Source organism: Skermanella stibiiresistens SB22 (assembly GCF_000576635.1).
GTDB classification, from domain to species: domain Bacteria; phylum Pseudomonadota; class Alphaproteobacteria; order Azospirillales; family Azospirillaceae; genus Skermanella; species Skermanella stibiiresistens.
On sequence record NZ_AVFL01000006.1, the window covers coordinates 227,510 to 285,180 of the forward strand.

General features: G+C 66.6%; 42 protein-coding genes (1 of these 42 cut by a window edge). 35 read left to right on the forward strand and 7 right to left on the reverse strand.

What is annotated here, in order from left to right; all coding sequences use genetic code 11:
* Window positions 1-18: 18 nt before the first annotated feature.
* Entirely contained in the window at window positions 19-198 is a 180-nt protein-coding gene (locus tag N825_RS10760) for a hypothetical protein (protein WP_198038269.1), read from the reverse strand.
* Between the two features lie 68 nt (window positions 199-266).
* Entirely contained in the window at window positions 267-794 is a 528-nt protein-coding gene (locus N825_RS10765) for a YcjF family protein (RefSeq protein WP_037450847.1), read from the reverse strand.
* Window positions 795-1,256: 462 nt separating this feature from the next.
* Here N825_RS10765 and N825_RS10770 point away from each other — a divergent pair, with 462 nt between their 5' ends.
* From N825_RS10770 to N825_RS10810, 9 genes are all read left to right on the forward strand, one after another.
* A complete protein-coding gene (locus N825_RS10770; protein WP_157619102.1) occupies window positions 1,257-13,328 on the forward strand; it encodes a hypothetical protein in 12,072 nt (4,023 codons plus the stop codon).
* A gap of 123 nt (window positions 13,329-13,451) precedes the next feature.
* Window positions 13,452-14,843 (forward strand): TolC family protein, encoded by a 1,392-nt coding sequence (locus tag N825_RS10775; protein WP_245613075.1) that lies wholly within the window; start codon window positions 13,452-13,454, stop codon window positions 14,841-14,843.
* Window positions 14,844-14,856: 13 nt separating this feature from the next.
* Entirely contained in the window at window positions 14,857-16,527 is a 1,671-nt protein-coding gene (locus N825_RS10780) for an ATP-binding cassette domain-containing protein (protein WP_037450855.1), read from the forward strand.
* Window positions 16,524-17,945 (forward strand): HlyD family type I secretion periplasmic adaptor subunit, encoded by a 1,422-nt coding sequence (locus N825_RS10785; protein ID WP_051511964.1) that lies wholly within the window; start codon window positions 16,524-16,526, stop codon window positions 17,943-17,945. The genes N825_RS10780 and N825_RS10785 overlap by 4 nt, the downstream gene beginning before the upstream one ends.
* A gap of 110 nt (window positions 17,946-18,055) precedes the next feature.
* Entirely contained in the window at window positions 18,056-21,151 is a 3,096-nt protein-coding gene (locus N825_RS10790) for an ABC transporter substrate-binding protein (protein ID WP_245613077.1), read from the forward strand.
* A 15-nt stretch (window positions 21,152-21,166) separates the two neighbouring features.
* Window positions 21,167-21,544 carry a hypothetical protein gene (locus tag N825_RS10795; protein WP_037450859.1) on the forward strand — a complete coding sequence of 126 codons (378 nt, stop codon included), beginning with the start codon at window positions 21,167-21,169 and terminating at the stop codon, window positions 21,542-21,544.
* Window positions 21,541-22,023, forward strand: a complete 483-nt coding sequence (locus N825_RS10800; RefSeq protein ID WP_051511966.1) for a hypothetical protein — start codon at window positions 21,541-21,543, stop codon at window positions 22,021-22,023. The genes N825_RS10795 and N825_RS10800 overlap by 4 nt, the downstream gene beginning before the upstream one ends.
* 11 nt (window positions 22,024-22,034) lie before the next feature.
* A complete protein-coding gene (locus N825_RS10805) occupies window positions 22,035-22,772 on the forward strand; it encodes a DotU family type IV/VI secretion system protein (protein ID WP_037450860.1) in 738 nt (245 codons plus the stop codon).
* The gene (locus N825_RS10810) at window positions 22,760-26,650 is read left to right on the forward strand and encodes a type VI secretion protein IcmF/TssM N-terminal domain-containing protein (protein ID WP_037450862.1); all 3,891 of its coding nucleotides are present in this window, start codon (window positions 22,760-22,762) and stop codon (window positions 26,648-26,650) included. Before N825_RS10805 ends, N825_RS10810 begins: the two co-directional genes overlap by 13 nt.
* Before the next feature lie 47 nt (window positions 26,651-26,697).
* Here N825_RS10810 and N825_RS10815 read toward each other — a convergent pair whose 3' ends face one another.
* Window positions 26,698-27,444 carry a TorF family putative porin gene (locus N825_RS10815; protein ID WP_198038270.1) on the reverse strand — a complete coding sequence of 249 codons (747 nt, stop codon included), beginning with the start codon at window positions 27,442-27,444 and terminating at the stop codon, window positions 26,698-26,700.
* A gap of 444 nt (window positions 27,445-27,888) precedes the next feature.
* Between N825_RS10815 and N825_RS10820 the strand changes: the two genes are divergently transcribed.
* The 21 genes from N825_RS10820 (at window position 27,889) to N825_RS10920 (ending at window position 49,639) form a co-directional block, all read left to right on the forward strand.
* Entirely contained in the window at window positions 27,889-29,037 is a 1,149-nt protein-coding gene (locus N825_RS10820) for an SDR family oxidoreductase (protein ID WP_051511969.1), read from the forward strand.
* Between the two features lie 28 nt (window positions 29,038-29,065).
* Window positions 29,066-29,479, forward strand: a complete 414-nt coding sequence (locus N825_RS10825) for an SET domain-containing protein (protein ID WP_084164628.1) — start codon at window positions 29,066-29,068, stop codon at window positions 29,477-29,479.
* Window positions 29,480-29,496: 17 nt separating this feature from the next.
* A complete protein-coding gene (locus tag N825_RS10830) occupies window positions 29,497-30,279 on the forward strand; it encodes a hypothetical protein (RefSeq protein WP_157619103.1) in 783 nt (260 codons plus the stop codon).
* A 50-nt stretch (window positions 30,280-30,329) separates the two neighbouring features.
* Window positions 30,330-31,985: an ATP-binding cassette domain-containing protein gene (locus N825_RS10835; protein WP_037450867.1), complete on the forward strand. Its 1,656-nt coding sequence runs from the start codon at window positions 30,330-30,332 to the stop codon at window positions 31,983-31,985.
* A gap of 253 nt (window positions 31,986-32,238) precedes the next feature.
* Window positions 32,239-33,129 carry a LysR family transcriptional regulator gene (locus tag N825_RS10840; protein ID WP_037450870.1) on the forward strand — a complete coding sequence of 297 codons (891 nt, stop codon included), beginning with the start codon at window positions 32,239-32,241 and terminating at the stop codon, window positions 33,127-33,129.
* A gap of 87 nt (window positions 33,130-33,216) precedes the next feature.
* The gene (locus tag N825_RS10845; protein ID WP_051511973.1) at window positions 33,217-34,236 is read left to right on the forward strand and encodes a 2-hydroxyacid dehydrogenase; all 1,020 of its coding nucleotides are present in this window, start codon (window positions 33,217-33,219) and stop codon (window positions 34,234-34,236) included.
* On the forward strand, window positions 34,233-35,483 hold the full coding sequence (locus N825_RS10850; RefSeq protein ID WP_198038271.1) for an enolase C-terminal domain-like protein: 1,251 nt from the start codon (window positions 34,233-34,235) through the stop codon (window positions 35,481-35,483). The genes N825_RS10845 and N825_RS10850 overlap by 4 nt, the downstream gene beginning before the upstream one ends.
* Before the next feature lie 61 nt (window positions 35,484-35,544).
* Window positions 35,545-36,627, forward strand: coding sequence for a maleylacetate reductase (locus N825_RS10855; RefSeq protein WP_037451112.1), 1,083 nt, complete (start codon window positions 35,545-35,547; stop codon window positions 36,625-36,627).
* A gap of 64 nt (window positions 36,628-36,691) precedes the next feature.
* Entirely contained in the window at window positions 36,692-37,708 is a 1,017-nt protein-coding gene (locus N825_RS10860; RefSeq protein ID WP_037450873.1) for a TRAP transporter substrate-binding protein, read from the forward strand.
* Window positions 37,705-39,597, forward strand: a complete 1,893-nt coding sequence (locus N825_RS10865; protein ID WP_037450875.1) for a TRAP transporter large permease — start codon at window positions 37,705-37,707, stop codon at window positions 39,595-39,597. Before N825_RS10860 ends, N825_RS10865 begins: the two co-directional genes overlap by 4 nt.
* A 78-nt stretch (window positions 39,598-39,675) precedes the next feature.
* Window positions 39,676-40,401, forward strand: coding sequence for a GntR family transcriptional regulator (locus N825_RS10870; protein ID WP_084164629.1), 726 nt, complete (start codon window positions 39,676-39,678; stop codon window positions 40,399-40,401).
* A gap of 107 nt (window positions 40,402-40,508) precedes the next feature.
* On the forward strand, window positions 40,509-41,438 hold the full coding sequence (locus N825_RS10875) for an allantoinase PuuE (RefSeq protein ID WP_037450878.1): 930 nt from the start codon (window positions 40,509-40,511) through the stop codon (window positions 41,436-41,438).
* Window positions 41,428-41,898, forward strand: coding sequence for an ureidoglycolate lyase (locus tag N825_RS36405; protein ID WP_051511981.1), 471 nt, complete (start codon window positions 41,428-41,430; stop codon window positions 41,896-41,898). Before N825_RS10875 ends, N825_RS36405 begins: the two co-directional genes overlap by 11 nt.
* Before the next feature lie 30 nt (window positions 41,899-41,928).
* Window positions 41,929-43,521 carry an ABC transporter substrate-binding protein gene (locus N825_RS10885; protein ID WP_084164631.1) on the forward strand — a complete coding sequence of 531 codons (1,593 nt, stop codon included), beginning with the start codon at window positions 41,929-41,931 and terminating at the stop codon, window positions 43,519-43,521.
* 28 nt (window positions 43,522-43,549) lie between these two features.
* The gene (locus N825_RS10890) at window positions 43,550-44,596 is read left to right on the forward strand and encodes an ABC transporter permease (RefSeq protein WP_051511984.1); all 1,047 of its coding nucleotides are present in this window, start codon (window positions 43,550-43,552) and stop codon (window positions 44,594-44,596) included.
* Window positions 44,593-45,495, forward strand: a complete 903-nt coding sequence (locus N825_RS10895; RefSeq protein WP_084164632.1) for an ABC transporter permease — start codon at window positions 44,593-44,595, stop codon at window positions 45,493-45,495. Before N825_RS10890 ends, N825_RS10895 begins: the two co-directional genes overlap by 4 nt.
* On the forward strand, window positions 45,492-47,156 hold the full coding sequence (locus N825_RS10900) for a dipeptide ABC transporter ATP-binding protein (RefSeq protein WP_037450883.1): 1,665 nt from the start codon (window positions 45,492-45,494) through the stop codon (window positions 47,154-47,156). Before N825_RS10895 ends, N825_RS10900 begins: the two co-directional genes overlap by 4 nt.
* Entirely contained in the window at window positions 47,153-48,070 is a 918-nt protein-coding gene (locus tag N825_RS10905; RefSeq protein WP_037450886.1) for an NAD-dependent epimerase/dehydratase family protein, read from the forward strand. The genes N825_RS10900 and N825_RS10905 overlap by 4 nt, the downstream gene beginning before the upstream one ends.
* Before the next feature lie 33 nt (window positions 48,071-48,103).
* Window positions 48,104-48,859, forward strand: coding sequence for an SDR family NAD(P)-dependent oxidoreductase (locus N825_RS10910; protein ID WP_037450889.1), 756 nt, complete (start codon window positions 48,104-48,106; stop codon window positions 48,857-48,859).
* Window positions 48,860-48,968: 109 nt separating this feature from the next.
* Window positions 48,969-49,169: a hypothetical protein gene (locus N825_RS10915; protein ID WP_157619105.1), complete on the forward strand. Its 201-nt coding sequence runs from the start codon at window positions 48,969-48,971 to the stop codon at window positions 49,167-49,169.
* Between the two features lie 197 nt (window positions 49,170-49,366).
* A complete protein-coding gene (locus N825_RS10920) occupies window positions 49,367-49,639 on the forward strand; it encodes a hypothetical protein (protein ID WP_037450892.1) in 273 nt (90 codons plus the stop codon).
* Here the strand turns inward: N825_RS10920 and N825_RS10925 are convergent.
* On the reverse strand, window positions 49,626-49,796 hold the full coding sequence (locus N825_RS10925) for a hypothetical protein (RefSeq protein ID WP_157619106.1): 171 nt from the start codon (window positions 49,794-49,796) through the stop codon (window positions 49,626-49,628). The two genes, N825_RS10920 and N825_RS10925, sit on opposite strands and share 14 nt — an antisense overlap.
* Before the next feature lie 873 nt (window positions 49,797-50,669).
* On the opposite strand from N825_RS10925, the gene N825_RS10930 reads away from it, so the two are divergent.
* Window positions 50,670-51,353 (forward strand): ParA family protein, encoded by a 684-nt coding sequence (locus N825_RS10930; protein WP_051511985.1) that lies wholly within the window; start codon window positions 50,670-50,672, stop codon window positions 51,351-51,353.
* Between the two features lies 1 nt (window position 51,354).
* Window positions 51,355-51,921 (forward strand): hypothetical protein, encoded by a 567-nt coding sequence (locus N825_RS10935; protein ID WP_037450898.1) that lies wholly within the window; start codon window positions 51,355-51,357, stop codon window positions 51,919-51,921.
* 15 nt (window positions 51,922-51,936) lie between these two features.
* On the opposite strand, the gene N825_RS40770 is transcribed toward N825_RS10935, so the two are convergent.
* The 3 genes from N825_RS40770 to N825_RS10945 form a co-directional block, all read right to left on the reverse strand.
* Window positions 51,937-52,209 (reverse strand): DDE-type integrase/transposase/recombinase, encoded by a 273-nt coding sequence (locus N825_RS40770; protein WP_157619107.1) that lies wholly within the window; start codon window positions 52,207-52,209, stop codon window positions 51,937-51,939.
* A 335-nt stretch (window positions 52,210-52,544) separates the two neighbouring features.
* Window positions 52,545-53,282, reverse strand: coding sequence for a histidine utilization transcriptional repressor HutC (locus N825_RS10940; RefSeq protein ID WP_063833725.1), 738 nt, complete (start codon window positions 53,280-53,282; stop codon window positions 52,545-52,547).
* Between the two features lie 9 nt (window positions 53,283-53,291).
* Window positions 53,292-54,647 carry a formimidoylglutamate deiminase gene (locus tag N825_RS10945; RefSeq protein WP_037450901.1) on the reverse strand — a complete coding sequence of 452 codons (1,356 nt, stop codon included), beginning with the start codon at window positions 54,645-54,647 and terminating at the stop codon, window positions 53,292-53,294.
* Between the two features lie 142 nt (window positions 54,648-54,789).
* On the opposite strand from N825_RS10945, the gene hutI reads away from it, so the two are divergent.
* The 3 genes in view from hutI to hutU are tightly spaced (at most 28 nt apart) and all read left to right on the forward strand, a layout consistent with a single transcriptional unit that may run on beyond the window.
* On the forward strand, window positions 54,790-55,953 hold the full coding sequence (gene hutI / locus N825_RS10950) for an imidazolonepropionase (RefSeq protein ID WP_051512008.1): 1,164 nt from the start codon (window positions 54,790-54,792) through the stop codon (window positions 55,951-55,953).
* Window positions 55,954-55,958: 5 nt separating this feature from the next.
* Complete coding sequence (gene hutG, locus N825_RS10955; protein ID WP_245613076.1) at window positions 55,959-56,750, forward strand: N-formylglutamate deformylase; 792 nt, start codon at window positions 55,959-55,961, stop codon at window positions 56,748-56,750.
* Window positions 56,751-56,778: 28 nt separating this feature from the next.
* Window positions 56,779-57,671, forward strand: partial view of a urocanate hydratase gene (gene hutU, locus N825_RS10960; protein WP_051511987.1) — the 5' portion only. It continues 805 nt past the right edge of the window; 893 of the gene's 1,698 nt are visible here — the first part of the coding sequence; it begins with the start codon at window positions 56,779-56,781; its stop codon lies off the right edge, out of view.

Here is a 57,671-nt window from a genome sequence, read left to right on the forward strand (position 1 = left end):
GCGTGGAAAGCCGGAGGATCAGGCTTCCACTGGTTGTGGTTTCGGCCGGCGCGACGTGACGATCAGGAAGACCAGGGCGATGATCGGCGTTACGAACAGGGCGACCGCGAAGTAGAGCAGGAACCCACCCCGGCGGCCGAGGGCGAAAAGCCCCGTCACGACGCAGATCAGGAAGTAGAGCACGGGAAAGGTGCTCATCATGTGCCACCTCTTGGCGGGAAGTCCCGGCGCGGATAGCGCCCGCGCCGGGGATGGTCCAATCCGCGTCAGGCGGAAACGGCGACCTTTTCCGAGTTGACGACATCCGCCTTGTAGGCCTTCGCCTCGGCCTCGACTTCCGAAGCCTCCGCCTTGGCCTGATCCACTTCCGTCCGGAACATGGCGCGCATCTTCTCGATGTTGATGTCGATCATCGTGCCGCCGGACTCGAAGTGCTTGGTGAACAGCCGGCCCAGCGCGATCGTGGTCGCGGTCGACAGACCCGGCATCACGACGCCGCCCAGGACGGAACCAACCACCGGAACCAGCTTCAGGATCGAGCCGACGATCGGCATGGCGCTGGCGGCGAACGGCAGACCACCGCCGATCAGGCTGGCGACGATCGACCGGCTGCGCTGCTGGGAAAACGGAACCTCGTAAAGTTTCGAGAGCTCCTGCAACATGTTGATCTGGACGCCAACGACGGCGGCGAGGTCAACGAAGGGGACGGGAACCAGTCCGAAGCCAGCGGCCATGATCGCGTGATGCTTTACGATCATCTTGGCACGGGAATTCAATTCTTCACGCTCAAGCATTCAAATCTCCGCCGTATTACAGTGTCGTGCATTCCAACCGAGAAATCGCCACCGGCAGGTGAACATCAGGAGTGCCATCACTCCAACGAATTTCAGCACCCTGCATCAGAAGCCACTAATCGATTTCGTCTACCCGAGCCACATGACGCGTCTATGATCGGCTTATCTTTAAGATCATAATACACGCGATATATAACTTCAGTAGCCAGCCATTTGCCGGTGGAGAATACTGGCGTACTTACTAATGAACGATTAACTGTTAACCAACCCCAGTTGGTGATCGGCGTCGCGCTTCGGCCTTTCCGATCCCGTTATTTGACCCGATCGCCCATCCATTAACGAGCCGTCAAGGTAAGAAACTTAGTTTCATAGCAATCTAATAGTTCGTCGCGTTGGCTTCGGGTCCGGCACGATGTTTCCTGCATTTCTGACGGCGAAAAGATGCAAAACGACTTGGATCGCGTGAACGATTCTCCTGAAGCCGGTTCGGAGGACGGGCTTCTCGCGTCCAGTCAGGAAAGCTTGATTCCGCCCGATATCGCCGATCAAGCCATGGCGGCCATCCTCGGCGGTCAGGGCGACATCGGCGCGGCGCAGCGGAAACTCGCCGACGCCTTGGCGAAGAACGGGCTGTCCGCCGACGACAGCGGGCGTTTCGCCGAGTTGTGGATGAAGACCTTCATCGCCGAGGTCGCCGGTGGCGGGGCGGCCGAGGGAGCGACGCTGGAAGCCGGACGCGTCCTCGAATCGTCGTTGGCGCAGCAGGCGCGAAGCCAACCCGCTCCAGGCATGGAGCTTGAACTGGCGCTGGCACAGGGCAAGGACATCCGGCATCTGATCTCCGATGGCGCGACGCCGTCGGAGTCGTTGGCCCACGCGCTGGGAGCGGCGGGAACCATCGGCGACGCGGCGCCGGGCGCGCCGGCCAGCGCCGTGACCGTTCCCTTGACGCCAGCCGACAAGCTGGCACAGGCACTGGCGTCCGGTGGCGGAGTCGGAACCGCCGTGGATGCCCTTGATGTTTCCGGCGATGGCTTCGCGGCTGCCCTCGAATCGTCGCTCTCCCGAGGCGCCGACATCGGCGGGGCCGTCGGCCAAGCGTCGGCGGAAGCCGCGAGCGTGGCGGCACGCGTGGAGCTGCTCGCGGTTCCCCAATCGACGGGCGACCGCCTGCTCACGGCGCTGTCCAATCAGGCCGGCCCGGAAGGTGCCGCGACGGCGTCGGACATGGGAGGCGCCGCGTTCGCCGCGACGCTGGGCGAAAGCTTGGCCCAGGGGTCGAATGCCCAGGCGGCCTTGGAAGCATCGCTCCAGACGGATAGGCTGGCGGCATCCGTCGAATCAGGCGCCAGCGTGCCCTTGAGTTCGACGGACAAGCTGATCGCCGCGTTGTCGTCTGGCGGCGCCGCCGCTGATCAGGCGGTGAGGAGTTTCGCGGACGCGTCCAGCGACGCCTTCGTGGCACAGCTTGGATCCGCCCTGGCCGGTGGAAGCGACGCCGCCAGCGCGCTCACCGGAGCGCGCCAGAGTGCGGCCACGGCCACCGACATCGCCACCGCGTCGGTTCAGGGGGTGCAGGCGAACCCGCTGATGGCCGCCTTGGCGAGTGGCCAGAACGCCGCTGAAGCCATCGGCGGCGCTGGCGGAGGGGGTGCCTTCGGAGCGGCCCTGGGAGAAGCCTTGGCACAGGGACAGCCGCTGACCCAGGCCCTGGCGGCGGCGAGCCAAGCGGACGCCGTTGCCCAGGGCAACGCCGATCAGGCGGTCGTGCCCGTTTCCGCCGAGGATCAGGCTTTGGCCGCCATGGCCGCTCCGGCGGCCGCCGAGGATCAGCAAGCCTCGCCGGCTGGCGAGGCGGCGGGTGGCGAGACGCAGGTCGCGGAAGCGTCGGCCGAAGGCGAACCCGGAGCCGACAAGGGCGGTGCCGACACCGAGGCCGCCGCCGATGACGCTGGCTCCGAAGGCGAAGGAAGCGCCGACGCGGAGCAGGTGGCCGACGCGGGGGATGGTGGCGGCGATGGTGAGGGTGCGGACGGGACGGGCGATGGCGATGCCCCGGCTGATGGCTCATCCGATGCGGCAGCGGATGCTGGAACCGGAAGCCAGGGTGAAGCCCCCCCTGCCCCGCCGAGTGCTGGCATGGCTTCCTTGCCGGGCTTGGCGGTTGGCGCCTCGCCCGCCTCGCGTCCCGCGGATGCGGTGGTGTCGTCGGCCAAAGCCGAGACGGCGCTGACGCTGGCGACGAAAGCCTCCTATTCGAACGACAGCCGGCCGGTCACGACGGTCGTGAATACCCAAAAGCCGGCGCCGGTCGATCCGGAGAACCCCGCGGGCCCAACCGATCCCGTCGCCCCCCTGGAACCGGCACCCCTGGAGCCGGGGACGCCGACGACCCCGATCGAACCGGTGACGCCCTCCAGACCGGTGGTGCCGGTGGTGCCCGCGCCTCCGACGGTGCCAGCCACACCCCTGGAACCGGGAATCCCAAGCGATCCGGTAAGCGAGCCGGAAGTGGCGCTTCATCCGCCGGTCCTTCGGCCCGATTTCGACGGATCGGCTTTGGCGAAGGCGCTGGCGGTCGCCGAGAACGCGGCGGCCCCGGCCGGTTTCACCGTCTTCCAGGCGGTTGAGCGGATCTTCGCTCCGGGTGCCCAGGATGGCCATCTGGCCGGAATGGCGATCGTGTCGAACGCCGGAACGACCGGGGGAGTCTGGCAATACAGCTTGGACGGCTCGACCTGGATCTCCATCGGCGCGGTGAGTTCGACGGACGCCTTGGTGCTGCCGGCGACGGCGCTGCTGCGGTTCGTCCCTGAAAAAGGTTTCAACGGCACGTCGGGCGGCCTTGGCGTGCGGGCGTTGGATGGTTCGTGGACCGGGGACCTCGCCGGGGCCGGCATCTCCAGCGAGACGGCGGCGCTCACGACCTGGATCACCCCGGTCAACGACGCACCCGTGGCGCTTGGCTGGTCGGCGAACCTGCCCGCCATCACCGAGGATGCCACGGCCGCCGCCGCTGGAACGACGGTATCGGCCCTGTTCCAGGATCTGTTCTCGGATGCCGCCGACGAGGTGCTGGGTGGTTCGTCGGCCAACGCGCTGGCGGGGATCGCGGTGGTGGCGAACGGCGCCACCAGCGAAGGGGCTTGGCAGTACTGGGATGGTGTCGCCTGGACGGATGTCGGCGACGTCTCGGCGGCATCCGCCCTGCTGATCAAGGCTGGCGACAGCCTTCGCTTCGTTCCGGCTGCGAATTGGAACGGCGCCGTGCCCGCCTTGAGCGTCCATCTGGTCGATGATTTCGCCGGGACCATACTCAGCGGCACTCGGATCGACCTGACCGCCGTTGGCACGGGTGGAGCGACACCCTATGGCCTCGACACCATCGCCTTGAGCGGCGCGGTCGCCGCGGTGAACGACGCGCCCGTCGCTCTCGGCTCCCTGGCCGCCCTGCCCGTCATCGGCGAAGACGATGGCGGTTCGGCGGGCGCCACCGTGTCGGCCTTGTTCGGTGCCCTGTTCTCGGACGCGGCGGACGCGGTGACGGGTGGTTCCGCCGCCCACATGATGGCGGGTATCGCCGTGGTCGCCAACGCCGCGACGTCCGAAGGTGTCTGGCAGTATTGGGACGGTGCGGCTTGGACGGATATCGGAGCGGTCTCGACCGCGTCCGCGCTGGTGATCAAGGCGGTGGACAGCCTGCGCTTCGTTTCGGCGGCCAATTGGAACGGCACGGCGCCCGCCCTGGCTGTCCACTTGATCGACGACTCTGCGGGCGATGTGGCGACGGGAACGCGCGTGGACCTCTCCCTGATGGGCACGGGCGGCGGGACGCGTTTCAGCGCCGAGACCATCGCGTTGAATGGCGTGGTCGCGGCGGTCAACGACGCTCCCATCGCTATTGGCACATCGGCCGTCTTGCCCGCCATCGCGGAAGACGATGCCGATCCGGCGGGCGCCACCGTGTCGGCCCTGTTCGCGGACCTGTTCTCGGACGCGGCGGATGCCGTGATCGGCGGTTCGGGCGCCAACGCCTTGGCGGGAGTGGCCGTGATCGCCAATCCCGCCACATCGGAAGGCGTCTGGCAGTATTGGAACGGCGCCGCCTGGGCTGATATCGGAACCGTGTCCTCCGCCTCGGCCTTGGTGATCAAGGCAAGCGACAGCCTGCGCTTCGTCCCGACGGCCAACTGGAACGGCGCGGCACCAGGCTTGACCGTTCATCTGATCGATGATTCGGCTGGACCAGCGATCACCGGAACGCGGGTCGATCTTTCACTTTCCGGAACTGGCGGAGCGACGCCGTACAGCGCGGGGACAATCAACCTGTATGACGCCGTCACCGCCAACAGCGACGCGCCCGTGGCCCTCGGTCCCTCCGCCGCCCTGCCCGGCATCGCCGAGGATGAAACCGATCCGGCGGGTGCGACCGTGTCGGCCTTGTTCTCGGACCTGTATTCCGACGACGGTGACGCGTTCGCCGGTGTGGCGGTGGTGTCCAACGCCGCGACGGCGGAAGGCACGTGGCAGTATTGGAACGGGGCCGCGTGGACGGATGTCGGCGTGGTGTCCTCCTCGTCCGCCTTGGTGATCGGGAGCGCCGATAGCCTGCGCTTCGTCCCGGCGGCGAATTGGAACGGCACCACGCCAACCCTGACCGTCCACCTGATCGACGGTTCCAAGGGCGCCGCCGCCAGTGGAACGAGGGTCGACCTGACGATCGGCGGCACGGGCGGCGCCACGCCGTATAGCCTCGATACCATCGCCTTGAGCGGGTCGATCTCTCCCATCAATGACGCGCCGGTGGCGGGTGGCGCGACGGTGACATTCCCCACCCTGGTCGAGGACGCCGCCGACCCCGCGGGTGCCACTGTGTCGTCCCTGTTCAGCGACCTGTTTTCCGACGAGGCCGACGCGGTGGCGGGAGGATCCTCCGCCGATCCGCTGGCTGGCGTCGCGGTGATCGGTAACGCCGCCGCGTCCGAAGGGGTTTGGCAATACTGGAATGGTTCGGCCTGGACAAACGTCGGAGCGGTATCGTCCACCTCCGCCCTGCTGATCGCCGCGGGAGACAGCCTGCGCTTCGTTCCGGCGGCCAACTGGAACGGCGTCACGCCAAGCCTGATCGTCCATCTGGTCGATGGTTCCGCCGGTGCCGTCACGACGGGTGCGCTGGTCGATCTCTCGCTGACCGGGACGGGCGGCAACACCGCCATCAGCGCCGATACGATCGCCTTGAACGGCTTGGTCACGCCGGTCAACGACGCGCCCGTCGCGGGTGGCGGGGCGATCGCGCTGCCCGGCATCGCCGAGGACGCCGCCGATCCCGCCGGGGCGACGGTGTCGTCGCTGTTCGGGGATCTGTTCTCCGATACCGCCGACATCGTGGTGGGAGGCTCCTCCTCCAACAGTCTCGCCGGTGTCGCCGTGGTCGCCAATGCCGCCACGGCCGAGGGCGCCTGGCAGTTTTGGAATGGGTCCGCCTGGCTGGATGTCGGGGCGGTTTCATCAGCGTCCGCGCTGGTGGTCAACTCGGCCGGCAGCCTGCGCTTTCTCCCCGCCGCCAACTGGAACGGCGCGCCTCCCGCCCTCGCCGTCCACCTGATCGATGACTCGGCGGGTGGCGTGATCAGCGGAGCGCGGATCGACCTTTCCGCCACCGGAACGGGCGGCGCCACGCCTTACAGCGTGGGCACGATCCAGGTGAACACCGCGGTCGCGGCGGTCAACGACGCGCCTGTCGCCCTTGGCGCCTCGGTCGAGCTGCCGACGGTGGCCGAAGACTCGGGCGATCCAGCGGGCGCCCTGGTGTCGGCCCTGCTCGCGGATCTGTTCTCCGATGCCGCCGACGGCGTGACGGGTGGCTCCTCCGCCGACGCGTTCGTCGGGGTCGCGGTGGTCGGCAACGCCGCGACCGACGAGGGTTCCTGGCAATACTGGAACGGAGCCGCCTGGATGGAGGTTGGGGCGGTTTCGGCCAGCTCGGCCCTTGTGATCTCGGCTGGCGACAGCCTGCGCTTCGTCCCGGCGGCCAATTGGAATGGCGCCGTGCCCGCCCTGAACGTTCATTTGATCGACGCTTCCGCCGGCGATGCGGCGACGGGAACGCGCGTCGATGTTGCTGTGTCGGGTACCGGGGGCGCCACGCCCTACAGTGCCACGGCCATCTCCTTGACTGGGACGGTAGCCTCCGTCAACGACGCTCCGGTGGCGCTGGGGGCGGTGGTGACCCTGCCCAGCGTGCCGGAAGACACGTCCGAGACCGCGGGATCGACGGTGGCCGCCCTCTTCGCCGAACTGTTCTCCGATGCCGCCGACGCGGTCGTGGGAGGATCATCGGCCAGCGCGCTTGCCGGTGTGGCGGTCATCGGCAACGCCGCGGCGGGTGAAGGCTCCTGGGAGTATTGGAACGGTTCGGTCTGGATCGCCGTCGGAGCGGTGTCCGCCACCTCAGCCTTGGTGATCAAGGGCTCGGACAGCCTGCGCTTCGTGCCGTCGACCAACTGGAACGGCGTCATGCCGGCGTTGGAGGTTCATCTTATCGATGAGTCCGCCGGATCGGTCGGCAGCGGGGCACGCGTCGACCTGACAGCGGTCGGCGTTGGCGGAACCACGCCCTACAGTGTTGGAACGATCGCGGTGAACGGCACGGTCACTCCGGTGAACGACGCGCCGGTGGCGGTGGGCGATGCGACCACGCTTCCCACCATCACCGAGGATGACGCCGATCCCGCAGGAGCGACGGTGTCGGCCCTGTTCGCAGCCCTCTTTTCCGATACCGCCGACACGGTGACGGGCGGCTCCTCCAGCCATGGTCTGGCCGGCATCGCCGTGACGGGCAACATGGCGACGGCGGAGGGGTCTTGGCAGTATTGGAACGGCGCGGCCTGGACCCCTATCGGCGCCGTCTCCCCCTCGTCGGCCTTGCTGATCACCGCTTCCGACAGCTTGCGCTTCGTCCCTTCCGCCAATTGGAACGGCACGGTTCCGGCCCTCACCGTCCATCTGATCGATGAGTCAGCCGGATCGGTGACCAGCGGAACGCTGGTCGATCTCGTGTCTTCCGGCACCGGTGGCGCCACGCCCTACAGCCTGGAAAGCGTCGCGCTGAACGGGTCGGTCGCGCCAGCCAACGACGCACCGGTCACCCTTGGCTCGTCGGTCGATTTGCCGGGCATCGCCGAGGACGACGGCGACCCCGTGGGAGCGACGGTGTCGGCCCTGTTCGCGGACCTGTTCTCCGACGCCGCCGACGGGGTCGCGGGAGGATCGTCCGCCAACGGGTTGGCGGGAGTGGCCGTGACCGCAAACGCGGCGGCCTCGGAGGGTGTTTGGCAATACTGGGACGGCTCCATCTGGATGGAGATCGGATCGGTGTCGTCGACATCTGCCTTGGTGGTCAAGGCCACCGACAGCCTGCGCTTCGTCCCGGCTGGAAACTGGAACGGCGCGGTCCCAGCCCTGGACGTCCACCTGATCGATGATTCGGCGGGTGACGTCGCGAGTGGAACACGGGTCGACCTGACTCTGACGGGAACGGGCGGTGCCACACCCTACAGCGCCGGGACGATCGCCGTCGGCGGGTCGGTCGCTCCGGTCAACGACGCGCCCGTCGCGGGTGGTCTGTCGGTCAGCCTACCCGCCATCATGGAGGATGCCATCGACACGGCGGGTGCCACGGTGTCCTCCTTGTTCGGCGGCCTGTTCTCGGACGCGGCGGACGATGTGGCGGGCGGCTCCACCGCCAACGCGCTGGCGGGGGTGGCGGTCACCGGCAACTCGGCGACGGCCGAGGGTTCCTGGCAGTACTGGAACGGCTCCAGCTGGTCGGATGTCGGAACGGTTTCGTCGGCGTCCGCCCTCGTGATCAAGTCGAGCGACAGCCTGCGCTTCGTCCCGGCGGCCAATTGGAATGGCACGGCACCGGCGCTGACCGTCCATCTGATCGATGACTCGGCGGGTGGAGTGGTCAGCGGCGGCCGGATCGACCTGACGGCGGTGGGCACGGGTGGCGCCACACCGTACAGCCTTGGCGCCATCGTCGTGAACGGCACCGTCACCGCCGTCAACGACGCGCCCGTGGCGCTGGGTGACGCGACCCTGTTGCCTACGGTGGCGGAAGATGACGCCGCCTCCGCAGGGGCGACGATCTCCTCCCTGTTCGAGGCCCTGTTCGCCGACACCGCCGACACGGTGGCGGGGGGTTCGTCCGCCAACGCGCTGGCCGGTGTCGTCGTGGTCGGCAATCCGGCGGCGGGTGAGGGTTCCTGGCAGTACTGGAATGGGGCGGCCTGGACCGATGTCGGAGCCGTGTCGTCGGCGTCGGCCCTAGTGATCAAAGGGTCCGACAGTCTCCGCTTCGTGCCAGCCGCCAATTGGAACGGCACAATTCCAGCGCTGGGTGTCCACCTGATCGACAACTCCGCGGGAGATGTCGCGACCGGCGCCCGTGTCGATCTCTCGGCGGTGGGAACGGGCGGCGCCACGCCCTACAGCCTCGGCACCATCGCCGTGAACGGCAGCGTCACTCCCGTCAACGACGCGCCCGTGGCGGGGGATGGGACGGCTCGGCTGCCCACCATCGGCGAGGATGCCACCGATCCTGCGGGAGCGACGGTTTCGACGCTGTTCAACGGACTGTTTTCGGACACCGCCGACGCCGTGACCGGCGGGTCCCCGGCCCACGCCTTGGCGGGCGTCGCGGTGGTCGCCAACGCCGCGGCGTCCGAGGGGTCTTGGCAGTATTGGAATGGGGCGGGTTGGACAGATGTTGGCGTGGTCTCGGCCATGTCGGCCCTCGTGATCGCGGCGGGAGACAGCCTGCGCTTCGTCCCGGCGGCCAACTGGAACGGCGCCATGCCGGCCTTGAGCGTCCATCTGATCGATGACTCGGCGGGCGGCGTGACCAGTGGCGCGCGAATCGATTTGACCGCCGTCGGATTTGGCGGGACTACGCCCCACAGCGGCGGAACCATCGACCTGGGCGGCGACGTCACCCCCGTCAACGACGCGCCGGTGGCGACCGGCGAGGCCACGGCCATGCCCACCATCACCGAGGATGACGCCGATCCGGCGGGCGCCACGGTGGCGGCCCTGTTCGCGGACTTGTTCTCCGACACCACGGACACGGTGAGCGGAGGGTCATCCGCCAACGCGCTGGCCGGCGTCGCGGTGATCGGCGACGCAGCGGAATCGGAGGGATCTTGGCAGTACTGGGATGGGGGCGTCTGGTCGGAGATCGGGGCGGCATCGTCCACATCGGCCCTAGTGGTCGCGTCTGGTCACAGCCTGCGGTTCGTGCCCTCGGCCAACTGGAACGGCGCCATGCCAGCCCTCAGCGTCCGTCTGATAGACGATTCGGCCGGTGGCGTGGTGAGTGGGGCTCGGATCGATCTGACGGCAACCGGCACGGGTGGTTTCACATCCTACGGCGCCGGAACCATCGCCCTGAACGGCGCGGTCACGGCGGTCAACGACGCGCCCGTGGCCTTGGGCGCCACGGTCGGGTTGCCCGCCATCGCCGAGGACGGCGCGAGCCCAGCGGGCAGTCTGGTGTCGGCGCTGTTCGCGGACCTGTTCTCCGATGCGGCGGATGGCGTGACAGGAGGTTCCTCGGCCAATGGATTGGCCGGCGTCGCCGTGGTCGCCAACGCGGCGGTGTCGGAAGGTGCCTGGCAGTATTGGAACGGGAGCGGTTGGACGGATGTCGGCGCTGTCTCCCAGGCTTCGGCCTTGGTCATCAAGAGCGCGGACAGCCTGCGCTTCGTGCCGGCCACCAATTGGAACGGCACCGTTCCCAGTTTGGCCGTCCACCTGATCGACGACTCGGCGGGCGCGGTACCCAGTGGGACGCGCGTCGATCTGACGGCGTCCGGCACGGGTGGCGCCACAGCCTACAGCGCCACGACCGTCGCCGTGAACGCCGCCGTCACCGCCGTGAATGACGCTCCCGTGGCGCTCGGCTCGTCGGTGAGTTCGCATGCGATCGTGGAGGACACCGCCGATCCAGTGGGAACGACGGTGTCGGCCCTGTTCGGGGGAATGTTCTCGGATGCCGTCGACGCGGTGACGGGCGGTTCGTCCGCCAACGGGATGGCCGGTGTCGCCGTGGTGGCCAATGCGTCGACCGCGGAGGGTTCCTGGCAGTATTGGAACGGGACCTCTTGGACGGCTATCGGCGCGGTCTCGTCCACGTCCGCGCTGGTGATCAAGGATACCGACAGTCTGCGCTTCGTGCCCACCGCCAATTGGAATGGCGCCGCACCCGTCCTGAGCGTCCACTTGATCGACGACTCCGCGGGGGGTGTCGTCAGTGGCGCGCGGGTCGATCTGACATCCCTGGGCACCGGGGGTGCCACGCCTTACAGCACCGGCGTCATCGCCTTGAACGCCACCGTCACCGCCGTCAACGACGCCCCCGTGGCGACGGGCGGGACGGCGCTGCTGCCAGCGATCATCGAGGACGCCATCGATCCCGCCGGATCGACGGTGACCGCCCTCTTCTCCCCCCTGTTCTCCGACGCCGCCGACGCGGTTGTGGGTGGTTCCGCCGCCAACGCGCTGGCCGGCGTGGCCGTGATCGGCGACGCCACGACGTCGGAAGGGTCGTGGCAATACTGGAATGGGTCCGTTTGGTCCAATATCGGCGCGGTGTCATCCACGTCGGCCTTGGTGGTGGCGGGTGCCAGCAGCCTCCGCTTCATGCCAAGCGCCAACTGGAACGGCACGGCGCCAGCACTCAGCGTCCACTTGATCGATGATTCGGCGGGCCCCCTTCTCAGCGGAACGCGTGTCGATCTGGTGGCTGCGGGGACAGGCGGCGCCACGCCCTACAGCATCGGGACCATCGCCCTGAACGGCACCGTCACGGCGGTCAACGACGCGCCGGTCGCCTTGGCATCGTCGGCCAGTCTGCCCACGATCGCCGAGGACACTGTCAACCCGGCCGGGGCTACCGTGACCGCCCTGTTCGCCGACCTGTTCTCCGACAGCGCCGACGGAGTTGCCGGCGGTTCATCGGCCAACGCCTTGGCGGGTGTCGCCGTGACCACCAACACCGCGTCGGCCGAAGGCGCGTGGCAATACTGGAACGGGGCAGGCTGGACCAGTGTCGGCGCGGTGTCGTCCACCTCGGCGCTGGTGGTCAAGGCGACCGACAGCTTGCGCTTCGTTCCGGCGGCCAACTGGAACGGGACCATACCCACGCTGGGTGTCCACCTGATCGATGATTCGGCGGGTGGCGTGCTCAGCGGAACCCATGTCAACCTGGCCCTCTCCGGAATGGGCGGCAACACGCCGTACAGCGCCGCCGCCGTCGCCCTGAACGGCATGGTCACCGCCGTCAACGACGCTCCCGTCCTGAGCGACCGGGACCTCTCGTTCACCGTGCCCGCGAATTCGACCGGAACGCCGGTCGGACTGGTCGGGTTCGCGGTCAGCACGCTGGTCGGCGGGCATGGGACCGTCCTGAACAATGTCAGCGATGTCGATGCCGATCCGAAGACCGGCCTCGCCTTGACCGGGATCGATCAGACCCACGGATCCTGGTGGTACTCCATCGACGACGGAGCGCATTGGGCGCGGGTCGATGCCGACGGCTCGTCGGCTGCCCTGCTTCTGAGGACGACGGACCGCCTGTTCTTCCAGCAATCCGGAAGTTCGATGCCGGAGACGATCTCCTCCGCGGTGACTTTCCGGGCCTGGGACCAGACCGTCGGGAGCGCCGGGGAAAAGGTCGCCATCACGGCCACGGGGGGCGACAGCGCGTTCTCCACCAACACCGACACGCTGACGCTGAAATACGACACGCTGCTGCCAAACGGATCATTCGACACTGGTTTGACGGGCTGGACGATCACCAACAACGTCACAGTCACGGGAACGGACAAGCAGGCGACGGTCCAGGCCGCCGGTGGCCTCGCCATCAGCGATCTCGACACCTTCCTGGGGCTGGCATCAGGGACCATCAAGGGACTGGCCGGGGCTGGCGCCACGACGGGTAACGCGATCAAACTGGCCACCGGCCACTATGTCGCCGAGGATTCCGTCCTGACCTTCGAGTGGAGCTTCCTTTCGCAGGATTTCGGCGGCTTTCCAGACTTCAGCTTCGTCGCGGTGAACGGGCATGCGGCGATCCTCCACCAAGCGACGACGCAGGGCGACGCCAGCGGGACCTATTCCGTGGCGGTGGCGGGTGGCACCTGGCTCTCGGTCGGTGCCGGCGCTTCCGACTATGGCGACAGCTCGGTCAGTCCGACTTTGAGCGTCGACAACTTCAAGCTGTCGGCGGCACCAGCGCAGCCAGCGGTGATGAGCCTCGCCAGGGTGGCCGAACCGGAACCCGCGTTCGACTTCACCGCCATGCTGGCGTCGGCCATCGCGGTGGAGCAGCCGTCCGACGCGATGACCTCGACCGAGCCGGCCACCGTGTCCGATGCCATTTGGTCCAGCCCGGATTTACTGGACCCAAGCCACGACGACTTGGTCTCGACCCAGTCGATCGATACTCAGTTACTCGCTACGCACCATTCGTGAACCGTAAATTAACCAAACCGCGCCACAACATCACGTTGTCGCGCCACCGCCTCGCGCGATCGAGATTTGATCGGAAGCCAAGCCGCCATCTCGGGCGGCCGGCCAATCGCGGGACCCCACTCGATGCGTTCACTGCTCCCTCTCCTCGCCGTCCTGAGCCTGCTGGCGCCCACTCCGCCGCGCGCCGCGACGCTCGACGGCGAAGGGGTCGTCGGCCTGATCGACAAGGCCACCGAGAGCCACGACCGGCTGCGGGCCGCCGCCGCGGCGGCCGACGGCGCCCGGAACGCGCTGCGGATCAGCCAGGGCGGCTGGTACCCGACCTTGTCGTTCTCGGTCAACGGCGGGCGCGAGATGACCAACAAGCCGCCGCCCCAGAGCGACACCGACATGGGCGCCAATCAGATCTCCGTCCGGGCCGGGCAGCTCCTCTATGATTTCGACGCCACCAACTCGGACATCAAGCGCGCCCGCCTGGGCGTCGTGCGATCGGAGGTGGCGGTGTCCCGGACACGCCAGGACCTGCTGGTGGAGGGGCTGACCGCCTACGCCAACCTCGCGCGCGCGCATCGGCTGCTGGTCTACGCCCGCCAGTCCGAGGACAACATCCGGCGCCAGACCGGTCTGGAGGAGGTGAGGCTGAACGAGGGTTTTGGCTTCACCACCGATGTGCTCCAGGCCAAGAGCCAGCTGGCGGGCGCGCAGGCCCGGCGGGTCGCGACGCAGGAGGCGATGCGGAACGCGCTCAACCGTTTTCAGGCGTTCTTCGGCCATGTCGCCTTCAAGCTCGACACGCTGCGGGTGCTGGCCCCGCCGAAGGTGCCGGTTCCGGCAACGCTCGACGAGGCGTTGAGTCTGGCGCGCCGCCATAACCCGCTGCTCCAGGAACTGGCGCTGGCGACCGCCGCGGCACAGCAGGGTGTGGCCTCGGTGCGGGGACGCACGCTGTATCCCCGGCTCGACGCTGTGCTGGAGCAGAACCTGAAGAACGACGTCGCCGGCCAGCCCGGGCGGCAGAACGAGACCCTGTTCAAGATCCAGCTGACCTTCTCGCTGAACTCCGGCCTGACCGCCGTCAACACCATCCGGCTGGCGGAGTCCGAGCTGCGCGTCGCCGACGCCAACTGGGCAGACCAGGAGCGCCAAGTGATGGAATCCGTGCGCAACAGCTGGGACCGGCTGGAAAGCGCCCGCATGCAGGCCGAACTGCTGCGCGACCAGGAGGGCCTGGCGGCTGGTTTCCTCGAGGTGGCCCGCTCGGAGCGCGAGCTTGGCACCCGCTCGCTGATCGACCTGCTGGCGGGCGAGACGACGCTGATCAACGCGCGGAGCGACGCCCTGGCGGCGGAGACCGAGCTGGTCCTGGCCTCCTACCGGCTGCTCGCCGTCACCGGCAGCCTGACCTCCGACATGATCCGGACCCGCCACACCGGCGACCCGGCGACACCGGGCCAACGGGGCTCCGGCGGTCCCGGCTTGGCACCGCCGCGCAAGCCCGAGGTGCCGTCACCGTGAGGAAGCCGGCGCCATGAACATCCTGCTCGGCCGCCTGCGCGGCAACCTTCCCCTGACCGCGCGGATGATCGCGGCGTCTTTGACCGCCAACGCTCTCGGCGTCGCCTCGTCGTTCTACGTCATGCTGGTGTTGAACCGCTACGTCTCGCACGGGGTGGATTCGACGCTGGTGGCGCTGACCACGGGCGTGGTCATCGCCATCGCCTTCGAGCACATCTTCCGGCATGTCCGCCTGCGGGTCGCGACCGGCTTCGGACGCGACGAGAACGAGCGGGCCGCCATGGGCGTCTACGGCATCCTGCTGACCGCCAAGCCCTCCAACGCCGAGATCCTGGGCGAGGCGTCGAAGCGCGAGGCGGTGCGGGCGGCGGACGTGATCGACGGCGCGTTCAGCCCGGCCAACCTGGCGGCCTTGTTCGACATCCCCTTCGCGCTGATCTTCATCCTGGTCATCCTGCTGGTGAGCTGGCCGCTGGCCCTGGTCTGCACCCTGTTCACGCTGCTCCTGATGCTGGCCGGACTGCACGCCCAGGCGGACGCCCGCGACGTGGGCCGCGACCTATCCAGGGCTTCGGCCGACAGCCACGCGCTGATCACGGCGGCGATCCAGAACCGGGAAACCACCGTGGCGTTCTCCGGCATCCGTCCGCTGATGGCGGAGTGGCGGCGGAGCACGCTGCTGCTGCGTGGACTGCGGGAGCGCATGTCGATGCGCCAGGGCTTCGCCCAGTCGCTGGCCCAGAGCCTGCAATCGCTGCAAGGCGTCTGCGTGATCGCGGTTGGCGCCATCCTGGTGGTGCGCGGACAGCTCGACGTCGGAACCCTGATCGGCGTCAACCTGCTGGCGTCCAAGGCGCTGGCCCCCTTCACGCGGCTGGTCCAGGTCGGCGAGTCGCTGGTGATGGCCAAGCATGCCCGAGCCAAGCTCGAAAGCTTCGTCAAGGTGCCGGTCGAGCCCGCCGCGGGGATGACGCTGATGGACTGGTCGGGTTCGATCGAGTTCCGCGACGTCGCCTTCGCGCCGCCGGGCATGGCGACGCCGATCTTCCGGCATCTCGATTTCACCGTGCCCGCCGGTGGCATCCTCGCCGTCAAGGGGAGGAATGGTGCCGGCAAGACCACGCTGGCGCGCCTGATCATGGGCTTGGTGGAGCCCCAGGAGGGTGCCATCCTGGCCGATGGCACCGATATCCGAAAGCTGAACCCGGGGTGGTGGCGTCATCAGGTCTCGTACCTGCCGCAGGAGCCGACCTTCCTCAACATGACGATCCGGGAGAACCTGCTGACCGTCAACCCAGCCTTGTCGGAAGCCGACCTGCACGCGCTGCTGAGACGGTCTGGGGCGGAACGCGTGATGGCAAGTTGCGCCCAGGGGCTGGACACTCCCATCCGCGCCTTCGGCCACGAGCTGGCGGCCGGCCACAGACGGCGCCTGGCGCTGGCCCGCGCGCTGGCGGCGGGCGGCAAGCTGGTGGTGCTGGACGAACCGACCGACGGTCTCGACACGGAGGGCACCGCCGTCGTCTACCGAACGCTGATAGAGCTGGCGCGGTCCGGCCACACCGTCGTCATCGCCTCCCATGATCCGCGCATCCTGCAAGGCGCCTCGCTGATCCTGGATCTGGATCGGCCGACGCGGCAACTCTCGGCGGTCCAAGCGGAAGCGGGGTCCAGCGCGTCATGAAAGCCCTGAAATCCTGGCGCGGCAAATCCGAGACCCCCGCGCTGCCCGACTTTCCCGCCGTCGTCGGGGCGGCCGGTCAAAAGCCGAAGCCGCCGGAAGCCAAGGCGGCGGAGCCCAAACCGCCCGAGCCCACTCCGTCCAAGGCACCAGCCGATCCGTCCGCGACGCGCGGCGACGGGTTGTTCATCGCCTGCGTTGCGCTGGTGGCCGCCGCCTTCATCTGGGCTGGCGTGGCGGAGCTGAACATCACGAGCACGGCCACCGGCGACGTCGTCCCGCTGTCGTACAACCAGAGCGTCCAGCATTTCGAAGGCGGCATCGTCCGCGACATTCTGGTGGCCGAGGGGGAAAGTGTGCGCGCCGGCCAGCCCTTGGTCGAACTGGATGAGACCAGGACGCGCGCCGACCTGGAGGAGTTGAAGCTGCGCCTGGCCTCGCTGACCGCCGACATGGCGCGGCTGGACGCCGAGGCCTCGGGCCGCGCGGCGATCGACTTTCCCGATGGATTCGCGGGCGATCACGCCGATCTGGTGGCGCGGACGCGCGACCTGTTCCGCGCCCGGCGGGACAGGTTGGCGGCCGACATCGAGATCCAACGGCAGGAGGTCGCCCAGCGCGACCAGGAGGTGGCGCTGGTCAGGACCCGCATCGCCGGCGCCCAGACCTCGCTCAACCTGATCCGCGAACAGCTGGGCATCAGCGAGACCCTGCTGAAGCGCGAAATCACCAACCGGATGAAGCACATCGAGCTTCTGCGGGACGAGGCGACGGCGGCCAACTCGATCGCCGAGGATCGGGCGACCCTGCTGCGCGCCGGGGCGGCGCTGGCGGAATCGCGCGGCAAGCTGGCCTGGATCGACCGGAAATACGAGGAGGAGACGCGCAGCGCCCTGGACGAGGCGCGCCGGAACCACAGCGAACTGTCGCAACGCCTCAACCGGTTCCAGGATAGCCTGGAGCGCTCCACCCTGCGGGCGCCGATGGATGGCATCGTCAAGACGCTGGCGATCTCCACGCGGGGTGCCGTCGTCAAGCCGGGCGAGACGGTGATCGAACTGGTGCCGCGCGACGGGGATCTGGTGGTGGACGCGCACCTGCCGGTGCAGGACATCGGCTATGTCCGGCCGGACCAGGAAGTCGTCGTGACACTGGCGGGCGGCGACGCGTCGCGCTTCGGGCATATCAAGGGGCGGGTGCTGACCATCAGCCCCGACACCATGCTCGATACCAACAAGCAGCCCTACTACAAGGTCCGTGTCGAACTCTCGAGCCGGACATTCAAGTACGGCGACCGGGTTTACGAAGTATATCCTGGCGTCCATGTCATCTGTAGCATCCTCACCGGCACGAGGACGATCATCGACTATGTCTTTTCGCCTATCCTGAGCGGATTTCAGCACGCGATGCAGGAACGGTGAAAGGTTTAATTTACGAGTTAACCATAGTTTACCCGTGAGAGCTTATCTGTGAGCCATCCGGCTCGCCATTCCTTGACTCACGACCAGAAGGAGCACCAGCCTTGTTTGGTGTGGCCCCTCGGAACCGGATGCCGTTCCGCCTGTCCCGGTTGACCAAGAAAGCCCGGTTCGCGCTGATCCTCGTGGCGGCGGCGGCGATCGCCGGTATCGTCTCGCTGGCCGCGTGGGCCATCATGGACCACGACAACCGCGAACCGCTGGTGGTCGCCATGGTGGCGCCGCTGAGCGGCGCCGACGCCGGCATCGGTCAGGCCATGCGCAAGGGCGCCCTGATCAGGGTCGAGGCGGTCAACGCCGCCGGCGGCATCGGCAACCGGCCGGTGGCACTCAAGGTCTTCGATGACGAGGGCGACGCCACCAAGTCGCTGGACATCGCGCGCAGGCTCGCCCGCGATCCGACGGTGCGGGCGGTACTGGGACAGCACCCCGACACGATCGGCAGGGCGGCGGAGCTTTACGGCAACACGGGTGCTCCCTTGGTGGCCTTGCTGCCGGCCGCCCGCATGACCGAAGGCGCGGTCAATCCCTGGCTGTTCCACCTGGCCTTCGACCGGGTCTTCGAGGCGCGGTTCCTGGCCAACTACGTGCGGAACGTGGTCGGCGAGGCGACCGTGGCGATCGTCCGCGAGGATACCGAACAGGCGTCGGCGCTGGCCGATCAGGTCGACAAGATACTCCAGCGCTTCGGCACCCGGCTGGCGGGGCAATGGACCTTCCAGGCGGGGCGGACGTCCGGGGCGGACCTGGAGCCTCTGGCGCGTCAGGTCAAGGAGAGGATGCCGACCGGCGCCATCATCGTGCTGGCCGGCGCGGTCGATTCCGCCCGGGCGGTCGTGGCGCTCCGCGACGCCAGCGTGCGCAACCTGATCGCCGGCCCGTCGGAACTGGCGTCGGCCGCCTTTCGGACCGAGATCGTCGCATTGGCGCGCGGCAAAGCGCCCGAGGGCTATAGCCATGGCTTGCTGATGTCGTCCCCGATCCTGTTCGACACGGCGAACGAGCGCGCCCAGCGCTTCTACGGACAATACGCCGAACAGTTCAACGCCGTGCCGGATTGGGCGGCGGCGGTCGGCAGCGACGGCATGGAGTTGATCCTGTCGGGGCTGGTCGATCAGGTCGCGAGCGAGGGCGCCAACCAGCCCAATGGCGAGCCCCGCGACGGCGAGGCGCTGAGGCGCTCGATCGCCGGTCACAACCGCGCCGAGTCCGCCTTCGCCGGGACGCTCGGCAGCTGGAGCTTCGACGATCGCCAAGCGGCCGGCATCCCCGTCATGATGGCGACCTACAACGGCTTGAACCCGATCGCGGCGCTGACCCAGTTGCAGCCGATCCGCGAGGCCGGGGTCTCGAACTTCCTGGACGAGGTCTCGCGCGGGCGGGCGCTCTACGTCAACGACCGGTTCATGTACAAGACAGACGTCATCTACACCGGCGTCCAGATCAACGAGATCCGCGACCTCGATCCCGGCCGCAACGAGGCCACGCTGGACCTCACCGTCTGGTTCCGTTACCGGGGCGGCTTCGATCCAGGCTCCGTGCTCTTCATCAACGCGCAGAAGCCGATCGAGCTGGGCAAGCCCTACCGCGAGGAGCGCGGGGCGTCCGGCACCTACGTGGCCTATCGGGTGACCGAGCGGTTCTCGCTGAACTTCACCGATGTCCGCCACCCCTACGGCAGCGAGATCGCCGGCTTGAGCTTCCGCCACCGGACGCTCAACCGGAACAACATCATGTTCGTCACCGACGTGCTCGGCATGTCGCTGATCGACACCGACGACTTCGTGGAGAAACTGCGCGCCACCGACGCCGCCGAAGCCAGCGGCGGAGCCCCGGCCGCGAAGGCGTCCTGGCTCAGCCGCCTGACGGAGGGGAACACCGAGGGCTCCACCCTGCTCAGCCAGCTGCGGGCGCGCCGGGTGCTGGCGGCGTCGCCCGGCTGGCGGCTGTCCCGCGCCTGGATATCGCAGGACATCGCGTCGGTCAGCACGGAGGGCGATCCCAACTTCGTCGGCTTCGGCAGGCCCCAGCCGGACTTCTCGAGGGTCGATTTCGGAGTCGTCGTGGTTCCCGACGCCTTCGCCGCGCGCGACGTCATCCCGTACCAAGCCTTCGTCCACCTCGCGATCCTCGGCGCCGTCCTCGCCATATTCGCCGCCGTGATGGACCGGCGCGACCGCGGCCAGTTCTGGCGCATCCAGACCCTGTTCCTGCGCGTGCTGTCCTGGCCACTGCTGCTGACGGCGATCAGCAACATGGCGCTGGACAGCGCGGTCGCGGCGCTGCCCGGCAGCGGCGTCAGGATGGTCGTGGGATTCTTCGAGGTGCTGTGGTGGATCCTGCCAGCCATCCTGGTCAATAGGACGCTGGAGCGTTTCCTGTGGACACCGCTGGAGATCAAGAGCCGGCGCAAGGTGCCCGACATCGTCCGGCGGTTCGCGACGATCATCGTGTTCGGCTTCGCCATCTGCGGCATCATCGCCTTCGTCCTGAAGCAGCCGATCACCAGCGTGCTGGCGGCATCGGGCATCATGGGCATGGTGATCGGCCTGGCGATCCAGGCGAACATCGCCAACGTGTTCTCCGGCATCATCCTGAACATCGAACGCGCCTTCAAGATCGGTGACGCCGTCCAGATCACCGACACGGTGAAGGGCGTCGTGGTCGACATGACGTGGCGTACCATCCGCATCCGGAACGCGGCGGGCTTCATCGTCGCGATGCCCAACGGCAAGGTGTCGGAGGCGACGGTCGTCAATTTCAGCGCGGTCGACCGGGTCTGGGTGAAGCTGGAATACCACGCCGACTCCAAGCACGAGCCCGAGTTCATGGCGGCGCTGCTGCGCGACGCGCTGCGCGACGCCCCCGGCACCATGGCCAACGCGGCGGGAACGCAGCCCTTCGTCCGCTATGACGGCATGCGCAGCGTCGACGGACAGTGGCTGGGCAAATACAACCTGATCTTCTGGGTCAAGGATTACGACGCGACGTTCTCCGTTCCGGAGAAGGTGTGGCAGTCGGTCTACCGGACGCTGACGGCGAAGGGCATCAATCCCTCGCCGCCCGATCTCGTGCCGGATGGCGACACGTCGGCGGCGGCCAAGGCGCTGATCGCGGCCCGTCCCGGCAAAATGACAATTCCCGCGTGATTTGAGGCTTCGGTGATGAACGCGATATCAAGATCGGGCGTCGCGGCGCTCCTGCTGCTCGGCGGCTGCTCGCTGCCGGACCTGGGGCCGCAGACCGGCGGGATGGACATCAGCCTGCGCCATCTGGCCCCCCGGACCAGCTATGTCATGGATGTGGCGGAGGATGGCGACAGGCTGATCGTCAGCATGCGCCCCGCGGTCGTCGCCCCCGGGTTCCAGTCCGGGGAGGAGGGAGCCGCGATCGACGCGGCACCCGCCGACACCTCGGCGCCGGACGAGGATCGCGTGCTGGCGCCCTGCCGGAAGGGTGCCGGCGATTGGTACCGGCACACGCCCCTGGGCTATGTCTGCGTGGGTGAACCGGCTTCCAACCTGTCGGCGGCGCTGCCATGACGCTGGGCGGACACCGTGGGGTTTTGGCATCCCTGGGTCTGGCCATCGCCGTCTTCATGGTCCAGGGATGCTCCGCGCTGACGCCGGCGCCGGTGACACGGATCGATGCCGGGGATTTCCGCATCCAGTTGATCGCCGATGCCGACGCCAACGATTTCCGGCCGGTGGCCGTCGATCTGGTCCAGGTCTCCGACGCCGCGCTGCTCGCCCGGATCGAGACCCTGGACGCCGCCGACTGGTTCCGCGCGCGCGGTGACGTGATGGCGGAAAATCCGGGGAAGATGTCGATCACGTCGTGGGAGGTCGTGGCGGCCCAGCGCGTGGCCTTGGCGACGCTGCCGCCCGGGCCGGAGCGGCCCATGGCTTCCCTGGTCTACGCGCTCTACGGATCGCCGGGTACCCATCGGGTCCGGCTGCCGGCCGGGACGCCCGTGGTGGTCCATCTCGCCCGGACTTCCTTCACCGCCACGGCGCGTTGAAGGGAGCGCGAATGCAGATCGCTCCGGAAAAAATAGCCGCGTCGGTCCCTCGCCTCAAGGCGACGGCGTTTCACGCCCTGTTCCAGGACTTCCACGTCCAATTGATCGCCTGCGACGAGGAGGAGTGCCCACCGGACGCCGCTAGGGACCGGTTGACCGACTGGCTGGTGGTTCGGATCGAAGCCGCCGCCCGCGAGGGCAACACCGTCCACGCCATGGCCGCTAGAGCCGCCTTCGCCTTGGCGGCCCTGGCCGACAAGCACGTCCCCGATCGGCATTCGGGGGCGACCGAGGGACTGGAATCCCCGATCAAGGAACGGCTGTTCGGCGGACAAGCCACGATCCAACTGCTGTTCACCCATATCGACGAGTTGCTGCGTCAGGGGGAGTCGGCGGACCGTCAATTGGCGGCGCTCTATCTCGGTGTGCTCAACCTGGGCTTCGTCGGGCGGCGCGGCACGGATGCCGAACGGGCGGGAGCGGCGCCGCGCCAACGCCAGCTTCACGCGCTGGTCCACGATGGACGGCAGCCGGCGGAGCACGTCAGTCCCGCCGCCCTGGGGAAGCCCGCCGAGCCTCCGGCCCTGCCGCCGTCGGTGCGATTGTGGCACGGCCTGACCGTGGCTGGCGCCGTCGCTTTCCTGCTGGTGACGCACATCGTCTGGGTCACCGCCACCGGTGGCGTCAGCCAACAGGTCGACGCGGCCCGCGCCGCCCTTGAAGGTCGAGGGATACCATGGTCGGAATGATCCTGTCCGAGGCCGGCATGGCTTTGGTGCTGATCGGCCCCTACGCCCTGCCCTTCATCCTGCTCTATGCCATCTGGCGCGGCTTGAAGCGGCTGAAGGCGCGCGTCGCCAGGGCCCTGCCCGGCGGAAAGCGCCGCGCGATTCCAATCGTGAAGCCCCAGCCGACGCGGCCGTCACGGCGTCTGTTGCCGGCGTTCAAGTTCCGGATGCCCAGGCCGCGCCTGCCGCGGTGGCCGGTGAAAGCCGCTCCGGACACCACCGTGGCGGTGGCCGAAGCGGCACCGGAACCGGCGCCGCTTTCCCCTCCCGCTCCGGTGATCAAGGTCCCGCGCTATTCCCCCCCGCAGCCCTCGACGCCGGCGCCGGTGGAGGAAACCGGTTTCTCCATCGGGCACATCCATTCCGAGGGGCTGGGCATCCTGAAGCGGCAGGTTCCCCGTCAATACCGCCGGGCGGAGGTGCCTTGGTTCCTGGCGCTGGGGGAGGCGTCGTCGTGCGAGCCGCTGCTGTTCGCGCCCGGCTCCACCCATGCCAAGTGGCCCCAGGCCGGGAATTGCCCCTGCGCGTGGCTGTTCTGCGAGGGTGGCGTCATCCTGGATGTCGCGGGCCCGGCCGCCGCCATGGCGGATGGGGAGGACGGGGACTGGCAGGCCTTGATGGAGGCCTTTCGGAAACATCCGCAGCCGCGTCCGCTGGACGGCGTCATCCTGTTCGTGGATATCGATGACCTGACCGACACCGTCGCCACGGCCCTCAACAGGAGGCTGCATACACTTCAGGAGACGCTGGGAACGGTAAGCCCGGTCTTCATCGTCATGAAGGGCGGCGAGCGTCTGGATGGTTTCGCCGAATTCCGCGCGCTGCTGCCCGACGCCATGGTCGACGGTTTGTTCGGGTGGTCGGCGACCGATGACATGCTGGACTTCGATAGCGGCACGGCGGACCGCGTGGTCGACGCGCTGATCGCCGATGTCTCCAAGGTCGAAGCCGATCTGTTGATGATCGACAGGTTCGACAGGGGAAGGAAGCGTCTGACCAGACTGGTCTCCAGCCTGGAGCGGCTTCGCGAACCCTACGCCAATTTCCTGCAGAACCTGCTGGCGCCCCATCCGGGCGGCGAGGCGTTCCCACTCGCCCGCGTCCATGTCACCGGCCGTCTCGACGATGCGGGCGGGGTCGAGCCGGTGTTCTCGCGAGGGCTGACGCGTCACGCGTTCTTCGTGGAAACCGGCAGGGGGCGCCCGACGGCGAGGAGGATGGCGGCGACACGCCGCCGTGTCCACCGCGCCCAGGCGGCCTTGGCCGTGTCGGTGTCGGCTTTCGCGCTTGTCGCCTGGCAACAGGGAGCGTCGCTGTCCTGGCAGGCGTCGGTGGCCGAGGACTCCGTCAGGACGCTTCGGCGCGAATTGACGCCGTCGGGGCCGCTGGACGCCAGCGCGATCCTGCCGGCGGTGGCGGCGCTGGGGGACAATCGGCTCGCCACCCCGGCGATCCCCTTCTCGCTGGCCTCCTCGGTGGACCAAGACAACCGGCGGCTTGCGATCCTGGCGATCCGGCGCCTCATCGTCTCCCAGTTTCCGGACGCGCGCGCCGATACCGGCGCCGGGTTGGATGGCCAAGGGCAGCTCGCCGCCCAGCTTGGACATGTCCAGCGGTTACGGGACCAGATCGAGCGTTACGAACGCTTTCGTCTGTCGAGAAGCATGGCCGATCTCGCCGCCCTGGTGGGGGATGCCGTTCCCACCGTCGACGATGGGTTGATCAAGGAGGCGATCGCCGGCATGGATCTCCCCGCGGTCGATCCATTGCCGGTGACGGCGGAGGCGGAGCGGGAAACGCTTCGGCTCGCCGATGACATGGCTCGATCGATGTTCGGCTCCGCGCCGGTGCGCGCGCGGATCACGGCGCTGTCGAAGTCGCTTCAAGCCCTTGAGGCGGCCGTGAAGGACGGTGGAATGACCGGCGGGGCGATACGTCCCGTCATCCAGGATGCCGAGGCCCTCAAGGCCACCCTGGCGCATCCCAACGAGATTCTCCAGGCCGCCGCCGACCGGCGGTTACCCGGCGACATCAAGGACATGCTGGACAGGATGGGGCCAACCGCCAGCGCCGTCACGGCGATGTTCATCAAGGCCGCCGCCGACCTGGAGGCCGAGATGCTGGCCGCCGAAGCGCCTCTGGCCGGGCCGCTGGTCGTTCGGACCCAGGATGCCCCCGGCTACGCGCCTAGCCCGTCGCTGACCAGCCTCGCCTCCGCCGTCGACGCCTTGGCGGCGCAAGCTCATCTCGCGGAGGCGGAACCCACCGATCCTTCGACGGATCCCGTCGAAGCCCTCGGTGGCTTGAGGCAAGTCATCATCGCTCATCGGTCCATGAAAGCCGCTCAGCCCTTGCCGGAAGCGCTGGGACGGGCAGCGGATCTGAGTTTCGGGAGATACCTTCAGACGCGGCTACAGCGGTTCCTGAACGGCCCCATTTTCACCGTGGACGGCGCCGACTTTCTCAGGTCGGCCTCCTCCATCGTCAAGGAGGTGGCGGCTGGAGCCCGCCCGTACCTGGAACCAGCCGCGCGGGCCGAGTTGGATCGCGCTTTGGACTCCAGGGCCACCGCCCTGCTGGAACGCGCCGACGCGTTCCTGAAAACGCGCAAGCCTTTTGACATGGTGGCGGATGCCGCCGCCAACTGGACGGGTGAGACCGGTGCCATGCGGCGCGCCTTTGCTGTCGCCGACGGTGCGGCACTTTCCGCCAAGCTGTCCGAGACCCGCGGCCTCATCCTGGATGGCCCCGGCGCGGACGCGCGGGCCGCCGCCGATCTGATGGCGGCGAGTGCCGCGGCGGACGCCAAGCTCGCGGCGAGGTCGTTGCGGTGGCGGGAGATCATGGAGCCTTCAAGCGGTTCGATCGAGGCGATGGAACGCTTCGTCCTCCAGACCGACGCCATGGATGCGGCGACCTGCCAGAACACCCTCAAGATGTTCAAGGAAAGGGTTGGCGATGACACCGCCGGTGATCCGATCGCCGCGACCCTGTCGAAAGCGCGGGCCGGGTTCGCCAACCGCTGCTCGGATCTAGCCAAGGTCGCGCGGCGGGAAGAGCCGGCATCAACCCCGGCCCCATCCGCGTCCTCGGCCCTGGCGAGCCTCGGCGCCGCCTTCGCGCCGTTGGAAAACCGCTTTCCCTTCGTCGGTCCGCGCGGCGGGATCGACGCTCCCGACGTGGCGCCGAGGGATGTCCGGCGGTTTCTCCAGGTGTTCGACCAGCTGAGGACCCAAGCCCTGGAAGAGGCGGCGGGCGGCGGTCGGCGAAAATCCGTGGAGATCCGCCTGTTCGTGGACCAGATCGAAGCCGCCCGGCCGTTGCTGGAATCCTTGATGCCGATGGACCGGAACCCGGAACCGATCGCCGTCGAGTTCGACTATGGCATCAATCGCATGGCCGAGGTCGGCGGTGGCGAGATCATCGACTGGTCGATCCGATCGGGCGGCTCCGCCGTTGGGCCCGGCAGCGCGTCGCGGGTGATGCGCTGGTCGCCCGGCGAGCCCCTGCTGGTCTCCTTCCGCTGGGCTTCGGGATCGCGGTACCGGCCACGCCGCGATGAAGGCTATGGAACGGCATCGGTCAGGGACGACACCATCACCATCGTCGAGCGCGGCCCCTGGGCGTTGCTTCGGCTGATCAGATTGCGTGGCATGGAAACGGCGGGTTTGGCGGCGCCGTCGGCTGGCGGCGCCGTGATCCGCGTGGCGTTGCCCACAAGGACCGTCAGCGGCGCTCCGGCACCCGACACCGTTGTTTTCGTCGGGGCGCGGATCATGGCTGGCAACGGATCGAAATCCTTCGGCGTTTCCGCATTGCCCAGCCATTTTCCCGGATAGAAAAAAAATGGCCCCTCCGCCGGAGGGGCCCCTGATTTTGGTCAGGTTCAGAAGTCGTACTGGATCTTGCCCACGACGCGCTTGCCGCAGAGCTTGGCACAGGAATCCTCGTTCAGGTTGGTATCCGTGTAGGACACCGACAGCGAGAACCCCTCGACTTCGATCGATGCACCAACGGCATAGTCGGTGTAATCGACCGCGTAGTCGCTTGAGAAGACGCTACGGCCGACCGATCCGTGGAACGTCAAGCCGAGGGGAAGGTCCGGCGGCGCGACCGCGAAATCCAGGTTGACGTAGTGGCTGGCGTATCCCAGGCCGAAGTAGTTGGAGGAATAGCTATAGGACGGAGTCACCGCCAGCATTTCCAGGGCGGTGTAGGTCCCGGCAACCTTGTATTCCAGGTAATTGGGATTGAAGCCTTCCGCATTGGCACCCGGATACAGGTAGCCCAGCAATCCGACATCGAAATCGACGCCGAAGAGGGGGATTATCAGGCCGCCATAGATATCCAGCTCGGCATGCGCACCGGGAACTCCGAGAGCGCGCTTGCCATCCACCGAGGACGCCCATGTTCCCAGATAGGGAGTGATGGATCCCGCCTTCATGATCCAGTCCAATCCCCCTTGGATCGCCGGATCCCGGTCCGTCTGGGAGAAGCCTCGGGCGACATAGTCGGTGGTGATGGCCAGGTTGCCGGTGACCATGCCCTCGTCGGTATCGGTTTCCTGCGCCGTCACGGCGGTTGAAGTAAGAACACCCAACGCCAGAGTCGCGGTCAAAGTAATTTTACTCATAACTGTCACGGTGATCCTTGATTGCGCTGGATTGACAGCGTTCAGCCGGGAAAATCGGCAACGCGGGTTCCGCATCAGGCCTACCGCATTTCCGTAAACCATAACTTAACTGCGTAGACACTAGCCGAGTTAGTTTGAGTAATTTCACAGTACAGTCACTCAGAAATTGGCTAAATCACCTGCACCTTACCTCAACCTATGCCTTTCAGCTTAGGCAAAACAGCGATCACTTACTGGGATAGCTTCCTGTTAACTATGAATTAAAACTTCCCGTTCAACCTACACATCGAAGTGGGATGTAGGTTTTTACTGGCACGTTACTCCTTGTGGCCGGCAGCTTACCTGGAATTACTTGCCTGAAGTGAGCCTCTTCCCGCTTCACTGGCTTATTGGAGATCGCCCATCGTCTTGGCGCGACGTTTTCAGAACGAGAGTAAACCAACAATGATTCTGCTCACTGGCGGCACCGGATTTCTTGGCGGTTCCTTTTACATGGACGCGGTCCGCAATGGCACCGCGGAGGATTACCTGCTCCTCGTCCGGGGCCCCAACGAGGCGGCTTGCCGCGCCCGATTGGCAAGCAATCTGGCTCGCCATTCCGACCCGGAAACCGCCAAGGCGGCGGCCAGTTTGTGCGCGATCCTGCCCGGCGACCTGCAATCGCTGGCGACCAGTCCCGATCCGCGTCTCGACGCCGTCAGCCACATCGTCCACATCGCCGCCGACACGTCGTTCGACAGCCGTCATTCCGTCTGGCAGATCAATGTCGATGGCACCCTGGCTCTCGCGGCCCGCGCCCGCCGCATGAAGCACCTGAAGCGCTTCCTGCATATCGGCACCGCTTTCTGCTGCGGTGAGGCTCCCCACCTGGAGATGGTCCACGAAGCGCCGCCGCCGCCCACCGGAACGGCCCACATCGTCGAATACACCCGCAGCAAGGCGGCGGCCGAAATGGCGCTGGCCAGCGGCTTTCCGGAACTGCCGCTGGTGGTCGCCCGACCTTCGATCGTGGTTGGGCACTCGAAACTAGGCTGCCAGCCCAGTTCAAGCATCTTCTGGTTCTTCCGCCTGGTCGACCACACCGGCGTCCTGCCCTGCTCGCCCAACGGCTTCATCGACATCGTACCGGTCGATTGGACCTCGGCCCGCCTGCATGACCTGCTGCGGAAGCCCGACCTGAAACACAGCCTGTATCACGTCTCGGCCGGTTGGGGCAGCCGCACCACCTGGGCGGCTTTCGAGGCGGCCTTCGCCCAACAGGGCCATGACGGCGTGCGCCCGTACACCTTCTTCGATCGTGACGACCCGCAGGGTTGGCGCCTGTTCAGCGCGGCGTACCGGGACAGGTTCACCAAGCGTGACGCGTTGAACCGGACGATGTCGGTCGGCGCGCGCAAATATCATCGTTTCACGGCGCAGGATATCGCGTTCGACAACACGCGCCTGCTGGCGGAAGGCTTCGAGGCGCCGCCGTTGTTCGCCGATTTCCTGGGGCCATGCCTGGCCAATCCGGGAACATCGATCTCCGAGCAGTTCCTCGAGGATGCCGGCAGCTTCGAGTTCGACGAAAGCCTCGCCAAGGTCCCAGCCTGACTCGCATCCGCGCGGAGCCGTTCGCCCCATGCCTCTCCTGATAGACACTTGCCTTCTCCCCAGCCCGATCCACGGGCTGGGGTTGTTCGCCATGGAACCCATCCCCGCCGGCACGCCGATCTGGGCCTTCGACGATCGGATCGACCGCATCCTGGTTCCGGACGCCTCGATGCTTCGAACCTATCCGACATTCGCGCGCATGACCGAGTCCCATGGCTGCGTGATCGCGGGACTTGGGCTTTTGATGCTGGGCGATGACGCCCGCTTCATCAATCACTCGGACACTCCGAACGTCGATCTGATCGCGGAGGGTGACTGGCGGGCCTTCAAGGCGGCGCGCGACATCGCGGCCGGCGAGGAGATCACCTGCGACTATGAGGATATCTGCGACGACGTTCGGACGGCCGGGTCCGACCGTTATCTCGAAACGGCGTTCGCCTGAGATCGGGGACGCGCGCCATGACCCATCATCCCGTTGCCCAAGGTTCCGCCGCCCATCCTCCCGTGACCACGGCGATCGTTCCAGCCTCCAGCCTTGGAGCCGGGCAACGACGGACCATGTTCCGCCTGCTGTCGCTCTGGTTCGAAGGTTACGGCGAGGACTACTTCAAACAGGAACTGGACAAGCTGACCTCCTGCGTCCTGCTGAACGATGCCGAGACGGGGAAGCTGGTCGGTTTCGCCACCCTCGACCAGCTTGAAACCCTAGTCGGCGGCGTCGAGGTGGGCGTCTTCCAGACGGTCCATTGTGTTGTCGACCAGGCATACTGGGGCACGAACGAGATCATGATCGCGATGGTCGGGCACATGTTCGACCACGCGCTCTCGGTGCGAAACGACATTCCCTGGTACTGGCATTACAGCGCCGTCGGGTATCGCTCCTACCGTTACATGCCGATGCTGTTCCAGCGCCACGTCCCGCAGATCGACCGGCGGTCCGGACGTTTCGAGACGGAGCTTCGCGACTGGGTCGGCTTCCGGTATTTCGAAAAATACTACCAGCCGGAAACCGGCACGATCGACTGGAACTGGGAAGGCTATGGCCTCACTCCCCTGGCCGCCGCGATCGACGAGGCCAAGCTGAACAGTCCCGCCATAGCGACGTTCCGCGCCCTCAACCCGCGTTGGCGGGAAAGCGTGGAACTGCTCTGCCAGGCGGAACTCTCCCTGGACAACCTCACGCGAACCTCCAAGCGCTGGCTTGGCCGCGCCGGTGTCGTTCCGGTGGACGCCGCGGCCTGATGGCCCGGTGTGATCCCCTGCCCCATTCTTGACGACGCTGGAGACCCGCCTTGGAACTTCTGACGCTCCTGGCACGCCATGCCGGTGACAGGCTGAAGTGGCTGGTGGCACTGCTGCTCCTCTCGTCGCTGTGCGGGGTATCGATCCTCGCCATCGTCAACGAGGGCATCGACGAACGGCTGAAGGGCGAGGATCGCTACCACCTGCTCGTGCTGGGCGCTGGTGCCACCGTGGTCTACATGATGTCGCATCTCCACGTGATGCGAAGGATCGCCCGGTACTTCGAGGAGATCATCATCGACCTGCGGCGGCGGCTGCTGACCCGGCTGCGCCACGCCGAATACCTGCAGGTCCAGAACCTCGATCCGGCGGAATTCCAATCCGGCATCAGCGCCGAGATGCGGACGATCTCCTATGGGTCGGCGATCATACCGGAGATGCTGCACTCCATCTTCATGATCACGATCATCAACGCCTACCTGTTCCTGCACTCGCCGCTGGCGGCGCTGAGTTGCATGGCGTTCATCGCGGTCAGCGTCTTCATCGTGGCCTCGCGCCGGGTGGCGGCCGAGGACACCTTCGCGGAGGCCTGCGAGTTGGAGAACGAGCTTCTGGGCCATGTCGGCGACATGATCGACGGGTTCAAGGAAGTTCGGATGGAGCCCTCCCGCGCCGACCAGATCTCCGTCCGGGTGATGGAGGTCGCCGACCGCATCGCCGCCAAGAAGGAGGTGGCACTGGGTGTCTACGCCCGCTCCGTGGTGGAGACCCAGTGCTCGTTCAACACCCTCATCCTATTCGTCATCTTCGTGCTGCCGCAGATCACGGACATGTCGGTTGGGCTGTTCGTCGTGGCGTCGTCGCTGCTGTTCATCTCGGAACCGATGCTCAGCGTCGTCAGCTATCTGCCCAGCCTGATGGCGGCCAACACCGCCGCCCGCAACATCCTCGACCTGGAGCGACGGCTTCCCGAACCCAGGATAACGGCGATTTCGGCCAACCCGTCCTGCTTCGACAATTTCCAGGAGATCCATTTCAAGGACGTCATCTTCGGTCACCGGACGCATGACGGCGGCGAGTTCTGGATCGGTCCGGTCAATCTGTCGATCGACCGCGGCAAGATCATCCTGGTGACCGGCGGCAACGGATCCGGCAAGTCCACCCTGCTGCGCACGCTTATCGGTCTCTATCGCGTCTACAGCGGAACCATCACGGTCGACAGCATGGTGGTGGAGCCGGACAACCTGCCGCTCTACCGCCGCCTGTTCGCCGTCGTGTTCTCGGACGGTCACCTTTTCCAGGAACTGTACGGCATCCAGCACATCGACATGGAGCTTGCCCAAGCCATGTTCGAGTTCCTGGAGATCGGGCACAAGGCGAACATCACCGATCGCCGGTTCAGCACCGTCCGCCTGTCGGGTGGCCAACGCAAGCGCCTGAGCCTAATCGCGGCCATCCTGGAGAAGAAGCCGATCTGCGTGTTGGACGAATGGGCGGCGGATCAGGAGCCGTATTTCCGGGACAAGTTCTACCGGGAAGTACTGCCGCGCCTGCGCGACATGGGGATGACGGTCGTCGCCATCACCCACGACCGCGACTATCTGGAAGTCGGCGATGTCCATTGGCACGTCGAAGCGGGAATGATCGTCTCGGTCACGGGAGAAAACCGACAAGACCGGAAACAAGACATCGCTTTGATGAGTTGACGAGGTCATGGAGAAACTGACCAGCTATGAACTTCTCCGTGGCGGATCATTGTCCGGCCGCTGAGATGGCCCCCAGGCCTTCGCATAATTGCCATAGTTGAGGGCGCCAGCCCAAGGAGCCGGCACGGCACGTGGCTGGCCTCCCAGCAGCGGACCCCGACCGGCCCGCTGCCCAGCGCCGCCCCCGGCGCCGGAAGCCGTGTCACCACCGCCGCCCCTTGAGCATCCGATAAGAAGACCGTATCACTGGGTGATGGATCGCCGCCGTCTCCAATTTTTCGTGGCCCTGTGCGAGGAGCTTCATTTCCACCGCGCCGCCGCGCGGTGCCACATCACGCAGCCCGCCCTCAGCCAGCAGTTGCGGGCGCTGGAGGAGGAGCTTCAGGTCCAGCTGGTCCATCGCAACAAGCGGCGGGTCTCCCTCACCCGGGCGGGCGAGACGTTCCTCAGCGAGGCGCGGAAGATCCTGCGGCAGATGGAGCACGCGGCGCTGCTGGCGCGCCAAACCGACCGGGGGGAGATTGGGCAGTTGTCGGTCGGCGTCACGGCTCCGGCGCTGTACATCGTGTTCCCCGAGATCATGCACCGGTTCCGGATGGAGCTGCCCAATTTCGGCGTCAACGTCCACGTCATGACCACCTCGGAACAGGAGGAGGGGCTGCGGTCGGGCGCCATCGATGTCGGGATCTTCCACCCGCCGCTGGACGACCAGTCGCTGTCGTCGCGGCTGTTCGCGCGGATGCGGTTCAATGTCGTGCTGTCCGACCGCAACCCCCTGGCGGCGCGGACCAGCCTGCGGCTGGAGGATCTGTCGCGCGAGCGGTTCATCATCTTCCCGCGCGTGATCGGGCCGAAGCTCTACGACGAGATCCTGACGCTGTGCCAACAAGCCGGCTTCAGCCCCGAGCTGATCCTGGAGGCGTCGCCCGCCCAGTCGATCATCGCCTTGGCCGCCGCCGATTTCGGCATCGGGCTGATCGCGTCGAGCCTGCAGCAGTTCGACCGGCCCGGCGCCGTCTACCGTCCACTGGAAGGCCCCGGCCCCACCCTAACGCTGGGGGTGGCCTATCAGAGTGACGACACGTCGCCGGCGATCCGCACCTTCCTGGATGTCGCGGTCGCGATTGGAGAACAGGTCCAGTAATAAGCCCCGCTTATCGAGCGATCAAATTAAATAGTTGGACCTACTCACACAAGTGGCCCATCGTTCGCGGAACGGAGGACCAAGCCCATGAAAGTGTTCATGATCGGCGAGGCGGCCAATCACAAGAACAAGCTCGCCGCGTTACTGAAGACACCTTGCGATATCATAGCCTTGCCGCGCGAGGCCGCGTACGCGTCCGAATACGATCAGCGGATCGGCCGCGACGACGTGATCATATCGCTGCGCTTCTCCCGCAAGGATGAGGCGGCACCCGCTTTCCGCCTGCTGCATGTGCCGGGCGCCGGGCTGGACGGCATCGACATTCCCTCGCTGCCGGTGGAGTGCGAGGTCTGCAATGTCTTCGAACACGAGATCCCGATCGCCGAGTTCGTGATGGCGGCGATGCTCCAATGGGAGATCCGGCTGGACGCGCTGCGCCAGTCGTTCGGCAGCGACACCTGGTCCGACACCTACCGGGCGCGGGTGCCCCACGGTGAGATCCATGGCAAGACACTGGCGATCATCGGTTTCGGCCGCATCGGACGGACCATCGCCCAGCGCGCCCGAGCCTTCGGGGTGCGCGTCGTGGCGGTCGACCAATACGCCGCCAACACCGAAGGCTTGGCCGACGTGGTGCTGACGCCAGACCGGCTGCCGGAAGCCTTGGCGGCTGCCGATTTCCTGGTCATCTCCTGCCCGCTGACGGATCAGACGAGGGGCCTGATCGGGGACGCCGAACTCCAGGCCATGAAGCCGTCGAGCGTGCTGATCAACGTCTCCCGCGCGCCGATCGCGGACGAGGCGGCGCTGTTCGACGCGCTGTCGCGGCGAGTGATCTCCGGCGCGTTCCTCGACGTCTGGTACGGCTATCCGACCGGCGCCGACGATCGGGTGCTACCGTCCCGCTTCCGCTTCGACGATCTTCCCAACGCCTTCTGCACCCCCCATTCGTCGGCCTGGACCGACGCCCTGCCGGGGCGGCGCTACGCCTTCATCGCGGCGAACATCGACCGGCTGCGGTCCGGCGAGCCGCGGTTGAACGTGGTGCGGGCTGCCATGCCGAATAATCGGGAAAAGACCAGCATCCAAGGAGCGACTGTTCCATGAACAGCCATGAAACCATCCGGCCGGAAACCATCCGGGAAGGCGAGGACATCGCCCGGCGGACCGCCGGAACCCCGATCAGGATCACCGGCATCAAGACGGTGGTGGTCAACGCCGAGATGCGGAACTGGATCTTCGTCAAGGTCCTGACCGACCAGCCCGGCCTCTATGGCTGGGGCGAGGCCAGCCTCAATTGGAAGACGCGGGCTGTCACCTCGGCGGTGGAGGATCTGGAGCCCATGCTGCTGGGACGCGATCCGCGCGATATCGAGCAATGCGTCCGCGCGCTGAACAAGTTCAGCTATTACAAGCTCGGCATGGTCGGAGTGACCGCGATCAGCGGCATCGAGCACGCCTTGTGGGACATCTTCGGCAAGAGCGTCGGCCTGCCGGTCTGGCGCCTGCTGGGAGGCAAGGTCCGCGACCGCGTCCGCGTCTACACCCATCTCGGCCTGGGCGACATGAAGTCGGTCTACGAGACCTTCGACATCGGCTCGCTGAAGGAGCGAGCGGCGGCGGTGGTCGAGAAGGGCTACGACGCGCTGAAGGTGGTGTTCATCCCCTACGGCGCCTACACCGCGCCGATACCGGCCCAGCGCCATGTCGGCAAGATGATGGAGGCTCTGCGCTCCACGGTGGGCGACGGCGTCGACATCATGATCGACTTCCACGGCCGGCCGTCCTCGGTCGCCGCCGCGATGGGGTATATCCGCGAGCTGGAACCCTATCGGCCGATGTTCTGCGAGGAGCCGGTGCAGCCGGGCGACACCGAGGGTTTGCGCCAGATCTCGGAGCGGGCGGAATGCCCGATCGCGTCGGGCGAACGGCTGGTCGGCCTCAAGGAGTTCCTGCCGGTCTTCACCCAGAAGGCGCTGCACATAGCGCAGCCGGATCTCAACCACACCGGCGGCCTGCTGGAAGGCAAGCGGATCGCGGCGGTGGCGGAGGCCGAACTGATCGGCATCGCGCCGCACAACCCGAACGGCCCGCTGGCCGGCGTGGCGGCGCTGCACTTCGACATCGCCACCCCGAACTTCGTGATCCAGGAGGAGATGAGCGGCGCCGTGCCCTGGTACGACGACGTGGTGCGGACCCCCATCCACCGGGTCGGCAGCCACTGGGAGGTGCCGGACGTGGTCGGCTTCGGCGTCGAGGTCAACGAGACGGAGGCCGCCAAGCATCCCTTCAAGCCCGAGGTGATGCACGCGATGTCGGCGGTGCTGGAAGACGGCACGATCGTCGATTGGTGAGGCGGCGGCTCGGGTCGCCCGAAGATCACCGGATCGTCCAAAGAAACCTTGGGGAAGAATGATGCGTGAATTCAGCACTCCCGGCGACATCTACAACGCCTTGCCGCCCCGCGTGGTGTTCGGCGTCGGGGCGTCCGACCGGGTCGGCGAGGAGGTCGACCGGCTCGGCGCCAAACGCGCCCTGGTGCTCTCGACGCCGGGCCGGAGCGGCATGGCGGAACGGGTCGTCGAGCGTCTGGGCGGCCGGTGCGTCGGCCTGATGCCCGAGGCGATCTCCCAAGTGCCGATCGAACTGCTGCACCGGACCCGGGCGAAGGCGCGCGGGATGGACGTGGACTGCCTGGTCAGCGTCGGCGGCGGCGCTTCGATCGGGCTCGGCAAGGGCATCGCGCTCGACCTCGACGTTCCGGTCATCACGGTGCCGACGACGTATTCCGGGTCGGAGATGACCGGGTTCTGCGGCATCACCATCGAGGGCGTCAAGCGCATGCACCAGAGCCTGCGCATGCTCGCGAGCACCGTGATCTACGACCCGGCGCTATCGGTCTCGCTGCCCGTCGCCGTCAGCGCAGCCAGCGCGCTGAACGCGCTGGCCCACTGCGTCGACGTCATCTACGTGCCGACCGCCAGCCCGGTGATCATCCAAGCCGCCGGCGAGGGTGCCCGCGCGATCCTGGACGCCCTGCCCCGCGTGGCGCGCCAGCCGGACGACCTGGAGGCCCGCGCCGACCTGCTTTATGGAGCCTATCTGGCGGGTGCGGCCCTGACGGGGGGCTTCGCCCTCCAGCATGGCCTGGCCCACGTGCTCGGCGGCACCTATGGAGTCCCGCACGGCCTGTCGCATTCGTTGGTCCTTCCGCACGTCACGGCCTACAACGCCCGCTTCGCGCCGGCTGGGATGGCCAAGCTGGCGGCGTCCATGGGCGTGACGGATGTCGCGGGCGCGATCTTCGACATGACCAAGGCGGTCGGTCTGCCGATCCGCCTGACCGAGGTCGGGTTCGACGGCGGCGCCATCGACGAGGCGGCGCGGATCACGGTCGAGACCGACAACGGCCTCAATCCGGGTCCCGTCACCGTGGAGGCGGTGCGCGGCATCCTGGAGGCGGCGCTCGCCGGGCGGCGGCCGGAACCCGTCGCCTGAGCGTGAGATTCCGGGAACCAGCAAACCACCAACCAACAAAATACCTGAAGGGGAGCGAACGACCATGCTGATCAAGCGCAGGACTTTTCTGGCGGCGACCGGAGCCGTCGCGGCGGCCACGACCATGGGGCCCTTCGTCTCGAAGGCGAAGGCGGCGGACTTCAGCTGGAAGTTCGGCCACGGCTTTCCCGCGACCCACCCGCTCCACGTCAGGGCCCTGGAGGCGGCGGACCGGATCAAGCGGGAGACCAACGGGGCGATCGAGATCGACGTGCTGCCCAACAGCCAGCTTGGCGGCGACAGCGACCTGCTGGCCCAGGTGCGGTCGGGGGCGATCGACTTCTTCAGCACCGGCGGGCTGATCCTCTCGACGCTCGTGCCCGTCGCCTCGATCAATGGCATGGGCTTCGCCTTCAAGGATTACGACGCCGTCTGGCCGGCGATGGACGGCGATCTCGGCGGCTATATCCGCAGGGGCTTCGACAAGGCCGGACTGCACGCCTTCGAGAACATCTGGGACAACGGCTTCCGTCAGATCACGACCCGCAACAAGCCGATCACCGGCCCCGCCGACCTGGACAACTTCAAGATCCGGGTGCCGGTCAGCCCCGTCTACGTCTCCCTGTTCAAGGCGCTGGGCGCGGCGCCGACCAGCATCAACCTGGGCGAGGTCTACACCGCCTTGCAGACCGGCGTGGTCGACGGCCAGGAGAACCCGCTGGTGATCGCCGACACCGCCAAGTTCCACGAGGTGCAGAAATACTGCTCGCTGACCAACCACGTCTGGGACGGCTCCTGGATCATCACCAATGGCCGGACCTGGAAATCGGTGCCGGATGACCTCCGCCAGATCGTCAGCCGCGGCTTCAACGAGGCGGGGCTGTCGCAGCGGAAGGACATCGCCGGCCTGAACGCGGCGCTGCGCGCGTCGCTGACGGAAAAGGGCCTGACCTTCAACCAGACCGACCCGGAGCCTTTCCGCGCAGCACTCCGCAAGAGCGGCTTCTACGCCGAGTGGAAGGCCAAGTATGGCGATGAGGCCTGGGGCGTCTTCGAGAAGTCGGTGGGCTCCCTGACATGAGCATCGTCGCCGAGCACAAGACCACTGCCCCCACCGGCGCCGCCGTGGCCGTTCCGGGCCGCGGCGCCAAGGGTCTGGCTTTGGCGGACACCATCCTCGGGGCGATCGTCGAGTTTCCGGTGGCGATCCTCGTCGCCGCCGAGATCGCCCTGCTGTTCTCGGGCATCGTGGCGCGCTACGTGCTGCACACGCCGATCACGTGGTCCGACGAGCTGGCGTCGATCATGTTCCTCTGGCTCGCCATGTTGGGATCGGCGGTGGCCTTCCGGCGTGGCGAGCACATGCGGATGACCGCCTTGGTCAGCTGGGCCTCGCCTGGCACCAGGGCCTTCCTGGACGTGTTCGCCGTGGCGGCGGCGCTGGCGTTCCTGCTGCTGGTGATCGGGCCGGCCAGCGAGTTCGCTCACGAGGAGGACCAGATCGTCACGCCGGCGCTGGAGATCTCCAACATGTGGCGGGCGGCCGCGCTGCCCGTCGGTCTCGGCCTGATGATCGCCTCGGCGGTGCTCCGGCTGGCGCGGGTGGGGAGCTTCCGCCTCGTGCTCGGCGCGGTCGGGACCGTGGCGGCGCTGATCGCCGTGTTCGTCCTGCTGCAACCCGTCCTGGCGGGCTTGGGCAAGTTGAACCTGCTGATCTTCTTCGTCGGCATCGTCGCGGCGGGCGTCTTCGCCGGCGTGCCGATCGCCTTCTCGTTTGGGCTGGCGACCTTCGGCTATCTGGCCCTGACGACGCGCATTCCCCTGCTGGTCGTGATCGGCAGGATGGACGAGGGGATGTCGCACCTGATCCTGCTGTCGGTGCCGCTGTTCGTCTTCCTGGGCCTGCTGATCGAGATGACCGGCATGGCGCGCGCGATGGTGGCCGTGCTCGCCAACCTGCTTGGCCACGTGCGCGGTGGCCTGTCCTATGTGCTGATCGGCGCCATGTACCTGGTTTCCGGCATTTCCGGGGCCAAGGCCGCCGACATGGCGGCGGTGGCTCCCGTGCTGTTCCCCGAGATGCGGGCGCGCGGCGCCAAGCCCGGCGATCTCGTCGCGCTGCTGGCGGCGACCGGCGCCCAGACCGAGACGATCCCACCCAGCATCGTGCTGATCACGATCGGCTCCGTCACCGGCGTCTCGATCGCGGCGCTGTTCACCGGCGGGTTGCTGCCCGGCGTGGTCCTGGCGATCATGCTGTGTTTCGTCGTGCGGATGCGGTACCGCGACGAGGACCTGTCGCGGGTGCGCCGTCCCGACCGGCGCGAGATCGGCCGCAGCCTGTTCGTCGCCCTGCCCGCCCTGGCCCTGCCCTTCGTCATCCGCGCCGCGGTTGTCGAGGGCGTCGCCACCGCGACCGAGGTCTCGACCATCGGCATTGTCTATTCGGTGATCGTCGGCATCCTGATCTACCGCCGCTTCGACTGGCGGCGGATCATGCCGATGCTGGTCGAGACGGCGGCCCTGTCGGGCGCGATCCTGCTGATCATCGGCACGGCGACCGGCATGGCCTGGTGCCTGACGCGATCCGGCTTCTCGACAGATCTGGCGCAGCTGATGGCGAGCCTGCCCGGCGGCAGGTTCACCTTCATAGCCATGTCGATCGTCGCCTTCATCGTGCTGGGCAGCGTCCTGGAGGGCATCCCGGCGATCGTGCTGTTCGGTCCGCTGCTGTTCCCGATCGCGAAGCAGATGGGCGTCCACGAGGTGCAGTATGCCATGATCGTGATCCTGTCGATGGGCATGGGCCTGTTCGCCCCGCCGTTCGGCGTCGGCTATTACGTCGCCTCGGCGATCGGCCGCGTCAATCCCGACGAGGGCATGCGCCCGATCGTGGGTTACATGGTGGCGCTGCTGGTCGGACTGATCCTGGTCGCGGCCATTCCCTGGCTGTCGATCGGCTTTCTCTGAGCCTCCCGCAGGCATCCTGGCCGGCCTCACACTCTGGAGAGGCGACCCGCCCGACGAAACGCTGTATAAGCGCCCGTCATGGTAGGTATCCCGCAGGTTGGCATGGACGGACAAGGCAAGAGCGACAAGGTCAGGGGCAAGCATCCGGTCGAGGATGTCATCTATGATCGTCTGGTGGACGCGATCATCGACAAGCATCTTCGTCCGGGCCAGCACCTCAACGAGGTCAAGCTGGCCGACGCCTACGGCGTTCCACGCTCGCGGGTGCGCCGCGTGCTGGAGCGGCTGCGCGACGAGGATGTCGTCGTCTTCGAACTGAACAAGGGAGCCTTCATCTCCCGGCCGACGATCGAGGACGCCCACAACGTCTTCGAGGCCCGGCGTCATCTGGAATGCGTCGTCGTCCGGCTGGCCTGCGAGCGCGCCACCGCCGACGACATCGATAGCCTGCGCCGGCATCTGGCCGATGAGCGCGAGGCGTTCGAAGCGCTGCGTCCCAACGTCAACCGGACCGCCGCCGAGTTCCACGTCCTGATCGCCGAGATCGCCGGCAACCCGGTACTGGAGCGGATGCTGGGATTGCTGATCCGGCGCTGCGTGCTGGTGCAATCGGTCTATGAGAAGAAAAGTGGCATCCTCTGCCTGACCGATGAGCATTCGCACCTTGTCGAGTGCATCGCGGAGAACCATCCGGACGCCGCCGCCGCCCAGATGGCGCACCACTTCGACCACATAGTTTCCAGCCTCGATCTCACGGAAACCCGCAGGAACGAAGTCGATATCTACGAGTTCGCCCGATCGTGACCGTCCTCCGACAAAAAATCTTCCGGTAACGCCGGGTCTGGCATATCCTTTGCTGATTGTTGACAGGATTGCACGCAATCCTGCAGGCACTCACAGCGGAGGACCCGATGCCATCAGGTTCAGCTATCCACCCGCCCCGTGATCTGGTGGGTTACGGTCCGGATTTTCCGACGGGCCGGTGGTCGAACGGCGCGCGTCTGGCGATCAACGTGGTCGTCAACTACGAGGAAGGGTCCGAGCGGTCCTTCGCGATGGGAGACCCCGATCAGGAGCCGATGACCGAGTGGGGAAGCTACGCCTTCCCCAAGGACATCCGAAACCTGGCGATGGAGTCGATGTATGAGTACGGCTCCCGGGTCGGCGTCTGGCGCATCCTGGACGCCCTCGCCGCCGCCGGCATCCGATCGACCTTCTTCGCCTGCGCCGTGGCGTTCGAGCAGAACCCCGCCGTCGCCAAGGCGGTGGTCGAGGCTGGTCACGAAGTGTGCAGCCACGGCTATCGGTGGGAGGAGGTCTTCCGCCTGACCGAGGAGGAGGAGCGCGAGCATATCCAACTCGCCATCAAGTCCTTCGAGAAGACCTGCGGCAAGCGCCCGGTCGGCTGGTACTGCCGCTACGGCGCCAGCGTCCACACCCGGCGGCTGATCACCGAGGAAGGCGGCTTCCTCTATGACAGCGACGCCTACAACGACGACGTGCCCTACTTCGTCCAGGTCGGCGACACGCGGCGGCTGGTGGTTCCGTATACTTGCGACGTCAACGACATCCGGTTCTGGAGTTCGCCCGGCTTGGCGCAGGCCGACGACTTCTTCACCTACATGCGCGAGAGCTTCGACGTGCTCTACGCCGAGGCGGCGCGCGGCCCCCGCATGATGTCGATTGGCCTTCATCCCCGCATGATCGGCCGCGCTGGCCGCATCCGGTCCTTGAAGCGCTTCTTCGACTACGCCCAGCAATACGCAGACGTCTGGTTCACCACCCGCGAGGAGATCGCGCGCGACTGGCTGGCCCGGGATGCCGCGACCGATGGCGCTTGAGCTGACCGTCGAGCCGGTCGACCGCGCCGGCTTCGCGCCATTCGGCACGCTGGTCTTCGAACCGGGTGACGCCACGGCGCCTCGGAACGACCGTCACGCGGCCCTATCGGCGTTGGAGGTCCTGTCGGCGCCGCCGCCCTCTGGAACCTCGTCCCACCGGATCGATCTGATGGAGCGGCACGCGTTCTCATCGCAGACCTTCTTCCCGCTCGAGGTCGCCTCGTACCTGGTCGTCGTCTGCCCCGCCAAGCCGGAAGGCGGCCCTGATGTGGCGCGGTCCCGGGCCTTCGAGGTGCCGGGCGATGTCGTCATGCAATACCACCCCGACGTCTGGCACGCCGGCATCACGGCGCTGGGCGGCCAGCCCGGCCGGTTCGCCATGCTCATCCACCGCGACGGCACGGACGCCGACTGCGAGTTCGTCCCGGTGCCCCCGATCGAGATCAGCCTCGCCCCTTAGCCTTTACCCCGCAAACAGAAGGAGACATCGATGATCCGCATGAAGTCCTGGCCGGTCACGCTTTCCGCGATGGCCGTGGCCTTGATGGCGACGACGACGGTCGTGTCGGCCCAGAGCGCCAAGGAAACACTGCTGGTGGCCGGGCCGCGGACACCGGAATCGCTGGACCAGGAATACCCGCCGACCGAGGCCGGCCACGAGGCGCGCCGCAACATCTTCGAGCGCCTGCTGGTCTATGGCACCAAGACCGACGAGAACGGCGCCATGGTCGAGGACTTCTCCAAGATCGAGGGTGCTTTGGCCGAGAGCTACGAGCTCGGCCCGGACAACAAGTCGATCACCTTCCACCTGCGGAAGGGCGTCAAGAGCGCCGCCGGCAACGAGATGACCGCCGACGACGTGATGTGGACCTTCGAGCGCGGCTGGAACATGAAGGCCACGTTCCAGTGGTACATGACGCAGATCCTCAAGATCGACAGCTTCGACGCCTTCCAGAAGATCGACGCGCACACCGTCAAGATCACCATTCCCAATCCGTCGCTGCTGCTGGACCGGCTGTGGATCAACAACGATCTCGGCATCATCGATTCGGTCGAGGCGAAGAAGCACATCACGCCCGAGGACCCTTGGGCGGCCCGTTTCCTCGCGACCGACAGCGCGTCCTTCGCGCCCTATCACGTCGCGCGCTACGCGCCTGGCCAGGAAGTGGTCTACGAGGCCAACCCCTATTACTACCGCGGCGCCGCGGCCCTGAAGAAGGTGATCTTCAAGGAGATGCCGACCTCGGCCAACCGTCTGGCGGCCCTCCAGGGCGGCTCGATCGACGTGGCGGAATGGCTGACGCCGCGCGAGATCGCGTTGGCGGCCAACATCCCGACCGTCAAGGTCTGGAAGGTGTTCGGCAACTACACGCACCGGCTGGAGATGAACAACAACACGCCTCCCTTCGACAAGAAGGAGGTGCGCCAAGCGATGAACTATCTGGTGTCGCGTCCAGACATCGAAGGCAGCGTCTACATGGGGACGGCGCGTCCGACCAAAAGCCCGGTCTCCGAGATCTACCCGGCCTATACCGACGAGAAGTTCCCCTACACCGACAATGTCGCCCAGGCCAAGCAATTGCTGGCGAAGGCGGGTTATCCCGACGGCTTCAAGACGGAAATCGGCTATCGGACCGGCGAGCCGATCGAGGAGCAGATCGCGGTCATCCTGAAGACCTCGTTCGCCCGCGCCGGCATCAACGCCGAGCTGGTCAAGCTGCCGTCCTCCAGCCTAGTCGAGCGCTATTCCAAGGGCACGATCCCCATGTACTTCATCCGTGACATGGCGATCGTCCCGGATGCCGCCTACGTCTCGAACCTGTTCATCAACAGCAAGTCGATGGTCAACTACTCGCACTACAAGAACGAGGAGGTCGACCAGCTGATCAACAAGGCGCTGACCTCGACCGACGTCGCCGCGCGTGAGGCCGACATGAAGCGCGTCCAGGAACTGGTGATCGACGAGGCGCCCTGGGTTTTCCTGTTCAATCCCGGCTACCAGCTCGCCGTCCGCACCAATGTGGAAGGCTTCTCCTGGTACACGCCGAACAGCAACAGCTGGTACGATTTCAAGAAGAAGTGATCCATAGAAGCGATCAGGGAAAACACTCATGCTCGCAGCATTCCGAAGTCGGTGGGATAGCCTGCCGCGCGCCTTGCAGATCGTCCTGGGACGGCTGGCGCTTGTCATTCCACAGATGTTCGGCGTCCTGCTGGTGACGTTCTTCCTGATCCGCCTGCTGCCCGGCGATCCCGCCATCCTCCTCCTGGGGAACATGGCGACGCCGGACGCGGTGGCGCAGCTTCGCGACAGGCTGGGGTTGAACGACAGCGTCTGGACCCAGTTCGTCAGCTATGTCGGGAACGTCCTGCACGGCGATCTCGGCGTGTCGATCTTCACGTCGAACCCGGTGACGGTCGACCTGATGGAGCGGGCGCCGGCGACGTTGGAGCTGATCTTCTACGCCATGATCCTGACGGTGGTGATTGGCGTCGTGATCGCCGTGGTGTCGGTCGTTCGGGCGGGAGGGCCGGTCGATGTCGCGTCCAGGATCTATGGGCTGGCGGCGGGAGCCATCCCGGATTTCTGGATCGGCCTGCTGCTGATCTACTTCTTCTTCACGCTGCTTGGCTGGGCGGCGGCGCCGTTCGGGCGGATCGACGCCATGATGTCGCCGCCGCCCTACGTCACCGGCTTCCTGACCATCGACAGCTTGGTGGCGGGTGACCTGGAGACCTTTTGGTCGGCGGTCGGGCGGCTGCTGCTTCCCGTGCTGACCATCGCCATAGTCAACGCGGGCGCCCTGATGAAGATGACGCAGAGCATCTTCGCAGGCGTTTGGCGCAGCGACTTCGTGCGCCACGCCCGCGCCTGCGGCGTGCCGGAGCGCGTGATCATCCGGGCGGCGCTCCGCAACAGCCTGCCGCCGATCATCACCATGATCGGTTTCCTGGTCGGTTTCCTGCTGGGCGCCGCGGTGCTGGTCGAGACGATCTTCTCCTGGGGCGGCCTTGGCCAATACGCGGTGCAGGCGGTCATGAACAGCGACTACCCCGCGTTGCAGGGCTTCATCCTGGTGGCGTCCGCTTTCATCCTCGTCGTCTACCTGGTGGTGGACATCCTCTATGAACTCGTCGATCCGAGGATCAGGGTATGACGCGTGTTCCCCAAGCCTTGCGCCGTCCGGCGGCCGTGATCGGGCTGGCGCTGCTGCTCATGCAGATCGCCCTGATCGTGCTGGCCCCAATCATAAGCCCGTATTCACCGATGGAGGCCGATCCGGCGGCCTCGCTCCAGCCGCCATCGATGGCGCACTGGTTCGGCACCGACATCACCGGCATGGACGTGCTGTCGCGCGTCATCCACGCGACCCGGATCAACCTGCTGATCAGCGTGTCCTCGGTGGCCCTGGCCTTCGTCGTCGGCGTGCCGCTGGGGCTGGTGATCGGCTATTACCGGGGCTGGCTGTCGGGGCTCGCCATGCGGATCTTCGACTTCGTCCAAGCCTTCCCGATCTTCGTGCTAGGCATGGCGCTGGTCTCGGTGACGGGACAGGAGATCTGGAACGTCGCCATCGTGCTGGCGGTGCTGTTCATCCCAATCTTCGCCCGGCTGATCCGGGCGGAGGTGCTGTCGCTGCGCGAGCGGCCGTTCGTCGCGGCGGCACGGTGCAGCGGGGCCGGCGATCTCGACATCATGTTCCGCCACATCCTGCCCAACGCCCTGATGCCCGCCATGGTCCAGGTCTCCATCTCGATCGGCATGGCGATCCTGCTAACCGCCGGCCTGTCCTTCATCGGCGCCGGGGTCCGGATGCCGACGCCGGAATGGGGCCTGATGGTCTCGACCGGGGCGCAGCAGATGATCCTGGGCGTCTGGTGGGTCTCCCTGTTCCCGGGCCTCGCCATCGTCGTCGCCGTGCTGTGCTTCGCGCTGCTGGGCGACGTGGTCCGAGACCTGCTGGACCCCAGCAGAGCCCGCAAGACCAAGGCGCCAGCCGGCGTCGCCCTCCCCGTCCCCGGCCCCGTTCCTGGAACATTGGGAGAAAGCCGATGACGCGATCCGAACTTGATATGAAGCCCGTCCTGTCGGTCGAGGGGCTGCGGGTCGTGTTCGACACGCCGGACGGCGACCGGACCATCCTCCAGGATGTCGCGTTCGAGCTGCGGCCGAACGAGATCCTGGGGATCGTCGGCGAAACCGGGGCCGGCAAGTCGGTGCTCGCCCGCGCCATCATCGACCTGCTGCCCGAGGGCGGCCGGCGGGTCGGCGGAACGGTCGAGATCATGGGCCGCCAGCTCGAGCGGATGGATGAGGGCGAGCGCCGCCAGGTGCGCGGCGGCCAAGTGGCCCTGATCGGCACCAACGCCAAGGCCCTGCTCGATCCGGTCGAACGGGTCGGCAATCAGATCGTCCGCGTGCTGCGCAGCCATCGCAAACTGTCGCGGAAGGACGCCTGGGCCAAGGCGGTCAAGCTGTTGGGCGATGTCGGCATCGTCAATCCGGCCGAGCGGGCTCGCGCCTATCCGCACGAGCTGTCCGGCGGCATGGCACAGCGGGTCGTCATCGCCATGGCGCTGATCACCGAGCCGAAGGTGCTGCTGGCTGACGACGCGACGCTGGGCCTGGACGCGACGGTATCGGTCCAGGTGCTCGACATGCTGGTCGAGCGGTCGCGCGAGCTGGGGCTGTCGGTCGTCCTGATCACCCACGACCTCGGCATCATCGCCCATTATTGCAACCGGGTCGCCATCATGCGGCAGGGCCGGATCGTCGAGATGCGCGACGTCACCGGCTTCCTGGCGAAACCCGGAACCCCGTATAGCCAGGAACTGCTGGACGCCGCCAAGGCGCGGCCGGTGCCGTCGATCCGGGCTACAGCCAGCGAGGGCCAGCCGTTGCTGGAGGTTTCGAACCTGCTGAAGATCTTCGCCGGAAGCCGCCCCGGCGAGGAGGTCCGCGCGGTCGATGGCGTCTCCTTCTCGGTCCGGCGCGGCGAGACGCTGGCGCTGGTTGGCGAGAGCGGGTCCGGCAAGACGACGATCGGGCAGTGCTTGGTCCGCCTACTGGACGCCAGCGGCGGCGCCATCCGGTTCGACGGGCGCGATATCACCACGATGCCCGAGGCCGAGTTCAGGCCGCTGCGCCGCCGCATCCAGATGGTGTTCCAGGAACCCTATGTGGCGCTGAACCCGCGCTGGAAGGTGATGCGGCTGGTGGACGAACCGCTCCGCATGCTGGAGAAGGCGTCGGCTGCCGAACGGCTGAGGCGGGTCCACCGGGCGCTGGATCTGGTCAACCTGCCGACCAGCCACGCGGAGCTTTATCCCCATGAGCTGACCGCCGGCGAGCAGAAGCGCGTCGGCATCGCCCGCGCGCTGGTGACCGAACCCGACTTCATCGTGTTCGACGAGCCGACCACGGCGCTGGATATCCGGGTGCGCGCCCAGATCATCGATCTGGTGCGCGATCTCCAGTCCCGGATGCGGCTGTCGGCCCTGTTCATCACCCATGATTTGAACTCCGTGCGGTCGCTGGCCCACGACGTGGCGGTGATGAACCGGGGACGGATCGTCGAAGCGGGCCCCCTGGAGGATGTCTTCGCCTCGCCCAAGGACCCGTACACGGTCAAGCTGCTGTCGGCGGAACTGGCGGTCGAGCACGAGGCCGAGGCGCGGCATGTCCATATCCCCCAACCCAAGGAAGCGATGATATGAGCGAAGGCCGCATCCTCGTCACCGGCGCCTCCGGCCTGATCGGCCGGACGCTGCTCGCCCGCCTGCGCGCCAACGGTCGCCCGGCGATCGGCCTCGATATGGCGCCGAAGCCTGGTGATCCCGAGGTCGAGACGGCGGATCTGACCGACATCCACCGCCTGCACGCTCTGGCCGGCCGCTTCGAGGTCGAGGCGGTGGTCCATTGTGGTGCCGTGTCCGGTCCGATGGTGATGATCGACAACCCCTATGGCATCGTGCAGGCGAATGTCGTCGGAACAGCCAACATCCTGGAACTGGCCCGCGTCCGCCGGATGCGCCGGGTGGTCTTCTGCTCCTCGACCAGCGCCTATGGCCCGACCACCGAACCCGCCGATCCCGAGGGCGTGCCCGAGGACGTGCCGCTGCGGCCGACCAGCGTCTATGGCGCCACCAAGGTCGCCAGCGAGCAGCTTCTGTCGGCCTATCGCCAGCAGCACGGGTTGGACGCTCTGTCGGTCCGGCTGTCCTGGGTCTATGGTCCCGGCCGGACGACTGACTGCGTGATCCGGACGATGATCGAGGACGCGCGGGCCGGACGGCCGACGCGGATGGGCTGGGGTCGCGACTTCGCGCGCCAGTTCATCCATGTCGACGACGCGGTGGAGGCGTTGCTGGCGGCGCTCGACGCGCCGTCCGGCAAGGGTCCGGTCTACACTGCCACCGGTGGCACCTATCTGACCCTGGGCGAGATCGGCGCCGTGGTGGCCTCGGTCCTGCCCGGCGCCAGCATCGAGCTGGAGCCCGGTCCCGACCCGCTGGACGATCCGCAGCACCGCTTCGACATCCGGGCGATCGGGCGCGACCTTGGCTACGCGCCGCGCCGCTCGCTGGAGGATGGCATTCGGACCTATGCCGACTGGCTGTCGGCCCGCTGAACAACCCGTTATATTTCCACCGGAGTCCCGAAGATGAACCCATTCAGTCTGGAAGGCCGCACCGCCCTGGTGACCGGCGGCAGCCGCGGCATCGGCGGCGCCATCGTCGAGCTGTTCGCCGCCAGCGGCGCCAAGGTCGGCTATTGCCAATACGGCGACGACGCCAACGCGGCGGATCTCGCGGCGAAGCAGGATGCCGCCGGCCTGCCGGTCGTCCACACCGTCTGCGATGTGTCCAAGGAAGGCGATGTCGACCGCTTGGCACAGTGGGCGGGCGAGGCGCTGGGGCATGTCGATATCCTGGTCAACTGCGCCGGGATCGGCGGCGATTTGCTGTTCGAGGATGTTTCGGTCGAGGCGTTCGACCGGATGATCGGCGTCCACCTGCGCGGTACCTTCCTGGTGACCCGCAAGTTCTATCCCGCCATGGCGGACAAGGGCTGGGGCCGGGTGATCAACTTCTCATCGCAACTGGCCTACAAGGGCGCTCCCGGCCAATCGCACTACTGCGCCGCCAAGGCCGGCATCGTCGGCTTCACCCGCGCCCTGTCCTATGAGGCCGCCCCCAAGGGTGTCACCGTCAATTCGATCGCACCCGGCCCTGTCGAGACCGACATGCTGATGGGCCTGTCCGATGGCTGGCGCGCCATGAAGCAGGCGCAACTGCCGATCGGCCGGTTCGGCCGCGTCGATGAGATCGCGCCGACGGCGCTGCTGCTGGCGTCCGAGGCCGGGTCGTTCTTCGTCGGCCAGACCGTCTCGCCAAACGGCGGCGACGTGATGCTGTGACCGGTCCGACGGCCTCGCCAGTAATGGTTTGGCCACCCTTCCTCGATCTTGGAAGCCCACTCGATCTGTTGCTCCTCTCGATCCACTATGGGATCCGGACGGCCCCTCGTTGAGAGCTGGCTCGGCGATGGCGATGGAACGGGGCTTCACGGACGTGTCAGATATCGCGCTTCTCAAGCGGTTGAGGAAGGCCGGACCTTCGCTGGAGGCCTCGAGCGCGAAATCCCTCGAGCGGGTGCGCGCGCCGGAGGCGTTGCCACGCCTCTCCGGCATCCACGTCGTGGATGGCAGCCGTATCGCCCGCACCTAAGTTACGATCTGTTGCGCGGCCGCATGAGCGATGCCGCCGTGACCTAGCTCGGACGAGGCGAACGTCTCGACGCCGTGAAGGCCGGGCCGCGGGAGATCCTGTTGGCCGACCGCCGCTATCGCCAGCCCGACGCCATCAAGGTGAGGCTGGCCAGCGGCGCCGATGTCCTGATTCTGCCGACATGAAACAGCCTGAACTTGGTGGATGACGCGGGGAGGCTGCCCGACTTGCTCTGCCTGTCCGAGACGGCGAAGGTCCCGGGCAGCCATGACATGACCGTCCACCTGTGCAAGTCGCGGGGAAGCTTCGAACCCATCCGCCTGCGCTTGGTGATCCGGCCCAAGCCGCCCGAGGCGGTCGAAGGGGCGGTCAAGGTGACGCACCACGTCAGCGGCAAGGGCCAGCACCACGCCATCGGCCCACGCACCCTGGCCGCGGTCGAGCAACTTGTCGTGATCACTTTGTCGTGATCACCTCGCTGACGGATCCCGCGATCACCGGGATCAATTCGCCGCGCTCCACAGCGTGTGCTGGCAGGTCGAACGCGCCTTCAAGCGATCGAAGTCCCCGCTTGACCTTGACCGCCCCCAGGCCAAGCACGAAGGGCCGGTCAAGGCATGGACCCACGCCCACCTCCTTCTCGCGCTGATGATCGACGATCCCCAAGCGGGAATGGGGGCGTCCCCCCCTCCCCCCCTGACCGCGTGAGACGCGACAACCATCGGTCTGGCTGATTACAATCCTCCTGACCCAGGCCATCATGGCCGCCACCGTTCCGCCAATCTCCATTCATCAATCCACCAACATCACCGATGGGCGCCTCAGGCAACTGCGTGAATCGCCATGAAGACGATGGCTGCAATCAACGCCAACGGTATTCATACGTCAGTGCCCATGAGTATGGTCCGCGCCCCGCCCCGCCCCGCCCCGCCCCGCGCGGCTTGATGCCTGGGCTACGGCGGCGCTTGAGCACCGCCAGCATTTTGCCGACAATGGCGTCGAGATACCGCGAACCGGCGCACACCACACTCGGGAGAGTTCCGTCGGATTTGCGAATTAGCCTTCGCGCCAGCCATCGATAAAAATTTTAGATGCATAATTTGACGAAATTACAACTTTGGGTCGTGCCTCCACCAAGATTGTCTGAGGGGCAGATAAGCGTCAAAGGTGACGAAAATTGCAGCTATCGAGAAATCTTTTTACCGTGGTCTCTGCCACACCAGGAAAGCCCCCCGGCACTAGGATGTGGGCGCCTGTTTACATGTAAACACTAAGTCGATAGAGACGAGTGCCCTCGGGTATCAGAGAGACATCGGCAGAGCTCGACAACCGTCTTCGCGAGCTGTTTACGTGTAAACACCAATGATGACCGATGCGCTTCGAACACAGTTGATGTTTCACGCCTGTCGGTATGGGATATCGTTGACGAGCGCGCTTCCCACCAAGGCGCCAACCCGGTAGAACCAGGCCATACACCGATTGCCGGGAAGCACCACGACCATGGTAAGCAGAAACCGTACCGCAAAGATCCAAACGCTGCCCTCCAGTGAGCGGCATTACAAGATAGTTCTGATAACGTCGCCGAAGGGCGGTGTTTCGAAGACGTCCACCGCCCGGAACCTAGCTGTTGCCGCGGCGATGGATGGCGCCCGTGTCGCCACCATGGACCTGGATCCTCAGGCTACCCTCACCCGTTGGTGGGGAAAGCGTCCGGAAGAAGGCGTCATTCAGATCCAACATCATTCCGCATCGATAATTGACGCCATCAACGCCCTGAAGGAAGTCAAGGATGTCGATCTGCTGATCATCGATACCCCCACTTCGGTCGAGGAGTACATCGACGATATGAAGCGCCTGATCCTCGCGGCGGACTTCATCCTGGTACCAGTCGGGCATACAGGCGACGACTTGGAAAGCGTCCAACCATGGATGGGGCTGATCCGTCAATTGGGTAAGAGGGCCGCTTACCTACTCGCAAAGGTGAATCGGCGGACCTCATCATTCATTCAAGCCAAACATGAGTTGGTGGAGACGGGAGAACTCTGTCCGATAGAGATCCCCTCCTTCGAAGATGTCCATGTGCTTGGGCGGAAGGGCCTGGGAGTGGCCGAGGTATCATCCGCGAAGGGTGGGACAGAGTTCACCGGCGTATGGAAGTACGTCCGGCATCAGTTGGAGTCCTGATATGGCAATGATTTCCAAAGCGGCTGCGAAACGCCTTCCAGACAGCAGGGTAGAAAAAGCTCTGGACTCCCTCGCACCACTATCGACCCGCGAGGAGTTCATCTCGGACATCCGCGGTCAATGGGAGGAGGTCCGCAAACGCTTCCTGTATATCGGCCGTCGTTTGGCGGAAGCTCATGGCAAGCTTGGCCGTGCTGAGTATGAGTCTCTCATATCTGGTTCCGATTTGCCGTTCGGGCGATCGGTGGCAATTCAACTCAGGTCCGTCTATGAGGCGGTCAGGGATGGCCGTCTTCAGCAGGATGAGCTTCCCGGTTCATACGCTACCGCTTACCAAGTGATTACGCTTACTGATCACGAGATTGACCGTGCGCGTCGCGAAGGGCTCGTTCGTCCGAATCTGCTAAGGCGCGAGATTGTTGAATTCAAACAGCGTCTTCGCCTGCCGGAGGAGTCATTGGGACGGCGAGAACAGCGTCTTCGGCGATTGAATTCTGAGAAAATGAGGCTAATCTCGCGGTTGGAAGCCATCGAAGCAGAAATCAACAAGCTCAATGAACATCCTTAGGCCATGTTTCGCATCCTAATGCACGGCAGGTTCCTGCGAATAGCAGCGAGGCCATCTGTTGAACTTTGATCTGGTGGGAGGACAAAGGCTTGGCAACGCGGCGGCTTCCTGATCGTGGGTTTCTCTCAGGCTGACATCGACTAGGTTGCCGTCGCGATCAAGTGGCCGGTACAGTTCCCGGTACAGATATCGCCACTGACCGGCGACTTTGATGTAGGTCTGATCGGCATACCAACTGCGGACAGCCTTGCGCTTGCGCTTGCGACGCTGGCGCAGAATATGGGTCAACAGCGGCGCCAGTTTGGCTCCCGGTCGCGGAGCGCTTCACGGCTGAACACTAGGCCGTGCGGTAGCAGGATTAGAAGAACCACGTCGGTTGGCGGTTGAAGCCGGTTCAGCACCGAGCCGGTCCGCTCATTGAAGCCCCGCCCGCAGCCCTGGCACAGGAAACGCCGATAGCCATGTGCCATCGGATCCTAGCGCTCCGTCGTCTTGGCCGAACAGCAACGCGGTCACAGCATTCTTCATCTCCCTTCATCAAAAGGGCTGCTCCACCTCGATCCCCCGTCCGCCAGCAAGCTGGCACGAAACCTGATGTAACCGCCTTCAGCTGTCACACCCCTCTATGTTCGCGGTGTGAAACGCTCGGTCAGTTTGTGCCGGGAGCCGGGATGGATCAGGCGGGCCAGGGTGACGACTTGGTCCTCCAGGAAGGTCCGGCGCTCCAGCAGCAGGCAGGCGGTTCCGACTGGGCAACGCAGCGCCGCCGCCAGATCCGAATCGGCGTTGATCGCGGAGATCGTGTGTTCGGCCTCGGTCCAGGGCACGTGGGCGACCAGCCAATGGTTGGGGCTGACGTCCTCGAAGGCGAGATCGGCGGCGGCCGGAACGGCGGTCAGGTTGATCCAGCGTTCTTCCAACTCGACGATCTCGCCATCGGCGAAATGGCGGCCGACGACGCGGCAGACCGCGTCCCCGAGCGCCACCCCCAGCTTGGCGGCCAGTTCCGGGTCTGCTTTGACGATCTCGCGCGCCATGCGATCGAAGCGGTAGTCCTGGCCGCGCTGAGGAATGACGGTCGCCATGTCCACGATGTCGAGGATCGCGGTGGGGGCGGGGGGCACCGCGACGAAGCTACCCATCCGGCGGTGGCGGGTGACGTAGCCCTCCTCGGCCAGTTCGCGGAGCGCCCGGTTGATCGTCATGCGCGAGGCGGCGAAGTGGCTCAGCAGATCGTGCTCGGGCGGGATCCTGTCACCGGGCTTCCAGACGGAATCACGGATCGGGCGCATGATCGCCCGCTTGACCTGCTCGTAGAGCGGGCCCATGCCGTCCAGCGTCAGAGCCGCCCGCCAGTCCATCTCCCGAGCCTACCCGTTGATCCTGGTCAGCACCTTGGCGTAGGCGGCGCGGATTGGGTCGCGTGACTTGTGGCGGCCCTCGGTCACCACCGGGTGGCCGGCGACGCGGACCTCGCGCACGCAGGATTTGTCGCCCGCGAAGATCCAGGCGTCGACCATCTGTTCCGGCGGGCGGCCGGCCAGCGAGGGATGGGTCTCGTCCAACGTGACGAAGTCCGCCCGCTGTCCGACGCGGAGGCTGTCGGTTGGCTGGCCCAGGGCTTGGGCTCCCCCCGCGACGGCGCGGCGGAACAGCACGTCGCCCGTCCAGCCACCGGGTTCGCACAGCACGTTGCGGCTCCGCAAGACCAGCCGCTGGCCGTATTCCAGCAGCCGCAACTCCTCGGCGAGACCGATGTGGATGTGGCTGTCGGAGCCGATGCCAAACCGCCCGCCGGCGGTCAGATAGCGCGGCGCGTCGAACAACCCATCGCCCAGATTGCCCTCGGTCTCGGGGCACAGCCCGGCGACGGCGCCGGACCGCGCCAGCGCCTCGGTTTCGGACGGGGTCATGTGCGTCGCGTGGATGGCGCACCAGCGGGTGTCGACCGGCAACGAGTCCAGCAGGTATTCGACCGGCCGCTTGCCGCACCATGCGACGCAGTCCTCGACCTCCTTGACCTGTTCCGCGACGTGGATGTGGATGGGACCTCCGTCGGCCAACGGCAGGATGTCGCCGATCTCCTGCACCGTGGCGGCGCGAAGCGAATGGGGCGCCACGCCAATTCTGCCGTTTGGAACCGCCTTGACGTGGCGACCAGCGCTTTCCATCAGGCGGGCGTAGCGGTCGGGATCATTAATGAAGCGCCGTTGTCCTGGCGTCGGTGCCATGCCGCCAAACCCGCCATGGGCGTAGAAGACCGGCAGCAGCGTCAGCGCGATCCCCGTGGACGAGGCCGCCGCCGCGACGCGCCCGGTCATCTCGCCGATATCGGCGTAGGCGGCGCCCGCCGGGTCATGATGCAGGTAGTGGAACTCGCCCAGCGTGGTGAAGCCGGCCTCCAGCATCTCGGCGCAGACCAGCGCCGCGATGGCCTGGACATCGTCGGGTGTCAACTTGTCGAGGAAGCCGTACATTGTCTGCCGCCATGTCCAGAAGCTGTCGGCGCTGTCGCCGCGCCGCTCCGCCAAGCCGGCCATGGCGCGCTGGAACGTGTGGCTGTGCAGGTTCGCCATGCCCGGCACCACCACGGCGCCCAATTTCATGGCATCGTCCGGCGTGCCGTCCACCTTCACCTTGGTGATCAGGCCGGCGTCATCGACGTCGAACACGACGTTCCGGCTCCAACCCTCGGCCAGCAAGGCGCTCTCGGCGAAAAATTTCATGACGGCTCCCACGAAGTCTGGACACGAAGCTTAATCCGGCGTTAATTGTATATACAATACAGGGCGGTTGAAAACCACTGGAACGATAGGGGGACGGGGCTTGAAGCTGGATCGACTTTGGATCAACGCGCGGCTCGCGACCATGGAAGTCACCGGGACGCCCTACGGCGCCCTGGGTTCCGGAAGCGCCATTGGCTGCCGTGACGGCAGGATCGCCTTCGTCGGCACCGGCGAACAGGCCCGGGGCCATGATGCCGCCGAGACCATCGACTGCGCTGGGCGCTGGATCACGCCGGGGCTGATCGACTGCCACACCCATCTGGTCTATGGCGGCGACCGCGCCGCCGAGTTCGAGATGCGGCTGGAGGGCGCCAGCTATGAGGAGATCGCGCGGGCCGGTGGCGGCATTCTGTCGACCGTCACCGCCACCCGCCACGCGGACGAGGACGCGCTGGTCAAGGCGGCGCTGCCCCGGCTGGACACGCTGCTGGCGGAGGGCGTCACCACCATCGAGATCAAATCGGGTTATGGGTTGGAGACCGCCGCCGAACTTCGCCAGCTCCGCGCCGCCCGCAGGCTGGGGCGCGAACGGCGTGTCGGTGTCGAGACGACATTCCTGGGCGCCCACGCCACCCCGCCGGAATTCACCGACAGTGGTGCCTATATCGATCACGTCATAGCTGAAATGCTGCCCGCCGTCAATGCCGAAGGACTGGCCGACGCGGTCGACGCCTTCTGCGAGGGCATCGCCTTCTCGCCAGCGGAGGTCGAGCGGCTGTTCCAGGCGGCGCGGGACCTGGGCCTGCCGGTCAAGATCCACGCCGAGCAGCTGTCGTCGCTCCACGGCGCAGCACTGGCGGCGCGGTTCGGCGCACTGTCCGCCGACCATGTCGAATACGCCGACGCGGCCGATGTCGCGGCCATGGCGGCGGCCGGCACGGTCGCGACCCTGCTGCCCGGCGCGTACTACACCCTGCGCGAGACCCAGGCGCCGCCGGTGGCGCTGTTCCGCGAGGCTGGCGTGCCGATCGCCATCGCGACCGACGCCAACCCCGGCACCTCGCCGCTGACCTCGCTGCTCCTGACCATCAACATGGCCTGCACGCTGTTCCGCCTGACGCCGGAGGAGGCGCTGGCCGGCGTCACCCGCAACGCCGCGCGGGCGCTGGGACGCGACGACGAGATCGGCACCCTGACGCCCGGCAAGTGGTGCGATCTGGCGATCTGGGATATCGAGCGCCCAGCGGAACTGGCCTACCGCATCGGCTACAATCCGCTTCATTCCCGTGTCTGGCGAGGTGAGTGATGGAGATGCCGATCGTCGAACGGCGCGACGCGCCGCTGATCCTGTCGATGCCCCATGTCGGGCTCGGCATCCCCGACGCCGTCAAGGCCCAGCTGACCGAGCGGGCCTTGGGGATCGAGGACACCGACTGGTGGATCGACCAGCTCTATGACTTCGGCGAGGAGCTGGGCGCCACCGTCGTGCGCGCCACCACCTCGCGCTATGTGATCGACGTCAACCGCGATCCGAGCGGGACCTCGCTCTACCCTGGGCAGGCGACCACCGACCTGTGTCCGACCACGACCTTCGACGGCGTGCCACTCTACCGCGACGCCGCCGGCCCTTCCGCCGAGGAGATCGAGCGGCGGCGGCTGCCCTATCACGCGGCCTATCACGACGCCCTGTCGGCCGAGGTCCGGCGCCTTCGCGCCAGGCATCCGCGCGTCGCGCTGTATGATTGCCATTCGATCCGCTCCCTGGTTCCCCGGCTGTTCGACGGCGAGTTGCCGGTCTTCAACATCGGCACCAATGGCGGAGCGTCCTGCGATCCGGAAGCCGAGGCGATCGTCGCCGAAGCCTGCGCTTCGGCCGACGGCTACAGCCATGTCGTCAATGGCCGGTTCCGCGGCGGCTGGATCACCCGCCATTACGGCGACCCCGCGGGCGGCGTCCACGCCATCCAGATGGAGCTGGCGCAGCGCGCCTACCTGACGGACGAGGCGCCGCCCTGGAGCTATGACGCCGCCAAGTCCGACCGTCTCCGCGCCGTGCTGAAGCCGATGCTCCACAGGCTGATCGATTGGGCCAATCGTGTCTGAGACCAGCCAACACCGAGGAACCACCGACATGACCACTCCCACCTCCTCCGGCACCCCTCGCGATAATGGGCGCCTCGACAACGCCCGCAAGATCCGCAGCCCGCGCGGCACCGAGCTGACGGCGCGCAGCTGGCTGACCGAGGCGCCGTTGCGGATGCTGATGAACAACCTCGATCCCGAGGTGGCGGAGAAGCCGGAGGCGCTGGTCGTCTATGGCGGCATCGGCCGCGCCGCCCGCGACTGGCAGTCGTTCGACCGCATCGTGGCGAGCCTGACGACGCTGGGCGACGACGAGACGCTGCTGGTCCAATCGGGCAAGCCGGTGGGTGTCTTCCGCACCCACAAGGACGCACCGCGCGTTCTGATCGCCAATTCCAACCTGGTGCCGCGCTGGGCCGACTGGGACCACTTCAACGCGCTCGATAAGGTCGGGCTGATGATGTACGGCCAGATGACGGCCGGGTCGTGGATCTATATCGGCAGCCAGGGCATCGTCCAGGGCACCTACGAGACCTTCGTGGAGGTCGGCCGCCGCCACTATGGCGGCGACCTCGCCGGACGCTGGATCCTGACCGGTGGGCTTGGCGGCATGGGTGGGGCGCAGCCGCTGGCCGCGACCATGGCCGGCGCCTCCATGCTGGCTGTCGAGTGCCAGCCGTCGCGGATCGACATGCGGCTCCAGACCGGCTACCTGGACCGCAAGGCCGACACCATCGAGGAGGCGCTGGCGATCCTCGAGCAAGCGAAGGCGGACGGCAAGCCGGTCTCGGTCGGCTTGCTCGGAAACGCCGCCGAGGTGTTCCCCGAGCTGGTCGAGCGCGGCATCCGACCCGACGCCGTGACCGACCAGACCTCCGCCCACGACCCGCTCAACGGCTACCTGCCGGCGGGCTGGAGCCTGGCGGAGTGGGAGGAAAAGCG

What these genes read in the sequence shown, in the direction of transcription:
- N825_RS10760 (WP_198038269.1), bottom strand. Translation starts at nt 198, where the DNA reads ATGAGCACCTTTCCCGTGCTCTACTTCCTGATCTGCGTCGTGACGGGG.
- N825_RS10765 (WP_037450847.1), bottom strand. Translation starts at nt 794, where the DNA reads ATGCTTGAGCGTGAAGAATTGAATTCCCGTGCCAAGATGATCGTAAAG.
- N825_RS10775 (WP_245613075.1), top strand. Translation starts at nt 13,452, where the DNA reads ATGCGTTCACTGCTCCCTCTCCTCGCCGTCCTGAGCCTGCTGGCGCCC.
- N825_RS10780 (WP_037450855.1), top strand. Translation starts at nt 14,857, where the DNA reads ATGAACATCCTGCTCGGCCGCCTGCGCGGCAACCTTCCCCTGACCGCG.
- N825_RS10785 (WP_051511964.1), top strand. Translation starts at nt 16,524, where the DNA reads ATGAAAGCCCTGAAATCCTGGCGCGGCAAATCCGAGACCCCCGCGCTG.
- N825_RS10795 (WP_037450859.1), top strand. Translation starts at nt 21,167, where the DNA reads ATGAACGCGATATCAAGATCGGGCGTCGCGGCGCTCCTGCTGCTCGGC.
- N825_RS10800 (WP_051511966.1), top strand. Translation starts at nt 21,541, where the DNA reads ATGACGCTGGGCGGACACCGTGGGGTTTTGGCATCCCTGGGTCTGGCC.
- N825_RS10805 (WP_037450860.1), top strand. Translation starts at nt 22,035, where the DNA reads ATGCAGATCGCTCCGGAAAAAATAGCCGCGTCGGTCCCTCGCCTCAAG.
- N825_RS10810 (WP_037450862.1), top strand. Translation starts at nt 22,760, where the DNA reads ATGGTCGGAATGATCCTGTCCGAGGCCGGCATGGCTTTGGTGCTGATC.
- N825_RS10815 (WP_198038270.1), bottom strand. Translation starts at nt 27,444, where the DNA reads ATGAGTAAAATTACTTTGACCGCGACTCTGGCGTTGGGTGTTCTTACT.
- N825_RS10820 (WP_051511969.1), top strand. Translation starts at nt 27,889, where the DNA reads ATGATTCTGCTCACTGGCGGCACCGGATTTCTTGGCGGTTCCTTTTAC.
- N825_RS10825 (WP_084164628.1), top strand. Translation starts at nt 29,066, where the DNA reads ATGCCTCTCCTGATAGACACTTGCCTTCTCCCCAGCCCGATCCACGGG.
- N825_RS10830 (WP_157619103.1), top strand. Translation starts at nt 29,497, where the DNA reads ATGACCCATCATCCCGTTGCCCAAGGTTCCGCCGCCCATCCTCCCGTG.
- N825_RS10840 (WP_037450870.1), top strand. Translation starts at nt 32,239, where the DNA reads ATGGATCGCCGCCGTCTCCAATTTTTCGTGGCCCTGTGCGAGGAGCTT.
- N825_RS10845 (WP_051511973.1), top strand. Translation starts at nt 33,217, where the DNA reads ATGAAAGTGTTCATGATCGGCGAGGCGGCCAATCACAAGAACAAGCTC.
- N825_RS10850 (WP_198038271.1), top strand. Translation starts at nt 34,233, where the DNA reads ATGAACAGCCATGAAACCATCCGGCCGGAAACCATCCGGGAAGGCGAG.
- N825_RS10855 (WP_037451112.1), top strand. Translation starts at nt 35,545, where the DNA reads ATGCGTGAATTCAGCACTCCCGGCGACATCTACAACGCCTTGCCGCCC.
- N825_RS10860 (WP_037450873.1), top strand. Translation starts at nt 36,692, where the DNA reads ATGCTGATCAAGCGCAGGACTTTTCTGGCGGCGACCGGAGCCGTCGCG.
- N825_RS10865 (WP_037450875.1), top strand. Translation starts at nt 37,705, where the DNA reads ATGAGCATCGTCGCCGAGCACAAGACCACTGCCCCCACCGGCGCCGCC.
- N825_RS10870 (WP_084164629.1), top strand. Translation starts at nt 39,676, where the DNA reads ATGGTAGGTATCCCGCAGGTTGGCATGGACGGACAAGGCAAGAGCGAC.
- N825_RS10875 (WP_037450878.1), top strand. Translation starts at nt 40,509, where the DNA reads ATGCCATCAGGTTCAGCTATCCACCCGCCCCGTGATCTGGTGGGTTAC.
- N825_RS36405 (WP_051511981.1), top strand. Translation starts at nt 41,428, where the DNA reads ATGGCGCTTGAGCTGACCGTCGAGCCGGTCGACCGCGCCGGCTTCGCG.
- N825_RS10885 (WP_084164631.1), top strand. Translation starts at nt 41,929, where the DNA reads ATGATCCGCATGAAGTCCTGGCCGGTCACGCTTTCCGCGATGGCCGTG.
- N825_RS10890 (WP_051511984.1), top strand. Translation starts at nt 43,550, where the DNA reads ATGCTCGCAGCATTCCGAAGTCGGTGGGATAGCCTGCCGCGCGCCTTG.
- N825_RS10895 (WP_084164632.1), top strand. Translation starts at nt 44,593, where the DNA reads ATGACGCGTGTTCCCCAAGCCTTGCGCCGTCCGGCGGCCGTGATCGGG.
- N825_RS10900 (WP_037450883.1), top strand. Translation starts at nt 45,492, where the DNA reads ATGACGCGATCCGAACTTGATATGAAGCCCGTCCTGTCGGTCGAGGGG.
- N825_RS10905 (WP_037450886.1), top strand. Translation starts at nt 47,153, where the DNA reads ATGAGCGAAGGCCGCATCCTCGTCACCGGCGCCTCCGGCCTGATCGGC.
- N825_RS10910 (WP_037450889.1), top strand. Translation starts at nt 48,104, where the DNA reads ATGAACCCATTCAGTCTGGAAGGCCGCACCGCCCTGGTGACCGGCGGC.
- N825_RS10930 (WP_051511985.1), top strand. Translation starts at nt 50,670, where the DNA reads ATGGTAAGCAGAAACCGTACCGCAAAGATCCAAACGCTGCCCTCCAGT.
- N825_RS10935 (WP_037450898.1), top strand. Translation starts at nt 51,355, where the DNA reads ATGGCAATGATTTCCAAAGCGGCTGCGAAACGCCTTCCAGACAGCAGG.
- N825_RS10940 (WP_063833725.1), bottom strand. Translation starts at nt 53,282, where the DNA reads ATGGACTGGCGGGCGGCTCTGACGCTGGACGGCATGGGCCCGCTCTAC.
- N825_RS10945 (WP_037450901.1), bottom strand. Translation starts at nt 54,647, where the DNA reads ATGAAATTTTTCGCCGAGAGCGCCTTGCTGGCCGAGGGTTGGAGCCGG.
- hutI (WP_051512008.1), top strand. Translation starts at nt 54,790, where the DNA reads ATGGAAGTCACCGGGACGCCCTACGGCGCCCTGGGTTCCGGAAGCGCC.
- hutG (WP_245613076.1), top strand. Translation starts at nt 55,959, where the DNA reads ATGCCGATCGTCGAACGGCGCGACGCGCCGCTGATCCTGTCGATGCCC.